Source organism: Bradyrhizobium sp. GW821-FHT13H06, from assembly GCF_058803975.1.
In genome coordinates this window covers 1-55701 of sequence record NZ_JBXAPN010000009.1, presented here as the reverse complement: position 1 = coordinate 55701, position 55701 = coordinate 1, and the positions used below count along the sequence as shown (strand labels likewise).

Below are 55701 nucleotides of genomic sequence, written 5' to 3'. Positions count from 1 at the left end.
CAAAGCAAGAAGTCGTCGGCGATCACACGTCTCTGAGTCTAAATCGTACAGCCATACTGGCAGCACGGACAACAGTTCAATCCGGTCGGCCTGCTCCCGGCCTAATACAGCCCTTGTCGTCATTGCGCAGAACGACTGTCGTAAACTCTTCGATGATGCCACTATAGAGGTGTTTTGCCCGACGCGTCAAAGCCAATTTCGGATTTTCATATATGATCCAGTACCTGGCCCATGGTAGTAGCCGATGTTGCGCATGTAGTCTTGGATCATGCCGAGCAGTCCACCAGGGACGCCCAGTCGGTGTCCCTACGATCGCTTCCAGTGATAGAGGCGGCCGAGCTTGATGGGCCGACGAAACGAATTTGTGTAGATGGAGACACCTCTCGCCGCGGCGACGAAGAGGCCTCCGATCCAATGCGGCACCGCGCGCAATTGCGCCGGCGGTTTCCCGGTTCGCCCTTGGTCAATCGCATATGGCATTTTGCGCGACTTGGGCGCGCGCCTCATCCTTCGAGACGACCACTTGGCGGTCTCCTCTCCATGTGCAGCGTCCGCTTTCGGCGCTGGGGGCTCAGGATGAGGCTAAGAAGCATCGGTGCTCGTTGAAAATGCAGCCGCGCCCTCAAGCCTCATCCCCTGAGGGCCCGCCAACGGCGGGCGCCTCGAAGAATGGCCACACGCGAAATCGGCTCCATATGCGATTGCCCTGGGTTTGCCCCGACCTGAATCCTAAGACGTTGCTTGCAACGTATCTCTCTCGTCGGTCCCATCGTGCACCGTGTGCGCGACGATCTTCATCGCGCCGTTCGATTCCGCCACATCCTGGGCCAGCAGCGCGAACTGGTCGTCCGTGAGATCGTAATAGGTCTCGCGGCCCTCCTCCTCCCGCTCCTCCCACCAGACCTTGACGATGCCGGCCTTCGACAGCAGCGCGTCCTTGATGAAGGAATAGAGCACCATGAAGCCGCCGTTCTGCTGCATGAAGACGTGGTTGACGTAGTCCGTCTCCTGCTGTGCGGCCGCGACGTCCTCGGGGCCGACCGGCTCGAAGCGCACGACCTCGTCGGAGCCGGCGAAGATGTCCATCAGCTGCGGCATCAGGCCTTCGATGGTGTCGGCGACGTCGGTCGACACCGCGCGCGAGCGGCCGTCCTGCGCCGGCATGTCCTTGCGCATGTCGCCGAGATAATAGTCCATCGCATCCGCCCGCTCCTCGGCGAGCCGCGCCGCCGACATCGCGGCGAGCGCGTTGGCTTTCTCGGAGGCGAGCATCGCCTTCACTTCGGAAATCGACATCTTTGTCATGAAATACCTTTTGATCAAATTCACCACATCGCGTGGCGGCGCAGCTTCACCAGCGCGACAGGTACGGCACCGGCCGGGCGCCTGTCGTAAACACATCGGCCTCGTTCGGATCATCGCTCCGCGCCAACCGGCGAATGTCGCTGCGACGGACCGCGCGCACATCGATGGCGCTTTGTTCGGGCATGCTCGGAGCTGGCGCGCTGGCGGCCTGAGGCGACGGCGCGTCGTATCCATCTCCTGCGGACGCATATGCGGTCGCCGGACTCAATACCCCACCGAGACCGCTCCATCGGCCAAAGCGAACGGAAAGGTCCCAGGGCGCGTCTGGCTGGACCGATGTCGATGGATTCCTGCCGAGCACGCCGGAGCTCGGCAGGGGGATGCGGTACGTTCCTGCATTCGGAGCGGGAGAATACTGAAGCGGAGTTGCTCCGCTACCGAAGGCGCTCGACCGGCTCGCATTCTGCCGCGGCGGATCGTTCGCAATGTTTGCCGCGGCCGGGATGATCGCGCCCGCCGCGTCAACGGTCCAGTTCTCGGGGTGCGTGAGAATGTCGTTGATGAGCAAACCTTGAAGATAGGCACCGTGCGCGGCCCATCCTCCTGCGAGACTCCCCGTGGGTGCCAGCACCGCTCCGCCCGCGATTGCCCCATACGGACCACCAACAGCCTGGCCGCCGGTTATCCCCGCCGCGGCCCCGAGGACACCGCCCCAGGTCTTGCCTGCTCCAACGAGCCCGTCGTGGAGAATATCGCCGCGGGACGGCGGATCAAACTGCGAAAGCCTGTTCGATAACTCTCCTTTTCCGAACATTGCAATCAGGCGAACCAGCAAATTTTCGAAAGCCATTCCATTCCACCCATGTTACGACTCCAGAGGAGACATCAGTGAGATTGAAGATGCCGCCTCCTCCGGAACGAGAAAGCGCGGGTTGTTTGAAGACCGCCCTTGTACACTCCCTCATACTCGGCTTCTTCGGATTCTTCTGGTACCTCATTCTTGGACCCGAGGGGCCCGGACTGGTCCTCCTCTCCTACGTGGCGGGGCTCTCGGGCCTCGCATTCCTCAGGATTTTCGGGCGCGTCGAGAAGAAGTAGCGACTGGTGCGACGCCTGGATGTAACGTCATTCGACGAGCGCGATGGCTTTCTCTGTGGCGAGCATCGCCTTCACTTCGCTGATCGACATCTATGCGGTGAAATACTTTTTGGTCAGAACTGGTTCACCGCGACATCCGGCGGGCTAAGCTTCACCTGTATGGCAAGTACGGTACGGGCGGGGCACCTGACGTAGACACATCCGCCTCGTTCGAAACATCACGCCGGGTCAGCCAGCGAATGTCGCTGCGACGGACGGCGGGTGCATCGACGATGGTCTCTTCGGGTGCGTTCGGAGCCAGCGCGCTCGCGCCTGGAGGCGACGGCTTGTCGTATCCACCCTGGAGGGACGCATAGCTTGCGCTCGCCGGCCCTAACACGCCACCGAGGCTGCTCCAACGTCCGAAGCGATCGGCAAGGTCCCAGGGCGCGGCTCCTGGCGCGGGAAGCGAATTATCGAGCGCCTGTTGGGCTCGCATCGTTCCATCCAGAAAGGGAATCGGCGCGGCTCTCGGTGCTCCGGCAATGCGACGGGCCGCATCGGGCGACAACACGTTGGGCGAAGCGGGACGTTGCGGCCAGCTCGTGGCGCCGAACGCCGGCTCCACTGCCTGAGTCTGCAGGAGAGAAGGAATGGGTTGGCTGCCGGCGTCCCACGGCACGCGGCGGGGCGCTGCGGCAGGCCGAGACGCCGCGGCGCTTTCCATCTTCTTGTTTGCCCAGGCGATGACCCAGCTGGCTGTCTTGCCGCGAAGGAAGGCATTGGCCTTGATGGCGTTGTCGTCGAGAATCGACTCCACCGGCGTATTCGGATCCGCCTTCATCAATTTGACGCCGCCGCCCGGGCCGGCGAAGTGCATGAGATAGGTCGAGGTCGGCGTGACGGGGACGCCGGCTCGGCGAAGCCTTGCTTGGTTCTCCTCCGCATACCTGGCCGTCATTTCTTTCGAAATATCGGAATTCTTGCGAAGCTCGAGAATCTCGGCATCCGATTTACCTTCCGCCAACTTGGGCTTGTAGCGCTTGACCATGTCGAGCCAGGTCCCATTGATGAACTGCCCGAGCCCGAGCGCACTCGACGTTTTGTTCGGCTTGTTTGCCTTGTCCGGATTGCCGCTGCTCTCGGCCGAAATGATCTTGTCAAGAATGTCCATCTTGCTACCACAAATGAGAACAGCGGCCCACCAGGACCGCTGTTCAGTTCAGAGATTGATGTTTTCGGTGCGCCGGCGTCGGGAGAGCGTGCCCCCATTAAGGCTCGACCTTGTCGGCAATCGTCAATCAGCGATCAACACAAGAGCAGCCACACACCAGCAGGAGTTGCTTCGCGCTGCGACTTAACCGCATCATTTGCCGCTGCCCAGCGTTTCTCTCAGAGCCTTCTGCTGGGCAGCGCTTGGCCCGCCGAAATAGGAAATGGTCCCTTCATGAGACAGAGCTCCCCATGCCTGGGTCGCGTTGGGAGCAAACATGACAATCAGCTGGCTGCGGTTACAATTCTGAGACTCGCAGGTGTCAAACAACTCGTAGCCTGTGCCATCGATCGTGACATTGGTGACGGGCGACTCGACGCTCCAACCTTTTCCTCTCCCCATTCCCTGAGCCCACTCAGGCAGCGCGTCAGCATGATCGAGCAATGCATTCAACGCTCGCGCATAGGCCGGATTCGTCTTCATCATCTGGGACAGATAAGGTCCGGTCTTTGGCGGCGGCTCCGGGACGTAGAGCTGCCTTTTCAGCGCCGCCTGCTGCGCATCGCTCGGAGCTCCCAGGAAGGATATAACTCCTTTTTCGCTGAGCCCAGCCCACGCCTGCGTGCCGTTCGGCGCGAACATGACGACAATTGAGGTGTCGATGCACTTTGCGATACGCACGCACATGTCAAAGAGCTCGTATCTGGTTCCGGCGATTTCCTCGTGGAATCGCAAGCCGCTCACATAACGGCCGTTCTTCTTGAGAATTTCCTTGGTCCAGCTTGGAGCATTACCCAGCAGGGTCCCCAGGGATTGAACATAGGCAGGCTTTTGCAAGACCCCGGACAGATAACCAATGGCCCTCGCCGGCGGACAGGCCATGCACAACATGACCAAACCGATCGCCGTCCAACGAACCTGCCGTCCCATAAGCACTCCTTCGAATAAACCAGCTATGACCAGCCCACTACCACAGGTGGCGCCACAAATGTACCCATTAGGCGGGATCTGAAGAGCTGCCAGGTATCGCGATAGTCGCAGGTTCGAAAATCCTTCTTGATACGCTCGACGTAACCTCCTGCGGGTTCGTCTCTCTGATGAAGGGAAGCCACGCAGCAGAACATCCGGTGAATTCGAAGAAGAGCCAGTACAACAAATATTCCATCTGCCGAGAGGTCTATCCTCGGAATGACAGGCCGTGAACTATGGCCGCGCTCGCGAGCAGCACCAGGAAGCCAATCCCGAGCCCGCACCGGGCGGTGGCTTCCTGTCGCAATTCGATCCGTCCATCTGCGTCGCGACGGAAACACGGTCGGAGCGATGACGGCGCCGATGCACTGAACGGCTCGACATAGATCTTTCCAAATGAAAGGAAGGTCAAAGCAGTTCGCGCGATCGCGTACCCGATCAGCTCAACCAGCATTCGCAAGGCCGACATCGCAAAACTCACGCAGTGGTAGAGTCTGGGTAAACTAGAACGTAACGGGAACATATGTCAACCGCAGGGCACTGATCTCCTCACATCCATCCATGCTCCGCATACCGGATCGGCCGATTGAACGCCGCCACCCTGCCCGGCTGCTCGTAGCAGATCGCCATCAATCCCAGCGCGTCGGCAGCGTGGCTCGACCAGTCGTGCTCGGGGCCGAGACCGATGTTGCGCGTCTCGTCCTTGCGCTCGTGATAGAAGCCGAGCGCTTCGCGGCCGGGCTCGGTCGTCTCCGCGTTGAACCAGAGCTGCGGGCCGAGCCGGCGCAGCGCCTCGATCCGCATCATGGCCGCGCCCGGCCCCTGGTTCTTGACCGGCGGCTCGACCTTGAAGCCGGCCTCGCGCAAATGATCCTCATAGCGCTTGCCGGTGACGTTGTTGGCGGCCATGCCGTCGTGCGGCAGATAAAGCACGGCGTTGTCGTAGCCGCGCGAACGCAGCCAGTTGACGTGAAACGCCAGCACCTGGCCGACGCTCTCGTAATAATCCAGAACACGAATCTCGCTGCCGACCCACTGTACGATCCACATCGTGAACGCATCCGCCGCAGCACCGGCCCCGCCGATGTCGATGAAGGCGCGCAGCGGCAACAGCGGATCAGCGGCAACCTTTCCGATCCGTCCCTGCGCACGCGCTTCCGACAGCAGCGAGGCGAAATAGGCGCCCTCGAAGGCACGCGCATACTCGCCCTCCCAGATGTGGTCGTAGCGCTCCGGGTAGAGCTTTTGATCCAAGAGCCGCTCCTCCCCGAGCACGTCCGGAAACCAGGGATTGTCGCGCCAGTTCGCCTTGACCACCACGGATCCCTCGGGCTTGCGCCCGCGCAGAAAATCGTCGATCGCATCGCTCTTGCGCCGCGGATTCCAGCTCGCCCAGAGCTCGGAGTCCTTGGCGCGGATCGTCGGCCGCAGCAGCGCGAGGCTGCGTGCGCTCAAGGATTGCGCCTCGTCGATCCAGGCGATGCGAAACCCCTCCAATGATTTGATCGAGTCGGCCGTGTGATCCTGAAGCCCACGGAAGATGATCAATCCATCTCCGGGTGTCTCGATCTTGTCGCTGAAGAGCTTGAAGCCGTGACCGAGGCGCAGGCTTGCGATCTTGCCTTCGATCAGACGCTTCGAGGATTGCGCCAGCGTGCGCTGCGCCTCGCGAATGCAGACCGCGAGCGTGCCGCGGTCGGACTGGCAGGTCTCGACCAGAAGCTCGCCGAAGAAATGCGATTTGCCCGAGCCGCGTCCCCCGTAAACGCCCTTGTAGCGCGCAGGCTTGAGCAGCGGCTCGAAGATCTTGGCCGTCGGGATTTTCAGGATGGACAATGGATACGCTCGCTCGGCTCAGGGCAGTCCGATGCGCCTGCGCCACATCGCGGACCAGCCTTCGTGGTTCGGGGTATCGGATAGTGCTTGCTGAGCTTGATTGACACCACGAGGACGCCACCTCCGGAAGACGAAGGCCAAGATCCGTATCGCCTCTCGAAGTCGCTCTGCGACGAAACCGGGAACGAAGCGTCGGGAGTCCCGCCTCCGCGGACGGATAGTGAGAAGCGCCGGCCCGCTCCCAGCAGAGGCAAATCGCGACTTCGTCATCGCTCCAACCAGTGCTCAGACCATACATCAGGCTATCGACACCTCGCACGCATCGTCGGCGTGCTTGTTGCTGCCCCACCTTGCTGGCGCAATCAGCCGCTTCGCCGAAGCCATTCCGCATCCGTCGAATCGACGGGATGGCCGTGTCGGCGGCAGGTCGCAGCGACCGCAGCTCGCCTTCGTCCACATAGGGCGCCCTTTCTCAGACTCGGACGGCCTCCTTTGAACCACAGCAGATCCCGACGCTTCAAGGTCACGAATGTGCAGAATTTCAGGAAAGAACCATACTGGCTTCTGTTGGCGATCGTTCCTCACTCATAGGGATCATCGAAACGAAAAACCCGCGGCCAATTGCTCGGCGCGGGCTGAACCAACTCGAATTCGATGATGCCATTCTGCCAGCGTTTTGCCCGACGGGTCAACCGGCAATCGAGCCGCGATTGCAGATCGGGATCTCCGCCGTCTCGAGCGTCGTGACGGCGTCGCCGCTGTTCGAACTCGCCGGATGCACGATGATGCGCTCGATCCGGTGAATCAATTCCAGCATTCCGTCTTGGCCGTTCTCGACGGGCTGTGCGGCCTTGCCCCAGCCGCGATCGAGGATGGCATTGGCCGCCGAGACGCGGGCCGCCGGCGTTGCATCCTCGCTGCGCATCACGCCGACGAGCACCCTGATGGCCGTCCTGGTGTGGCTGCGCGCAAGCGAACGAATCTCGGTCAGGGTGCGCGCCCTCGGCGTCTTCCCCCGCGCGGGCAAGCGGGCTGGTGCAAGCTCGGGCTCGCATTCGATGGTGTCCTCGCTCACGAGAACGTCTCCCAGAGCACGATTGCGATGAGGCCCGCGAGCGCGAGCGATATCAGGTAAGCGGTCATCGTTCCTCCCAGTAAGAAAATGCGCGGCAGATCGCACAGGCGAGGCGCGATCGTTTCGGGCGCGAACCCTATCTCCGTCCCGGAGACCGCAGCGGCGCGGGCAGCGGGCCCGGCGCCGCGGGCCGGCACGTTCGCGCGTGCACGGCCAGCAATGGTTCGGACGGCGGCGCGCCGATCGGCGCTCCAGGTTTGACGAGTGCGTGGCCGCAATGCGTCGCCGCCGTCCGATTGCGAAATCGAGAACGAAAAAACCCGCGGCGGATTTCTCCGCGCGGGTCAACCAAACTCGTCTCGATGATGTCACTATGCCGGTGTTTTGCCCGACGTGTCAAACCCTGTGTTGTGCGCGATTGCCGTCGCACGAAGCGGACATGAAAAAGCCCGCTGCAGATTGCTCCGCGCGGGCCAACCACACTCGTTTCGATGATGCCATTCTGCCAGTGTTTTGCCCGACGTGTCAACGCGGCGGGCGCTAAAGCGGAAGCCCCTCCTCCCGGCTCAATATGTGGTTCGCAAGGGGCTTGCTTCAAGCCCCCGATGATCGCGTAGAAGCCTCGACCCAACAACGAGCCGAGGGGTCACGACATGCCTGTATCGCTTCCGACATCCCGGTCGCGCCGCCGAACGCACGCAAGACGCGCGGCAGCCAGCGGCCATGCGGTCATCATCGCCGGCGGCGGCCCGACCGGGCTGATGCTGGCCGCAGAGCTCGCGCTGGCACATGTCGACGTCGCCGTGGTCGAGCGGCGCGCGAACCAGGACCTCGTCGGCACGCGCGCCGGCGGACTGCACGCGCGCAGCATCGAGATCCTCGATCAGCGCGGCATCGCCGAGCGGTTCCTGCGCGAAGGACAGATCACTCAGCTTGCGGGCTTTGCATGGACGCGGCTCGACATCAGCGACCTTCCCACTCGCCATCCTTACGGGCTCGCGCTGCGGCAGAACCACATCGAGCGCCTCCTGGCCGACTGGGTCGCGGAGCTCGCGGTCCCGGTCTATCGCAACGCCGAGGTGACGAGCTTCGCGCAGGACGCGGCCGGCGTCGACGTCACGCTCTCCGGCGGCGAGACGTTGCGCGCAAACTATCTCGTCGGCTGCGACGGCGGCCGCAGCGTGGTGCGCAAGACCGCCGGCATCGATTTCGCCGGTTTCGATCCGACGCTCAGCAATCTCATGGCCGAAGTCGAGATGCGCGAGGAGCCGGCATGGGGCCTGCGTCACGACGCGCTGGGCTTTCACGGCCTCAGCAAGACGGAGAGCGGGCGCGTGCTTGTCGTCGTGACGGAGGCGACGCTCGATCGGAGCGGCCAACCCACCTTGCGCGATCTCAGCGAGGCCCTCGTCGCCGTGTACGGCGCCGACTTCGGTCTGCACAGCCCCAGCTGGATCTCCCGCTTCACCGACGCGGCGCGGCAGGCTGCATCCTATCGCAGGGGACGCGTGCTGCTCGCCGGCGATGCCGCGCACATCCATCATTCCGTGGGCGGCCAGGGCCTCAACACCGGCCTGCAGGACGCGGTCAATCTCGGCTGGAAGCTGGCGCAGGTCGTCAAGGGCATTTCACCCGACAGCCTGCTCGACACCTACCACGCCGAGCGACATCCCGTCGCCGCGCGCGTCCTGCGCAACACCATGGCGCAGATCGCCCTGCTCCGCCGCGGCGACGACGGCCGCAAGGCCGCGCGCGACGTGGTGTCGGAGCTGCTCGCCATGGAGGCGCCGCGCCGGCGCTTCGGCGCGATGATGAGCGGGCTCGACATCCGCTATGATCTCGGCGAAGGCCACGCGCTGCTCGGGCGCCGCATGCCGGATCTCGATCTGACGGTCGAAGGCCGGCCGCAGCGATTGTTCACGCTGCTGCACGGCGCACGCGGCGTGCTGCTCAATTTCGGCAAGCGCGGCAGCATCGACATCACGTTCTGGGGGAAACGCATCGAGATCGTCGATGCCGTTTGCGACGGCCCCTGGCAGCTTCCGGCCATCGGAGAGGTCGCCGCTCCCGGCGCGGTGCTGGTGCGGCCCGATGGTCATGTGGCCTGGGTGGGAGACGAGAGCCAGCGCGGACTTGCGAAGGCGTTGACGAGGTGGTTCGGGCCGGGTGGCGCGTAGGGCACGAACGTCTCATGCGCCGCCAAAACAAACAAGCCCGCGGCAGACCCGCGCGCTCGTTGCGAGCTTTTCGATGATGCTATTCTGCCAGTGTTTTGCCCGACGTGTCAAATTGACGGCTCTCGCTTCACCACAGACGTCATTCGGACCGAAGCAAAGGTCGTATCCAGCGCGAGAACCATTCCTCACTGTCAGTCTGCGGATTGACGGGGCCATCCACTCCGAAGATGGGTGGAGGAATAAGGTAGCTCGGCTCGTCCGCAAACACGCCGATCGGCTTGCTCGGTTGCGGCTGCTGGCTGCCAGCGGCCGGGACGGTCCAACTACCAAACCGCTCGTCAAATTCGGTAGATGATAGATACGGGACGGGCGCACTGCCCGATGTGAACACGTTGCCCGCGTTCGTCTCATTCACGCGGGTGAGACGCCGAACATCCTCGGGCGCGACTGATCCTGCGGCGGATGCGGGCGCGACCGCGAGATCTTTCGCGGGCATGGTGCCAGCCGGGGCGGTGGCCCATCCCCCGAAGCGATCGGCAAAAGTGCCAGCGGGCGCCTCGGGATCAAACGAGGAAGCTCCGCTCAGCTGCGGCCTGAAGGTTGATGCCAAAACGCCCCTGGTGCTGGCCGCGTTGTCAACGCTGAGTCCATTGTTCGATGTGCTCGGCGCAGGTGCTCCTGTCGAGAACACTCCTCCGCCAGGAGCGGCAGCGACCATCGTCGCGCCGGAACTACCTTCCTGTGCATTGGCAGCGCGCGTACCGGCCAAGATGGCTCCCAGAGCAAGCAGCCAGCCGGGAATGAAGGGAGCAGCTGCACCGGCCGCCGCCGCTCCGGCCAGCCAAGGAAGTGCATTGCGCACCACAGGTGTGCCGCCGGCCAGCGGATTGTCGTAATATTGATACGTCACTCCGGAGTGCGGGTCGGATTGGAGCACCAGCGGGTCTGATGGCGTGGCCGTTGTCGGGGGCAACTGGCCGAGCCGTTGTTCATTGGAACTTGGCGCTGGAAAGGCTGGCAGCCCGCCCATGAATCGTGGATCACCCCGCGTGAATGCTTCGTTTTTGTCTAGGTCGGAACGAGCGGGTGGAGAGAGGCCTCGCAAGCGAGTGTCGATCAGAGAGGGGACGAGCCCCGGCGCATCAGGGACAGGGTCGACGCCGGTGAATTGCAGTGAAATCGGATTGCCTTTGTTAGCGCGCCTTAATATTTCGATCCTCTCTGTCATGCTGAGACCACTCGTCGGCGACAAAAGCGGAAAAGCCAAGGCCGCATCTCGCCGACCGGCATCGTACAGCTGATCGACCGTTTCCTGCATCTGCCGGATTTGCTCTGCTTGCTCCGCGGCGTATGTCCCGCGATTTGAGAACCATTTGCGGTTCTCACCATTTCCTTCCTCCGTCGTTAGTCCTTCTGGAGTGTTGGGAAGCAAATGGCCGTTTGCTACCGCGTACTTGGCAGCGGCTACAAGTGCGTTCACATCGGAGGCTATCTCGTCCAGCGCACGCTCATCGCCCGCATTAGCAAGGTCGTACTTTGGAGACACCTTGAGAGTTTCAAGATACTCGGAAAATCCCTCGTGGTACGTTCCGAGATGTCCCCCCGTATGCGGGCTCGAACCAAGCTCCGTCGCCAGATTCTGTCTGGACGGCAACGTCACCAAATTTCGAATTCCATTGATATTAAATCGTTTTCCCAAGAGCCGGATGACCGGATGATTTGCAAATTGCTGCGGCAAAACGTGATGATCTTGAAACATGCGACCGCTACTTTCTGACGCAGGCCGGCATTCGAGCTGCTGGTGATCGCAGCCGGCTGGTCTGATCTGAAATGCTTGGTGGATGGCCAGCAGCGAGGGCCGGCCTCTTCGCGCGCGCTAGATACTGATGCGGTCACCGGGCCGACATCGCGGTCGGTGCAGGGCGCCTACAGGCCGTTCGGGTAACGGCGGCAGCATTTCGCATACTGCGAGGGCAACAGGGGCATCCGCCCCTGGTGTCGTGCAAATCTCTTCGGTAAAAGAGCGATCTTCAGACGAGCCCAAGAACGGGCAAGTCAGATCTCTACTGGTCTCAAGGCGCGGACCCTAGGGATTGAGGCCTTCGTAATTGCCGTAGGCATATCCGAAACTCAGGCCTTTGACACCGGCAGCCTTACAGGCGTCCTTCATTGTCTGATCACAAAGAATCCACTGCTCCAAAAAGCGCGGCCGGAAGATATGAGCCGAACCGATGGCCTCCTCTCGGAAGACATAGCGGGAAATTGTCGTACCATCGTATCGCCTGAAATCTGTTCCCTCGTCCAGGACTTGGACGATGGACTTTTCTTCGTCAATGACGTCGAGCCGGCGTATGATATCGCAAAGCCAATAAACGGGCGCACCTCCCTTCAGCGACCGCGTTTCGCACTTCAGAAACGCGACCCCCTCTCGATCCACGGCCTCGAGAACGCCCTTCATCCGATCGGATACGAGCCAAAAATCGTGAAACATCTCCCAATCGACCGGCGGCCGCCCAAGCGATTTGTCGATCAGCAGCCTTGGCGTTTCAGCTAGCGCAGGGAATCGTCGCTCGCCTCTCGGCGACCTGAGCACGCGGCCGGCGCCCAAGGCGGCAAGATTTTCCAATTCCCACCCAGGGCGCCTGCGAATCCTGAAATTCAGTGTGATGCGATAGAGCCTGGGCGCCTTTCTCTTTCGGCTGCCATCAGAAGGCGTAGCCATAGACGATCTCTCCGTTCGCATCGCTCATCATTTCGATTTCCATTCTCGCAGCAGAAATTTCGTCTTCGTTCCTCACGACGATGGGCGCTCAAAAATAAAGCCCGCGGAATCCCGCGGGCTCGATCCATAAAATCTTTCGATGTTACCATTCTGCCAGTGTTTTGCCCGACGTGTCAAATGATGGGCTCGCGAGGCGCACCATGCGGGATGCAAATTCTGAGCTATCATTGAAGAGAGTCTGCGACGTCATCGGTACATGAAAACACGGGCACCCCACTGAAGACCTGGGAATTCCGATACTGAACCGCGATCCGCTCGGTCGTGCTTGCACCGATCGTGTCGCCGTCCTTCACCACGTTGCCGTGCTCGACCAGATAGACGGAAAGTCCGGCCACCTTGTCGATCAGTTCGGACAATGTCAGCTTGGCGGTCTCGAACTCGATCTCGCGCCCTGCGAAGGTGGACAACCCGATAGTGATCGCGCCGATCTTCCTATCCGACTGGAAGGGAAGAATGTCGACCCACAGTGTAAAGGGATAGCCGGGAAACGGTGCAAAGGAGCGGCTCGACTCTTCTAGCCAAAGGGCGGACGGTCGCGCCACCCGGCCGTCCCAAACAACACCGCAACATTCCGGCATGGCGGCGATCAACGCGCCGACCACCGCGGTGGTGACGCGCGCGGCGACGAGAGGCTTCTCGTTCTTTGCCAGCGCCGAGACGACCAGGTGACCGCGATGCCGGGCGGCCACGGCCTTGCCCTCCGGCCATATCGTGGCAGCGCGTGCCCACAGAGCGGCATCGTCCGGTATCGGGGACGGCATCGGCATGACGGCAACAAGCTGGTTGCCGCAGCGAAGGAGCGGCGAGCTTGCTTTGACCTGTCGCTCGCCAGGATCGTTCGGCTCCGTCATCAAATCCGGATGTCGCGCGCGAAGGATCTTGGCGACAACAGACATGTCGGGCGTGACCGGTCGGTCCAGCAAGACAAAGGTAATAAACGAGTTACTCATGAACTGCCCCGCTGAACCCTTCCGGCGAGACGCACGTTTCGCCCAGAGGTTGATTCCTTCAATAGAACAAACAGAGAACAATGTCAATAGACATCTTGCACTCCTCCATCCGCAGCGAGCTCAACAACACTCGGAAGAGAGCACCACCTTTAAGCTCTTCGGGGGACGATCAGAGGGAGATCCGACACGTCTTCGAACAACATGCCCCTGAAGCTCGCCGATCTCCACGCATCCTTTAGAGTTCGGTCCCATATGACACATTGTTTCGTCGATGACTGGCCAAGGGGCTTTCAATGCTCCAGCCAACGCACCGCATCCCCCGTCACCGCCATCCTCCTCCTTCGGAGGCGCGTCCATTGTCTTCCATCCGAGAAACAGGTTGGATCGTGGTTGCTTCGACAGCTCGCGGCATTCGCGCACGAGCCGGAGCATGTGTTCGGCCCGCTCGTGCTTGGCGGGCAACGGCCGACGGATCCGCACCGCGCTCGATTCGCTTGCAGGCAAGAGCGCGCCCGCTCTCCCAGCCACCGACGTCCACGGACGAAAGCCCTGGCCGGTGATGCCGTGCAAGCGCATCCGACGTCGCCTTTGTTCAAAAGTGAACACGGAAATCGCGACGCCGCAAGATGAGTAAGCGGCTCAAGCGGCTGAACCTGCACCTGCGAATTTAATCCGCGCGACATATCATATGATGTGACTCGCTTTCGCCGGAAGCGTAACCTTGAGCCATCACCGCAAGGCCCGAGGCATCGATCGGTGATGAGAACGCCAATTGCGTTCCCGCCCGACCTCCAAGGAGGAGCAGCGCCATGCTGACACGGCGTCGGTTCAAACAGACCAGAACTCTGAACGATAGACTCGCGGACGAGGCCGCTCGCTGCCGCGACGAAGCGCGCGCGCTGGCGCCGGGGCGCCGCCGCGAGATGCTGCTGCGCCGGGCGCGTCAGGACGAGACCGCCATGCAGATCGAGGCGTGGCTGCGCTCGCCCGGCCTGAGGGCGCCGACATGATGCAGCAATATCGCGCTTATCTCGTCGGCGAGAACGGCGTCTTCCGTTCCGCCGAAGCGTTCGAAGCCCCGTCCGATTCCTCCGCCCTGGTCTTTGCGAAGCAGTACACGCGGCTGGGCAAGGTCGAAGTCTGGCAACTCGGCCGCAAGGTCGCCGTGCTGGAGTCCGAGCAGTCTCGGCCGCCGCTACCCGAGCCATCCCGACCGACACTGACGCGTCAATGATCGCGTGACCGGGATCGCGACGTGAGATCTTCGATCTCGAAGCAGAACTTCACCTGCATGATGGGACCGCCTGCGTCGCGAACGCCGATCGCCATCTCTTGCCGGCCGCCCGAGAACTGCGCGGAGAGCACCGCATCGCGCGCCATGTCGGCGACCGACTTGGCGGCCTCGGCCTGAACCGCGCGCGGGCCGGACAATTCCAGCCCCTCCTCGTCCAGCGCAATTCCGTTCTCGTCGCGAAGGTCGAAGTAATATCGGGGCATGTCCGCATCCTCCGCCGTAATAGGTCGAGCGGCGGACAAAGGTTTCCAGCGGGACGAAAAAATTCACTTGGGATCAAAGGGTTTCGGGAACGGAGCGCGCAGGCTCAGCCGGGACCGGAGTGCGCCAGCTCGCGCACTCGCCTCTCACTCCTCCGCAAGCTTGCGCTCGATATAGGCGTCCACGGTCTCGGCGAACGAGCGCTGCACGCCGACCGCGGCATCGTGCTGGTCGAGCGCGTCGCGCTGGAGCACGCGCAGGCCGCGCCCGCGGGCGCTCGCCGGCGCCGTGTTCAGGAACTGATCGATGGCCCCCCTGGCGAGCGGAATGGCCTTGGGATCGCCCTTTGCGATCAGGAGCCGCAACAGGCTCTGGCATTCGGCAAGGCCCGGCATGGCTTCTCTCACCTTTACTGCGATTTCGGCTTCGGCCGCCTGACCGGCTGGGTATGGGTGCCGAACAGCGCCAGCAAGAACGCGACTTCTTCCTTCGAACCGATCTGGATCATGATTGTCTCTCCTGTTCGCTTCGTTGGTCGAGGCCCGGAGCCGAGTCGTTCAGGACAATCGGGTTTCAGCACTGTTTCAGGCGTGTTTCGTCGAGGTCATCCGCACGGCCCCGCCTGTTTGCGTCCTCAAAATCAAAGCCCGCGACGGATTGCTCCGCGCGGGCTTTCATCGATCGCGCTGTTGCCTCGGGAGGCGCCGAAGCCCTGGCGGGGACCACGGCCACCGCGCCTTCCGTCTCAGTGCATGTGACCGATCAGGTAGGCGCGCCGCCAAGAAGGATCACAGCGGGATGGCCCGAAGCAAAAGCACAGGCATTTCCTCAGTGCGAGGTGCAGATCTTCACCGTCTTCATGCCGGCCTCGGCTTCAGACCTGGTCTTGTACACGGTGTCGCCGCTGACGACGGTCGTTTCCGTTGTCGTCGGCTTGGACTCGGTGATGGTGCACTTCTTGGTCTTGACGTCCTGCACCACGTAGAACGATTGCGCAAATGCGGGAGCCGCAATTGACGTCAGCACGGCGGCTGCAATGATCGCTTTGATATTCATCGTGTCCTCCTCCGGCAGCCCGGTCATCAGGCCTGTCATCTACAAACAGGACAAATTGCCACTTGTTCCCGGTCCGGGATTCGAACCAACCGGCACCGACTGCGTTGGTGCGCCAACAGGAGGCTTCGATGTTGGACATGCGGCTCGTGACAACTTCTCTGGCGATGCTGGTCGCGCTGCCGGCCGTAGCAGTAGCTGAGCCCGTCAAGGACCAGGCTGCGCCTGTCGTTCAAAGCTCCGCCGAAGCCCGCCCCATCCGCGTCATACTTCCAGCTCCCTGGGAAACCACCCAGAGCCAAGGCGAGCCTGTGAAGTCTTCAAAGTAGCAGCCTGCCGGCGAACGCCCCTCTGCAGCAGACGACGGCCACAGCTCGCTCGACGTTGCCGACCAAAGAGCCGCGGCAAACTCCTCCAGAACAGTAGCAACCAATTCGAATCTCGCATGTTGTCGCCGGCACAATCACTTGCAGGAGACAAAAACATGTCACGTCTAACTCTGCTGGCAGCAACCTTGTTGCTGCTCGGCGCGGTGCCCGCGGGCGCCCAGTCGCAGCCGGCGCAAAGCGGGCCCGGAAACAACGCCGTCAACAGCTCCGACCAGAACAACTCAAATGCTCCGGTCGCCGGCCGCAACAGCTTCACCGAGGGACAGGCGAAATCGCGGATCGAGGACGCGGGATTTTCCAACGTCTCCGGCCTGCAGAAGGACAACGAAGGCGTCTGGCGCGGCAAGGCCGACAAGGCCGGCACCAAGACCGATGTCAGCGTTGACTTCCAAGGCAACGTCAATCCCGCCAAGTAAGGAGGAATTAACATGACGACCACCATTTCTCGTCTGTACGACAATTATTCCGACGCGGAGCAGGCTGTCACGCGGCTCGAAAACGCCGGCGTACCGCACTCCGATATCAGCATCGTCGCCAACAACTCGGACAATTGGTACCGCTCGTCGTCCGGCAAGGCCGGCCTCGCATCGGGCGGCAAGGTCGATCGTGATCGCGACGGCACCGACGATCGCGCCGAAGGCGCCGGAACGGGTGCGGGCATCGGCGCCGGCATCGGCGGCGCGGCAGGCCTGCTCGCCGGCCTCGGCCTGCTGGCTATTCCCGGCCTCGGGCCGGTCGTCGCTGCCGGATGGCTCGCTGCGACCGCTGTCGGTGCGGCCGCCGGCGCAGCAACCGGAGGCATCGTTGGTGCCCTCACCGAAGCCGGTGTCTCCAAGGAGGATGCATCGCTCTATGCCGAGGGCGTTCGCCGTGGCGGCACGCTCGTCACAGCCAGGGTGCCGGACCAGGATCGCGCACGCCTCGAAGCGCTTCTGCACGAGAGGTCCGTGAATCTGCAGGATCGCAGCTCAGCCTGGAAGAAGTCCGGCTGGACCGACTTCGATGCCGCCAGCCCGCCACTTGCGCCCGACGATATCCGGCGCGAACGCGAGCTGTACGGCGCGGGCTCGCGGCGATAAGCCGGCAGCAGGCCCAACACGACAAAGGCCCCGCGATGCGGGGCCTTTTTCATGCCGAACGCCGGTCATCATCGCGACGCCGGCACTCGCCCATGGTCTCACCTTGCCAGTGTTTTGCCTGACGGGTCAAACTTTATCTTAAATGCAGCAAAGCGGATTGGGCGAAACGAAATCTCTTCGCGTCATGGTGGGACATGTCGCCTGGACGGGGCAAGCCGGGAGATCGTCAATGTACTACGTCGCCGCTGCATTGCTGGTGCTGTCGGGACTGTTCTATTCCGCGAGCCGTCATGAGCTCGGCCAATTCGGAGCGGACGTGTGCAGCTATGGCGGCACGTTCTGCGACAATCCGGTGGTCCTCTTCACCGGCGCGGCGCTGGCCGCAGCCTGGGGCATGTTCGTCAGCGTGAAGTAGACGACCCGGGCCGCTTCATCCCGGACTGAGTTTCCGGCGCCGGTCGAGAACCGCGAACCGCCGCGGGTTTCGAGACGTCTTGCGATGCTGGCAATCTACCCCTGTTTTGCCCGACGGAGCAAGCGAATTTAGCATTATCAGAAATGCCGGCGCTCGCGCGGCAGGAACCTATGTTCGCGCATTCGCATTTGCTAGGGACACGCCAGCACTCCTGCGAGGTCCCCGTACATGCGCGACAGCGCCCTCACGCCGACTAAATCCGCGCCGACGCTGATGCAAAGGCTGGGACCGGGCCTCGTCACCGGAGCTGCCGACGACGACCCGTCCGGCATCGCCACCTATTCGCAGGCCGGCGCGCAATTCGGCTACGGGCTGCTCTGGACCGTATTCCTGACCACGCCGTTCATGATCGCGATCCAGCTCGTCAGCGCGCGGATCGGCCGGGTCACCGGCAAGGGGCTCGCCGCCAACGTCATGCAGATCGCGCCACGCTGGGTGGTGCTGGGCCTCGTCGGCATGCTGGTTGCCGCGAATACGTTCAACATCGCCGCCGACATCGCCGCGATGGCCGAGGCGCTCTCGCTCGTCATCGGCGGCCTCAACCACGAGCACGCGCTGATCTTCGCGGCCGGCTCGACCCTGCTCCAGGTGTTCCTGCCTTATCGGCGCTATTCGCCGGTGCTGAAATTCCTCACCCTGGCGCTGTTCGCCTATGTCGCGACCGCCTTCACCGTCAATATCCCGTGGAGCACGGCGCTGCTCGCCGCGGTGTGGCCGGAGGCGAATGTCAGCGGCGACTATTTCATGATGGTTGTCGCCGTGCTCGGCACCACGATCAGCCCCTATCTGTTCTTCTGGCAGGCCTCGCAGGAGGTGGAGGAGATGAACCAGGGCCAGCGCGACAAGCCGCTTCGCGAGCTCAAGCGCGGCGGCGATCCGGAACTCGCGCGCATCAGGGCCGACACCATCTCCGGCATGCTGCTGTCCAACGGCATCGCCTTCTTCATCATCCTCACCACGGCCTCGGTCCTGCATGCCAACGGCATCACCAACATCAGTTCGGCGACCGAAGCGGCCGAAGCGCTGCGGCCGCTCGCCGGGGATTTCACCTTCGCCCTGTTTGCGATCGGCATCATCGGCACGGGCCTGCTCGCCATCCCGGTGCTGGCGGGCTCGGCCGCCTACGGCGTTGCGGAGATCTTCGGCTGGCGTGCCACGCTGGAGGCCAAGCCGGACCAAGCGGTCGGCTTCTACACCATCATCGCGGCGGCAACCCTCATCGGCTTCGGCCTCGGCTTCACCGGGATCGACTCGATCCACATGCTGGTGTGGAGCGCAGTGCTCAACGGCATCGTCGCCGTCCCCATCATGGCCATGATGATGCTGATCGTCTCGAGCCGCGCGATCATGGGCCGCTTCAGGGGCCGCTCATGGCTGATCGCGCTGGGCTGGCTCGGCACTGCGCTGATGGCGCTGGCCGTCCTCGCTTTGCTCGTCTCTTCGGTGATTGGCTGACGAGACCGGCGAAAGCACCGCCGGGACGCGCTCGCAGCCGCATCGCGGCGCCCTTCACGCCGGTCCTCGGTTGGCCTAACAATGCGGTCCGGGCCGGGATCGAGCTCCAAGAAGAAGCCCGGCAACAGGGAGCGACATGAGCAAATCATCAAAAGCAACAAGCCTCGAGATCCTTGCCTGCGATGCCGGCTGGAGAAACTATCATTTCGTCAAGCTGACGACCGAGGACGGCATCGTCGGCTGGAGCGAATTCGACGAGGGTTTCGGCTCGCCCGGCGTTGGCGCCGCCATCCAGCGCCTCTCCGCCCGTGTCATCGGGCAGAACGTCTTCCAGCACGAGCGCATCTTTGCCGAATTGTTCGCGGCGACGCGTCCCGCCGCCGGCGGCGTGGTGGCGCAAGCCCTCGGTGCGATCGAGAATGCGCTGCTCGATGCCAAGGCGAAGTCTCTCGGCGTCCCCTGCTACGAGCTGCTCGGCGGCAAGATCCGCGACCGTATCCGGGTCTACTGGTCGCATTGCGCCACATGGCGCATCAATCACCCATCCTGGTACAAGCCGCCGATCGAAAGTCTCGACGGCGTCAAGGCCATGGGGCGCGAGGTCCGCGAGAAGAAGTTCACCGCGCTCAAGACCAACATCTTTGCCTATGACGACGGCAAGCCTACCGGCTGGCGTCCCGGTTTCGGCTCACCCTTCGCGCCCGAGATCAACGTCGACCGCAAGATCCTGCGCGACCTGCACATGCATCTGGAGGCGATCCGCGACGGCGCGGGTCCTGACGTCGACATCCTGCTCGACTGCAACTTCAACGCCAGGACCGAAGGCTATCTGAAGATCCTGCGCGCCATTGCCGACCTCGACATGTTCTGGGTCGAGATCGACAGCTTCAATCCGCAGGCACTCGGCTATATCCGCCGGCAGAGCCCGCACCCGATCTCATCCTGCGAGACGCTGCTGGGCCTGCGGGAATTCCTGCCCTATTTCCACGAGCAGGCGATGGACGTCGCGATCGTCGACACCCCCTGGAACGGCGTCTGGCAATCGATGAAGATCGCGAGCGCTGCGGAAGCCTTCGAGGTCAACGTCGCCCCGCACAATTTCTACGGCCATCTCTGCTCGATGATGAACGCACATTTCTGTGCCGCGGTGCCGAACCTGCGCATCATGGAGATCGACATCGATCGTCTGTCCTGGGACCGCGAGCTGTTCACGCATGAGCCGGAGATTCAGGACGGCCATCTGATCGTCCCGGACCGGCCCGGCTGGGGCACCGAACCCAACGAGGACGCCTTGCGCGCGCACCCGCCGAAGACGAGCGGGGGGCTCCTCAATTACGGCCGCAGGAGCTGAGAGCTACGGCGTCACGGGATTGACGGTCGGGGACGTCTTCGGCCCCGGGCGTGCCGGCTCGACCGGTGACTTCGGTTCGGTCGGAAGCACGGCGGCGCCCGCGGCGCGCGCCGCTTCTCCCGTGGTCGCGTACATCGCGACATGGGCGGGCTGGGTCTTGGCGCGGCTCCACGGCCCGTGGTCGACGATCAGCATTGCCGCAATCGTCACACCCGCCACGATCAGCGCGATCACACCGGGATGCCGAAGGGCGGTGGAGATGGAGTTTGCGAAACGACCACTTGTCATTGAAGGATCCGCTATTTTCCTGTCGCAGGTTAACTCGATTGCGCCCCACCCGGTTCCCCCGGCCCCATCAAGCAAGTTCCAGGCCAGTACGTCCGATCCTGCTGCGGCAGCCGAATCCCAGCTTGAATCACGCCTCCGACCGCCGCGCCTTCAGCGCACAAACGCCGTCCGCCGTTTCACTCACCCGGAGCGATTGCGTTGCTCGGCGTCGGCCGGTCTGTAATCTGCTGGCCGAACAGGCTGCCGATCAGCTCGACTGCAGCACGCGCCGTCCGTCCACGTTCATCCAGGAAGGGATTGAGCTCGACGATATCGACCGATCCTACCAGGCCGGAATCATGCAACAGCTCCATGATCAGGTGCGCCTCGCGATAGGTGGCGCCACCCGGCACCGTGGTGCCGACGCCCGGCGCCACGCAGGGGTCGAGGAAATCGACGTCGAAGCTGACATGCAGCACGCCGTTGCTCGCCTTGACCCGCTCGATGACGCGCCGGATCATGACGGCGACGCCGAACTCGTCGATCTGGCGCATGTCGACGATCCTGATCCGACGCACGCGCATCAACTCCTTTTCGAGCTTGTCGATCGAACGCGCACCGAACAGGTCCAGCCTGTCCGGGTCGATCGACGCGCGCGGATCGTCGCCGAGCAGGCCGTCGAGGCCGGGCTCGCCGCACAGGAACGCAGCTGACATGCCGTGCATGTTCGCGGTGATCGTCGTCTTCGGGGTGTTGTAGTCGGCATGGGCATCGAGCCAGAGCACGAAGAGTTCGCGTCCGCGCTCCTGCCAGTGACGCGCCATCGCGTTGACCGACCCCATTGACAGCGTGTGATCGCCGCCAAGGAAGATCGGCAGCGCACCTGATGTCGCGATCTCATAGCCTCTGCGGCTCAGGACTCGTGTCCAGCGCTGGATTTCGCGGTAGTGATTGGCATTTTCGGGCGGCGTGTCGGTGAGGTCCCGGACTTCGGCTACGGAAAGATCGCCATAGTCGACAACCTCGAAATCCAGGCTTTCGAGCAGCGTCGCCAGGCCCGCAGTGCGCAGCGCCGCAGGCCCCATCAAGGTGCCACGCTGCGAAGCTCCCATGTCGATGGGAGCGCCGAGCAAGGCGATGCGCCGGGCTCGATCCGTCACGGTCCGATCGGTCACGGCTGTCTCCTGACATCAGCAAGGTTGACCCAGCCTAACAGAGATTCGCGCCCGACGTTTCCCGGAGAAGGCAGCCACCCTCGACGTATCCCGGAACAAAATCCCGTGCGCTGAATTGCCCATCCAAAGCCGGCACTCGCCGTAAACCACGCGCCTGTCGCGGATAGCCAGTGGTGTCGGCTTCCATCATCAGGCCGGAGGTCGCCCCTTGAGCACGGAGATACCGCAATCCACGTCCCAACCCGGCATGGCCGAGCGTGCCATCGATACGGCGGCGGACGTCTCCCGCACGATCGGTGAAGTCGCCGGAGGACTGCACGCAGCCGTCGACCGCCTGACCTCTGCCGCCGAGGAATCGCGAAGGCCTGGCGGGGTTCTCGCGACGGTCGCAGCGGTCACCCGCGAAGCGCCGCTCACCAGCCTGTTCGTTGCGTTCCTTTTTGGCATGGCGGTGGCGCGCCGGAGGTAGAAGCGAAGCCCCCGCTCAGGCAGCGGTGGCAGCCTCGTGCCCAGCCGCGAGGAACTGCCGATCGAATGCTTCTGCCGGCATCGGACGGCCGAAGAAATATCCCTGCCCTTCCTCGCATCCCATGCTGACCAGGAAGTCGGCAGTTGCCTTGTCCTCGATGCCTTCAGCCACGACTGTCAGACCGAGCTGCTTGCTGAGACCGATTGTCGAGCCGACGATTGCAGCATCGTCGGAATTCGCGAGAAGACCAAATACGAACGACCGGTCGATCTTCAGCCCGTCGAGCGGAAACTTCTTGAGATAGCTCAGGCTCGCATAGCCGGTGCCGAAATCATCGAACAGGACTCGGACGCCGAGCTCCTGAATTCGCTTGAACATGGCGAGCACGCGGCGTTCGTCATGGAGCAGGATGTCTTCGGTAACTTCGATTTCGAGAAGCGATGGTGTCAACCCTGTGGCCTCGAGCAGCGCTGCAACCGAATGCGCGAGATCGCCGGATTGGAGCTGCGAGGGTGAGAGGTTGATCGCGACGCGCACGTTGTTGCCGGACAGTTCCCAGGCTCGCGCCTGGCGGCAGGCGGTTTCCATAACCCAGTTTGCGATCCGCTCCGACAGGGCCGAAGTATTGACCACAGGCATGAACTCTCCGGGCGAGACGTAGCCGCGCACCGGATGTCGCCAGCGGATGAGTGCTTCGGCCCCGACAAGACCGCCGTCGATCAGACGAACCTGCGGCTGATAGAACAGTTCGAACTCGCCACGCTCCACGGCAAGTGCCAGCTCGCTCTCCAGCGTCAGCCGGTTCTCGAGCTCCTGCCTGATCGCACTTTCGAAGATCACATGGCTGCCGCGCCGCGTCGCCTTCGCGCGGCTCAGCGCCAGATGGCCGTTGCTCAGGAGATCGTCAGCCGTCTGCCCGCCTTCGGGATAGACGGCAACGCCAACGCTGATCCCGACGCGGTGCTGCCGCGTGCCCGCCGCGAGCGGCGCCTCGAACGCATGCGCGATCCGCTCAGAAAACGCCGCGATCGACTCGCCGACTTCCGCGCAATCGATCGCGATGGCGAATTCGTCGCCGCTGAGCCGGGCGACGACCGCCTGACCATCGACTTCGCGCCGGAGACGCTCGGCGACCGCGCGCAGCACGAGGTCGCCGGCCGAGTGTCCGAGCATGTCGTTGATCTCTTGGAATCCGTCGAGCCCGAGCACGAGCAATGCGACGCCGGAAGACCGCCGCTCCGCCGCACTGATCAGGTCAGCGAGGCCCGCATGCAGCATATTCCGGTTGGCAAGCCCCGTCAGCGCGTCGTGTTCTGCCAGGTAGCGAATACGTTCGGCTTCACGTTTGCGGACCGAAATATCGCGCAAGATCGCTCCGTATTGAAAGCCATCCGTTCCCTGCCAGCCCGAGAAGCTCGCTTCGACCGGGAAGGTTTCCCCGTTCTTGCGCCGGCCCTCGAACTCGACCACGACCGCCCCACCCGGAACAAGAAGCGCCTGACGCGCGGCGTCGTGCATCGACGGCCTTGCACCGCCGTCCACGGGCAAAGCGCACAGCGTTTCGAACGGGCGGCCGATGATCTCGACCGGCATGTAGCCGAAGATCGCACTCGCGCCGGGATTCCAGACCGTGATCCGGTGCTCCTCGTCGGTGCAGACGAGCCCGTCGCCGAGCGACATCGCAATGCGATGGAAGCGGCTCTCGGCGATGCGTCCGAGCAGACTGCGGAAATCGATTTCGTCCAGCGCAATTGCCGTCAGATAAGCGATGATCGCGATGTGGAACAGCGATGTGTCGATGACGAGGGGCCATGTCGCCTGCACGAGGGCTGCGACCAGTTCGGCCGCCACCCCGGCTGCGACGAGGATTGCGACGCGAATTCCTGGAGCGAAGCGGCGCCACGAATACATCATCAGCAGGCAGATCGCACCCAGGCCCAGGATCATGCCGATATCGGACGTCCAGCGCAGCATCCGGTTCTGCAGGATCGATTCAGCGGCCAGCGCCTGGAGGATCGGCCCTGAGATGATCTTGCCGTTCGGAACACTGAACCGGTCTCCGAGCTCGAGCGCCGTAGCACCGATGACGATCTTCTTGTCCTTCAGCTTGCCGAGCGTGACGGTATCGCCGCGCAGCACATCAACATAGGAGATAGCGGGAATGGAGGCCGCACGAATGCTGAAGTCCAACAGAAAGGGCGGCCGCCGATTGACGTCCTGTCCCACCAGCACGACGGCCATCGACGGCATCAAGGCTTCGCCGAGCTTCTCGCCAAACGGATAGCGGCGAACGAGCCCGTCGGATTCGACCGCGACATTGACGACGGCCGGCCACGATTGGTTGCTGAACTGCTTCAGGGGGCGGTTGATGTGAGCCGCGCCACCATTCGTCGCCGGCTGCTTGAAGGACGGAAGGATCGTCGAGCCGCCGACCTCCCGCAGCGCCCCGACGAAGGCTTCGTCGGAGGCCGGGTCGGACGGTGTGCTGAAATCGACATCGAAAGCGACGTCATGCGCTCCCGCCGCATCGAGCCTACGCAGCAGCTCCGCATGCAACCGGCGTGGCCAGGGCCAGACCCCGATCTGATCGATCGACGGCGCATCGATGGCCACTACGACGACATTGCCGCTGGCGTCACGCGACTGCCACGCGAACCGCAGGTCGGTGAGCGCGTTGCGAAGCGAGCCATGCCAACCCGTGGACAGCACGATCGCAAGCGCGATCACAACCAGAATATGCGGTCGATAGCGTTTCACCCGAACCTCCCGAGCACCCGCTTCATCGGGTGCGCCCCCTCATCCCCTTACGGAATTGCCTCAGTGTCGGTTGTGGCCATACCCATTGCCATGGCCGTTGCTGCCGTTCCCCCCGCCATTCCCGTTACCATTGCCGTTGTTACCTCGGCCATTGCCAGCGGCCCCAACATTGCCGTGGCCATTGCCGTTGTTGCCGCTACCATTGTTGCCACTATTGCCGCTGTTGCCGCCATTGCCATTGTTGCCGTTGCCGCCGGCGTTTCCGTTGTTGGCACCGGGGCCGTCGTTAGATGCCCCGGCTGTTGCTGCGGCGATCACCGCACTTGCACCGGCTGAGCTGCTGCCGCCAGCTGTTGCAGCACCGCTCGTCGTCGCCGCAGTCTGGACTGAGCTGTTGGATACTATCGTACCGGTCTTGCTGCCGCTCCAGACTGTCTCGGCCCCGGTGCTGGCGTTCGCGTTGCGCACCTGGCCGGGAGCAACGACGCCGTGGGCGAGTCCGCGCGTCACCTTGTGGAAATTCAGCTTGACCTCGCCGAGCGAGCTCGAAATGCGCACGACGCCGGCCTTGGAGGCATGGGCTGCAGCCGCCTGATGCGATGGCTTCGGTGCGCCGGCCGCCTTCGTGCCCTTGTCGATCGGGCCGAGCGCGTGGATTGCATGGCCGTTCGCCGCATTGCGCGGCGCCGACAGGCCTGATTTCGGCACGGGAATTCGCTCGATCGTGGGAGCGCGCGGCCTGCCGTGCTCGATCGGATTGAAAGTCCCGGCACCGCTTAGGCTGAGACCGGGCTTGCCGTGCTCAAAGACGACGGCCGCTTGTCCCGGCATGAGCTGGGCAATCTGGCCCGTCTTGAAATCGGAGACTTCGACCTGCCCGCGGAGCACGCCGACCTTGGTGCTGCCGGCACCCACCGTGACACTGAACTGCGTTCCCTTGACCACGGCGGCGAGATAGGGCGTCTCGACCTCGAAATGCTTGACGTTGCGCTTCTCGACCTCGAGCAGGATCGAACCCGCCTGCTGGATGATGGTGGTCGAGAGCCCCTCCTTCTTCTCGGCCGGCAAGCCCACCACCGAATTGGGAGAGATCAGAATCGTCTCCTCGCCGCGGACAAGCAGGACGCGTCCGTTGCGCCCGGTACGAATGGTATCGCCCGGCTTCAGCGTCCCATCCTGGCTCAACGACACCTGCTGCGCGCCGCTCGTGGCAAGCCAGACCTCGCCGGAGGACTTGCTGACAGACCAGACACCGTCATCCGCAGCGAATGCACCGGAAGCCGTTGCCAGGGCCAGCGCCATTACGAAGGTGCACCGCATTCCAACTTTGCCGAGCATGACGATCCTCAGTCCGCGTTACAGCCGGATCTGAGGCGTATCCGAAATCACTCAAGAGAGGATTAGCGGGAAGAAGCCAGTGGCGCGGCCTCATTAACCAATCGTTGACCATAAAAACCTAAGAAAAATCATGCAGCTAACGAACCTTTACCGCCACGGGGCAATCCCTCCGTCAGACTACGGAGACGGCTTTGCTGCGCGCGGCGGGAAGCGGCATTTCATTACCGTATTGGCGCTGTTGGCACCTATTTTCACGGGAGTTCCGCAGGCATTCGCACAACAGGCGAACCAGCCGGGTTTCGATCCGCGTCAGCCCGAGAAATATTTCGAGAACCAAGCCGAACGGGAATCGCAGAGCCGACCTCCGATCGAGCTGCCGACAGTCGACCGGCCCAGCACCGGCGGTGATGCCAAGCTGCAGTTCGTGCTGCGCGGAATCAGCGTCATCGGCGCTCACGCTGTCTCCCGCGAGCGCATCACCGCGGTGTATCAGCCTTATCTCGCCAAGAAGGTCGCGCAGTCGGATCTCGCCGCGATCGCCAGCGCGATCAGCGACCTCTATCGCGAAGCTGGATTCCACTTGAGCCGCGCTATCGTGCCGCCGCAGGACATTGTCGACGGCCGAGTCCGGATCCAGGTCATCGAAGGCGCCATCGTGCAGGCCGAGCTGAAGGGCGACGGCGCCGAGCAGTTCGGCGTGAGGCCGATGCTCGGGCCGGTTCTTGCCGAACAACCGTCACGGCTGGCAACGCTCGAACGCCAGCTCTTCCTGATCAACGGCAGGCCGGGCGTCCGGATCGTCGACACCGCGCTGGAGGAGATCGGCGGTACGACCGGCCGCTTCCGCCTGACCATCTATTTGAAGACCTGGCACGTCTTCTCCTCATTCGCCCTGGACAATCTCGGATCGTCGTCGGTCGGCCCCTGGCAAACCTACGCGACCGGCGCATTCAACTCCTACCTCGCACCCGGCGACGTGCTGGCGGTCAACCTGTCGACCATTGCCAACGACCCCCGCGAGCTCGGCTTCGCACGCCTGTCCTATGACGCACCAATCGGCGTTGACGGTGTGCGCCTCGGCGCTTCCGTCCTCTACAGCGCAGTCCGCCCCGGCGACGCACGCCGTCTCGACAGCGACATCACCACGACCGAAGCTTTCGAGGTGCGGGCAAGCACAGTGCCCTTCATGTCGCAATCCTCGGGGCTGACGCTTACCGCGGCTGGGAGCTTCAGCAACGTGTCCGAGCACGACATTTACGGCCCCTGGTACAACGACCACATCAGGACCGCCAGCCTGACCGCCGACTACCGGCTCCAGGATCGCTTCGGCGGCACCAATCTTGCGACGCTGACCTACCGCCAGGGTCTCGACATCTTTGGCGCATCGCATTTCGACGACGATCTGTTGTCGCGCGACGGCGCCTCGTCGAATTTCTCGGTCTTGAACTTCTGGTTCACGCGCTACCAGACACTCAACGGCGCCTGGTCGCTCAAGCTCTCGGCTGCGAGCCAGACGGCATCGCGGCCATTGTTCACCTCGCAGCAGTTCTATCTTGGCGGCGCGGCCTTCGGCCGGGGCTATGGCGCAGCCGAGATCAGCGGCGATAACGGCCTTGCCGGCTCGCTCGAACTGCGCTTCGATCAGAAGCTCAATTTCCACTTTTGGACCGGCTATCAGCTCTACGTCTTCGGCGACGCCGGCGCAGTCTGGAACGACGGTTACCGACTGAGCGACGGCCTGTCGCTGACATCAGCCGGAGCCGGTGTGCGGTTCCTCTTGCCTTACGATCTCCAGGCGGATCTCGGGGTGGCTGTCCCCTTGAGCTACCGGGCGCCGGACAACGAGCGCCGCAGCCCACGCTTCCTCTTCACACTTTCGAGCGCGCTCCGGGTCTGCCCCGAGCGCGGCAGGGCCTACTGTCTCTAGCTGTCCTGCCGTCGATCGAGCCGGCGTGCGGCCCTATTGCGGCTATGTCACAGACTTGCCTAAATTTAATCCCGTAACCTGCTCACGATCGCTCGACCGGGAGTTCCCGATCACCATGTTCAGTCAAAGGTGATTTTGAGACAGAACCATGAGGAAGGTGTTTGCTATCCTGGCTTTGCTCTGCGTCCTTGGTGTCGGGCAGTATTTTGTCGTCAGCCAGTTCGCAATCCGCCATGAGACCCTGACCCTATTCGACGCCTCGCGCCAGCGGCCGATCTCGGTGGAGATTGCCGTGCGGCGCGACGACGAGACCAAGGCCAATCTCGGTCTGTGGAAGCTCCCGCTCGCCATCATCAGTAACGGCAACACCGTCAAGGCCACCGAATATTCCTTCCTCGCCAACGTCCTCGCCGCACGAGGCTATCTGGTCGCCAGCATCCAGCAGGACTTGCCGAGCGATCCGCCGCTGATGACCCATATCGGTCAGCCATATGCCGGCCGGCGTGAAGTCTACATCCGCTGCGAAGCCAACATTCTCTTCGTATTAGGCGAACTGAAGAGGCGGCAGGAGAACGTCGAATACGACCACATCACCCTCGTCGGCCACTCCAACGGCGGCGATGTCTCCATGTACGTCGCCCATCAGCACCCGGAGCTGGTGTCGAAGGTGATCACGCTCGACAATCTGCGGGTGCCTTTCGTGCTCAGCGACCACATGAAGATCCTGTCGTTCCGATCGAAGGACCCGCATTTCGTGACCGATCCCGGCGTGCTGCCGACACCGGAAGAGGCCAAGGCGCGCGGTATCGATATCATCCATACCGGCGCGCAGCATACGGAGATGAGCGATCGCGGTCCGAACTCGGTCAAGGAGAAGATCCAGGAGACGCTCGACCGCTTCCTGCGTGACAGCGCCAGCAGCGCGCTTGCACCGGCGGATACGAAGAGCCCAATGATCATGAACCCAGGTGACTATTAGCCGGGAATGCTTTGCGGCAGATCAAAGGCGGCTCCAAAGCGGCACGATAGAAGAGCCATATGGCCTCGGAGAGACACGTGTCGCACTATACCGAAACTCTTGATACGAAAAGCCTTCATACGAAAGGCCTTGGCCTGCCCGCGGCAAGAATGCCGGCATTCGTACGGCATCTCTATCGTTCGACCCGCAAGCTGCTGCGGTCGATCATCGCCCGGATTGACCTCTCGCAGTTTCCAGGATCATGCTGCGGATGAGCGCGGCGACCGCGTGCGAACGCAGAAAGATTGCCCTATGTCCCGGCATGTGAGACGGATTTGCCTGCTGCTTGGCGTAATCTCTGGCGTCGGCATGTCGCCCGCCCTCGCCGCTGACGCGGATCACGGTGCCGATCTCGCCAAGCGCTGGTGCGCGAGCTGCCATGTCGTGGCGAACGGGCAAACCCAGGCGAGCGCCGACGTCCCATCCTTTGCATCTGTTGCGCGCAGGCCGGACTTCAGCCCGGAAAGGCTCGCCTTCTTCCTGCTCGATCCGCACCCGAAGATGCCGAATTTTCCCTTGAGCCGGAGCGAAGCCGCCGATATCGCGGCCTATATCTCATCGCTGCGTTAGCAGCCGCCGGACGATCACGACCCGGTGCAAACGCAAATCCCTGCCGGAGGCCGGCAGGGATCAGCAGAAAGGATGACGGACGGCGAATGAGGTCATTCGGTGGCCCATCATGGACCTGCGCCGGTATGGAAGCGCGGATCTCCATGCCGCACAAGGTCAATTTGTGGGCACCCTGTGCACACACCGAGGATCAGGACTTGCCCTTGCCTTGTTGCATGAGAGTGCCGGTCATCTCGCGCATGTGATCTCCGGCGCTGGTGAACTGACTGCGCAGGAAATCCGACTGGATTCGCATCGCTTCCTGGAGATCGGTGGCATGTACCAGCTTGCGTGCATGCTCAAACGCCGACTTCATGTTCTGCTCGGTGAAAGCCAGCGCCTGCTTCGACACCTCCGTCCCCGCGCCCGGAACGGACGACATCGACTTGGTGGCGGCGTCAAAAAACATGCCGAATGCCTTTTCCGCCTGGTCAATCGTCTTCTCAGCCAGGTCGCGCAGTTCGGCCGGAACTTCGAGCTTCGGTTCGATCATGGTCGCACTCCTCCCTTTTCTTCAACTGAATACCACACTTGCCCGACCGCCTTCCAGCGGCCAGCCTCGGGGGAACGGCGCCGGCGCGGCGGCCCAGGCAGAAAAAGGAGGGGAACGGCACAGGGCCGGACTTTAGGACAAGGGGTGCTCGGGAAAAGTTTCTTCCGCGGCGAGATCTTCGACCAGCTTGATCACTTCGAAACGCTGTCGAGGCGCGAGCTTCAGGAACGCGCGGAGCAGGCGCAGACTTTCGACCGTGCTGCTTGCGGGCACACCGAGCTTGAGATGCAACTCAGTCGCGAAATCGAGGTTTTTCATCTCGCACCTATGACAAGCACCGGCCTTCGTGATCCGCCCAAGAACCGAACGCCGCACCAGAACCAATCGCGACGAAGCCTCGGCCGGGGGCCGCCGAGTTCACCCACTGAACTGCATCCGAACAAATGGCCTCAACCGTTTGGTTGTAACTATGACAAGGAACAACCCGTCCGGCAAGCCCAACCGTGGGTGTAGCGACGCTTCGTCTGCATCGCATCACCGCGATTTCCGGATAACAGGAATATCGACCGCCGTCACCCACCTGCGTCAAGAAGTTGCATCAATCACGCACACAGCCCTGATCGTGATCAATCCGCACAACGTTTCAGCTTGTTTCCGATGTGAATGCACATCGTGCGCACGAATTGGCGATGCCTCAGCATGCACACGCAATTGTTGAGCCCGACTTCGGCGGTTGTATCGCCGGCATGAGAGGTCGATCTTGCAGCCGGCCCTGATCTTGACGCGACTGTTCGCAGCCGGAACCGTCGGTCCGGGTACAACTCCGCCGTGAACCGCTGTCCGTGAGCGAGCGACCAAGCCGTTGCGGAACGGCCACGCAGATACGGGCGCCATGGCTGAAGACTCATCGATTTGGGCGCGCGTCAGCACCAAAGGACAACGGCATGCTTTCTCGCTGCGATCTCATCAAGGGCGCCGCGGTCGCGCTTCTTACCCTCTCGATACAAGGCGCATGGGCGCAGGAGACCAGGATGCACCTGTTCAAGATCGTCACCATCAAGGACGAGATCGTCGTCGGATTGTCGCAAGAGGAGCTTCAGGCGCTCGGCGGCAATGATGCGAGCGCCGTTGCACACGCGCTGGCACAGAAGGGCGACCTCACTGTCTGGCAATACAACGTGCATCGTGGCCCGAACGGCGAACTGCAGCAGGCGCCGACCGCCAAGATCGGGCTTCTGGCCAACGCCTCGCTCCGCGTCGAGCCCTACACGACGCCTTACCGGATTGTACCTCATCCGTAGCGGCAGGCCGGCACGCCTGCGGCCGATGCCACAGGCGTGCCGCAATCACCTGCGCCGGTCCGCACGCCGTGTCCCGGCCTCCGTCGCCAAGCCATAGACCAGCGCCAGCCGATCCAGGCATTCGCGAAAGCGCCGCCCGAAATAATCGTTCCAGCGCTGCGTCCGGACGGCCCGACGCTGCCCGATCTGATCCATCGTCAGACCCAGCACCAGCACGTCGTGCACCAGGGCGGCGCCATCGGTGCCGAGCTCGCGCTCGACCTGGTTCAGCCGCAGCACCGCCTGTCGCTGGCTCTCGGTGACCGGCTCGCGCGTGCCCGTACCATCGACATATTCGCGTGTCGTATCCACCGCCTGAGGGCCCCGCTCCGCCCGCTCCCAGTCATCCTGGAAGGCGCGCCCGCCCCGGTATTGCGCCTCGTCGATCTGGTGGTGTGCGTGCAGCCGGCCGAGCGGATCGTTGCGGATTGAGCGGATGGCCAGGATCTTCTCGCCTGAATCGAGCGCGAGCGGATTGTCGACCTCCACCTCCGCCACCTCGGCATTGAACGGCACCTCCCGCGACCGCCGGTCGTAGATCTGCGCCAATTTGTAGGACTTGTTACGTCGGGCACGAGCCACTCGGATACTCCTTGCAAGACTGACGATTGAACGGACGGCTGCCGCTTCAGTCGGCCGAGACCAGCTTCAGCACGACGGGGCCTGCGGCACGGGCGGACGCAGCCTCGGAACGGCGCGCCAGGCGGGCATGCGGCGCGCAATAGCTGGAGCCCGGCTGGCGCGGGTGGCCGCAGAAGGTGATGTCCTCCCCGTCCTTGTCGCCACCATAGGGATAGCGGCAGTCGGCCGGCTCGAGTTCGACCAGTTGGATCAGGCGCGGCTGGACGCCGACACAACGCAACTTCACCCGCGCCGCAGGCTTCATGGCGGACTTCGGCGGCAGGCTCAGGTTCGGCAACGCCGACCGGCGCGGCGAAATGAGACTGGGCTCTCCCGGCAAAGTTGGCACGATCGACGGGCTCGTCATCCATTCCGGCACGACGAGCCCGAGCCGCTTGGCGCGGCCGACCACCGCGCTGCGCGTATAAGCCGTTCCAAACCTTGCGTTAATCTGTCTTCCGATCTCCGCGTAAGACATGCCTTTGAGAAAATAGTCGCGAAGCGCGTCGGAGTGCTCCGACGGCCATTGGCCCGGTTCCATGATGCTGTCCTGTGATGCGCCTTCCGATCAGGCGACCGGGAAGCGGCACACACATTCCGTTATTCCGAATACGATGTCAAGCAACAATTCTGATATTCATAATTGCATCAATTCCGAATTTCGGATTACAAGAGGCGAGACGGCGCGCAATCGAGGGAATCACCATGTTGGACGTTGCAATGATCGAACGAGGCCTGGAGAAGACGGGCAAGAGCAAGGGCGGCCTGGCAGCAGCCATGGGCGTGCGGCCCGGCGCGGTCTCGGAGATCCTCGGCGGCGAGCGTCTGGTGAAGGCATCGGAAATCATTCCGATCATGGAATATCTCGAGCTCAATCTCGCGCCGATCATGGGCCGCGTCGGAGCCGGCGCGGTGATCGAGCCGGACTATGAACAGGTTCCCCCGGAAGGTCTCGGCGACATCACATTGCCCTTTCCGATCATGGAAGAGACGATCGCATTCGAGATCGTGGGCGATTCGATGCTGCCCAAATACGAGAGCGGCGACGTGATCGTGGTCTACAAGGACCAGCGCCATCCGCTGTCAAGCTTCTACGGCGAAGAGGCGGTGGTCCGCCTCAAGACCGGCGAGCGCTATCTGAAGACCATCGAGCGGGGAAAATCACCCTCCGTCGTCAATCTCACGAGCTTCAATGCCAAGCCGATCGTCGGCGTCAAGCTCGACTGGGTGGGTGAGATCTGCCTGTCCATGCCCAAGGGGCAGCTCGAGCGGCTGCGTGCGAAATCGGCGCGTCCTCGCAAGAAAGGCAAGTAAGGACCATACGGCCAGCGATTTCTGATTTATAGAAATCGCGGTTGACAAAGTTCCGTTTTTCGGAAATACTCTGCCGCGCCCCCGACCACGGGGCGCGGCAGGATCGTTTCATGCAATACTTCGTCGTGATGATCGACTACGGGCGGCGCGGCCGAGAGGCCGTCGTCGATCCCGAAATCACGAGGCGAGAGGTCGTCTCCCGCATTGCCTCGGGCGAATACCGGAACATCTCGTTCATCCACGAAATCGTGGAGAATACCGTCGAGGACGTAACCGAGGCCATGCTGACCGAGGCCGCCCTGCCCCGGATTGCGCCCGAGGATGTCGACCTCCAGGCAATCCGCCTTGATCACATCCGCGATCTGCGCAAGCACGAGCGGACGTGACGCAGGCCAAGCAGCTTGCGTCACGGCCCGGCCGAGCATCAGACCAGAAGAACGGTCGATCCCGTGGTCTTGCGAGCCGCAAGATCGGTATGCGCCTTGGCGGCGTCCTTCAGCGGATAGGTCTGGTGCACTTCGATCTTGACCGCGCCGGACTTGACGACGTCGAACAGTTCGTTCGCCATCGCGACCAGATTTTCGCGCTTGGCGGCGTAGGTGAACAGCGTTGGACGCGTGACGTAGAGCGACCCCTTCTGTGCCAGCAGGCCGAGATTGAGCGGCTCGACGGCCCCCGAAGACTGGCCGAACAGAGCCGCGACACCGAGCGGCGCGAGGCAATCCAGCGATTTGAGGAACGTGTCCTTGCCGACGGAATCGTAGACCACCGGCACCTTCTTGCCGCCGGTGATTTCGTCGACCCGCTTTACGAAATCTTCCCGCGTGTAGATGATCACATGGTCGCAGCCATGTGCCTTGGCGAGTTTTGCCTTCTCGTCGGTGCTGACAGTACCGATCACGGTCGCGCCGAGATGCTTGGCCCACTGGCTCAAGATCAGGCCGACGCCGCCGGCCGCGGCGTGAAGCAGGATGGTATCGCCGGCCTTCACCCGATAGGTCTGCCGGATCAGGTATTGCGTGGTGAGCCCCTTGAGCATCATTGCCGCCGCAGTCTTGTCATCGACGCCGTCGGGCAATTTCAACAGCCGGTCGGCGGGGATCAGCCGCGCCTCGGAATAAGCCCCGAGCGGCGAGGCGCCATAAGCGACGCGATCGCCCGGCTTCAGATCGGTGACACCGGGCCCGACCTCCTCGACGACACCAGCCGCCTCGCTGCCGAGCCCGCTCGGCAATTGCGCCGGATAGAGACCCGAACGGTTGTAGATGTCGACGAAATTGAGGCCGACAGCCGTGTGGCGGATGCGCGCTTCGCCGGGTCCAGGTGTGCCGACATTGACCTCCTCCCAGACCAGGACTTCCGGACCGCCGGTCTTGTGAAAACGAATGGCATGCGTCATGGGCGTTACTCCCTTATCGTTGCAGTGAAATCCAGTGAACCCGGCCGGCCTGCGAAACAGGCATTTGGTCCGCCCCTTACAGTACCATCCGTAACAAGAATGTCACAGCGAACGACAAACGCCCGGCGTTCCGCCTCTGTTCGAAAGAGTTGATGAGCGCTCCGGGGGTAACCGGCAGTAGCTTTCGCGCGGGGTTGGTGGTCGCCTGCGAAGGAGAGCCGAGATGCCAGCTTACGTTCAGCATCATCAGGACATCGAGATCGCGCCTGTGAACTGCCCCACCTGCATGGGGTTCCTGCCGATGTATGTGCGCGAAGTCGAGCCGCATTGGAGCCTTGCCAAGATCGACTTCGTCTATGAATGCGCCGATTGCGGCGCCGAGCTCAGACAGACGATCCGAAAGCCGGAGTTGCTGCGGCACTGATCGCGCGAACGGCGAACCGCTTAACTATTTGCGCTAAGCGGAAAAAATTGCCGTTCACGCGGGTCTGATGTCTCCCAAACGAGGCTTGTTCTTTGCCGGGAACGCAGGCAGAACAAGCCTCAACCAAGACCTTTGGGAGCGCCCATTCGTGGCTGATCAGAAGGCCTCGACCTCGATCGAGGCAGTGGAGAGCGGCCTTGCCGCGCAAGGCTATATCGCGAGCCGGCAGATCGCGACCGCCGTCTATTTGTCGCAGCAGATCGAGAAGCCGATCCTGGTCGAGGGCCCCGCGGGCGTCGGCAAGACCGAGCTCGCCAAGGCGATCGCGGCCTGGCGCGGCATGAAGATGATCCGCCTGCAATGCTACGAGGGCCTCGACGAGGCCAAGGCTCTCTACGAATGGAAGTACGCCAAGCAGCTACTCTATACGCAGATCCTGAAGGACAAGCTCGGCGAAGTTCTCGGCGGCGCGCAGACGCTGCATGCGGCGCTGGATCAGCTCCACGATTTCGGCGACGTGTTCTTCTCCAAGGAGTTCGTCGAGCCGCGTCCCCTGCTGCAGGCACTGGAGCAGCCGGGCGGCTGCGTGCTCCTGATCGACGAGATCGACAAGTCGGATGCGGAGTTTGAATCGCTGCTGCTGGAAATCCTCTCGGACTTCCAGGTCACGATCCCCGAGCTCGGAACCGTGTCGGCCATCACGCCACCGACCGTGATCCTCACCTCCAACAGCGAGCGCGATCTCGGCGACGCCCTGAAACGGCGCTGCCTGCATCTTCATATCGGCTTCCCCGAGCAGCGCCTCGAGGAACGCATCGTCGAAAGCCGCGTGCCCGGCATCTCCCAGACGCTGCGCCGGCAGATGGTCGGCTTCATCCACGAGATCCGCTCGCTGGATCTGAAGAAGCTGCCGTCGGTCAGCGAGACCATCGACTGGGCGCGCGTGCTGGTGCTGCTCCAGGCTTCCGAGCTCGACACCGAGATCGTCAAGGACACACTCAACGTTCTCCTGAAATACGAGACGGACATAGAGGCAGCGGCGCCGCAGGTGACGACCTTCATTGCCAAGGCGGCACGGTCCAACGTCTTCGGTTGACGCCGATGCGCGAGAACCTCCATCGTTTCTTTCGAGCGGCGCGGGGCGTCGGCGTTCACGTCTCGCCTGCCGAAAGCATCGATGCGATGCGCGCAGTCGCGCAGGTCGGCATCTCCGACCGCGCCGTCCTGCGCGACGCGCTGCTCCTGACACTTGCCAAGTCGCAGGACGAGAAGCTCGCGCTCGGTGACTGCTTTGATCTGTTCTTCAGTCAGCCGGAGCCGCGGCAGGACCAGCCTGAGGCCGACAACGACGACGCTCCGCAGGACGCAGATCAGCCGCCCTCCTCCGGCGCTCCCAGCGATGCCGGCGAAGGTCAGCCTCCCGAAGGTCTAGGCCCGCTCGCTCAGATGCTGCTGTCGCAGGACCGCAATACGATTGCGGCTGCGATTGCCAGCGCCTCCGGAGCGGCCTCCCTGTCCGACATCCGCTACTCCACTCAGCGCGGCATCTTCTCCAGCCGCATCCTCGACGCCATGGGCCTCCAGCGCCTGCGCGACGATCTCGACGGGCTGACCGCGACCAACCCGGCACTGGCCGAGCGTCTGCGCGCCGCGCTGGACGCCTTGCGCGAGGCCGTGCGCGATACGGTCTCTCAGGGGCTTGCACTCTATGCCCGCGAGGAGGCCGAAAACCTCCGCAACGAGATCCTGCGCAATGCGCCGCTTGCCCGCATCGAGCGGCGCCAGGTCGCCGAGATGCGCGCCCTCATCCGTCAGATCGCGCGCCGGCTGCGCGAGCGCTACTCGAAGCCGCGCAAACGCCAGCGCCGCGGCCATCTCGACGTCCGTCGCACGCTCCGCCGGAATGCGGCCTGGGGCGGCGTGCCCTTCCTCACGGCATGGAAGCGCAAGCATCGCGACCGGCCGAAGATCGTAGCGCTGTGCGACGTCTCGGGCTCCGTTGCGCAAGTGTCCGACTTCTTTCTACTGCTCATCCACTCGCTGCACGAGGTGGTCGACGATGTCCGCTCCTTCGCCTTCTCCTCGCACCTGATCGAAGTCAGCGAGATCCTGGAATCGAAGTCGCCGGAGGAAGCGATGTCCGAGATCATGTCCAAGGTCGGCTTCGGCTCGTCGGACTACGGCTCTTCGCTGGTCGATTTCGAGACGGAGTTCATGAGTACGCTGACGCCGCAGACCACGGTGATCGTGCTCGGCGATGCCCGCAGCAACAATCTCGACCCGCGCGCCGACATTTTGCGCCGGATCTCCGATCGCTCGAAGCGACTGGTCTGGCTCAATCCCGAGGGGCGGCTCGCCTGGGGCTTTGGCGATTCCGAGATGCCGCGCTACGCGACCTTTTGCACCGTCGTGCGCCAATGCGCCACTGCGCACCAGCTCGAGCGCGCCGTGTCCGATATCGTGGCGACTTATCAGTGAGCAATATCAGCCAGCCGCGTCAGGCGGCATTCCGCTCGCCCTGCGCGAGATTGCACTCCCGGAAGTGATAGGCGATTTCGTCGAGCGCGCGCTGCTCCCATTCCTCGGCCTGCGCGAGCCAGAATACCCGACGTTCCGAATCGCGCGCCGCGCGCTCGCGGCATAAAAATTCCTGACTACGGATTTCAACCAGCCGCTTCATGCACTCACACTCCTGTCGTGTGAAGCCATTCCCCACGGAATAACTTAGCAGAGCCCGGAACAACTCGTCTCGCCATTTCTGTGCATATCGCGACGCAGAATAGGACAGCGACGTTTCCCGTGCAGCGCGGCAATTCGCACTGCAACATCAAGCGCAGATCATCAATTAGTGATCGGAAATTGAGACGGTATTCGCAGGCAAACGATCTTAACTCTTGTGGCGCAACGAAGTGCGGCAATTTGTGAAGAGACGTTCTAAACATCTCATCGAATTCCGGACTCATTGTCGTCGCATGGTCTTCATGCAGCGCCGATAACAGGGGCGCGTGAACGTTACGACCGCCTGAGGCAACATGAACGACGATTTCGACTTTGAGCTTTCGCCGGACCAATGGGCGGCCCTGCGCTCACTTCGCAACCCGTTGTCGAACGGCCGTCTCAAGGCCCATCTCGTCGAAAGCCTCGTCGCACTCGGCCTCGTCGTCATCAACGACGGCGTGCCTGCCATGACGCCGACCGGACGCAAGGTGCTCGTGCGCGGATCGTGCCGGCTGCTGGATCTCGTAGCATGAGCGATACGTCACCGAGTGGATCCGTCAATCCACCGGAGGAGCGGCGTTCCATACGCCCGCCTCCAGACGGACAGGAAGCGCGGAAACCAGGAATGAGCCACGGCGCCCTTATAGGCCCAGGTGCGATACTTCAGACCCTGTTCTGAGATCAGCTCCTGATAGCCGCCGTGAACCTCGGTCGCCGTCCGAATATCCTTCAATATTCCTTGGGCGCAGGTCCGATAGGTCTCGCCGCCAGTGAATTCGTCATAGTCCAGCATGCGATCCGCGAACTCGACGTTGAACGTCGGCCAGCAGGAACGCCCCTGATAGGCCGGTGCCGCAATCCTGTGGATCATCTTGTTCCTGGGATTGTCGGCTGAGACCAGGAAATGAAACGTGCTGGGGATACGAAACCGCGGCTCCGCTATGATCAGATCCGTCGTGGCCGCGAACAGCGCCCGCTCGCTCGCATCGCTCATATTCCAGAATCCACGATGCACGCTGACGAAGTCCAGTGCGACCGATGAGGCTGGCGAACTCGCCGGACCTTCCAGGGAATGCCTGATATGGCCGTCTTTGCCGAACAGGCGGAGCAGGTCCGTCTTGTACTGCGCAAGATCACGCCCGAGCAGCCGCTTCAGCTCGTTCTCGCCGACGACCCCGAGCTGCACGCCCCACACGAAGGTCGTGTAGACGGAAGCATTGGTCACGAAGCGCCTGCGTTCGGCGCGGGTGTCTGTCGCGGCGGAGCGCGGCGCGTGGACATCGCAAAGCAAATACCTGGTACCGTCGTCATTGTACGGTTCGAGCTCGCTCGCGAGCTGGAGGATCGCTCGCTTCAGGTCACCGCCATATTCGGCCAGCAACAGGCGGCCTGCATGCGCGCATTGTGACATTGCCAGATAGGAGGCGGCCCTGTCTTCGGCAGAGATCATCTGCTGGAGACCGGCGAGAATGCCGAGCAGCGTGTCCGACGGGCGCGAGAAATAGTTCACGCCGAGGTAGCGACCGCGTCCCGCCGGGACGATGGTCGTCGTGACGACGCCGGCGCGTACCGCCTCCAGCAACAAACGGACGCTCTTTTCGAGCAACCGAACCCGCCGCACCGCGTCCTGCGAATCCATGATGGTTTCGGGGTCGAGAACGTCGGGATAGAACCACGCGAAGTCTCGGGGATAATAGGCGGAGGCGTGCGGGGCGCCTGTGACGAGGAAAGCCTCGGTCGCCGAGAATGCGCTGTCCATCGAGTGCCGATAGAGGTCCTCGATAGCCGACAACGAATGATGCGACTTTCTCAGGAACCGATCACCGAGAAAATTGACGGCCTGAAGAGCGTTGGCGACAAGGGTCGCAACCCCGCCCTGGTAAAACCGGTTTCCGCGATGTGACGGTAGGGGAATGTCGCTCTTCATGTGCACCGAGTGTCTCGCGATTCCGGCGATGGCCGGTCACCATTCCAAGTTTGACTGATTCGTGTCTCGCCACGATGACGAGCGGGGGCCGGCTGTTCAGCTCGCGGCGGCGCGGCTCTCCCGCGTCTGAAAATTCTCGATCACCCGCAGCAGCACCCGCGCGCCAGCATCGGCATCGGCGAGCTCGACATGTTCATCCGGGTGATGGCTGATGCCGCCGCGGCAGCGAACGAAGATCATGCCGACATCGGCAATGTCGATCATCGCCATGCCGTCGTGCCCTGCCCCGCTCGGCAGCTCGAACACGGAGACGCCTTCGGCCTCGATCGCCTGCGCGATCTGCTCTTTGAGCCACGGCGCGCAAGGCGCAGTGCGGTTCTCGTGGGTGACGTCAAGCTGAAGGGCCAGCTGCCGGCGCTCGGCGATCGCCTCGATCCGGCGGACGATATCGGCTACCGCACGCTTGCGGTGCATGTCGGTGGGGGCGCGCAGATCGATGGTGAAGGATACTTCGCCCGGAATGACATTGGTCGCGCCGGGCCTCGCCTGGATGTAGCCGACGGTGCCGACCAGGCCGCCCTCGTCGGTGCGGCAAAATTGTTCGATCGCACCGATGCATTCGGCCGCCCCGGCGAGCGCGTCGCGCCGAAGCTCCATCGGTACAGTGCCGGCGTGACCGGCCATGCCCGTCAGCCGCGCGGCAAGCCGTGTGGCGCCGGCAATCGCGGTGACGACACCCACAGGCAGGTTCTGCGCTTCCAGCACCGGCCCCTGCTCGATGTGCAATTCGAGGTAGGCGAGCAGCTCGCGCCGCGCTCGCGCGGCCGCGCCGATCTGGTCGGGGTCGAGCCCGAACTGCACGAGCGCATCGCGCATCGACACGCCATCACGGTCGCGCGTGTTCAGCACATTCTCGTCAAAGGTGCCGGCCACCGCACGGCTGCCGAGCAAGGTCGAAGCGAAGCGCACCCCCTCCTCATCGGCAAAACCGACCACCTCGATCGCAAACGGCAGGCGCTTGCCGCGGCGGTTGAGATCAGCGACGCAAGAGATCGCCGTGATCACACCCAGCGGTCCATCCCATTTGCCGGCATCGCGCACGGTGTCGTAGTGCGAGCCGAGCATCAGGCAGGGAGCACCCGGCCGGTCGCCTTCATAGCGGCCACAGATGTTACCGATCGCATCGAGGCGCGCGCTCATGCCGGCTTCGCGCATCCAGCCCAGGACGAGGTCCGCCGCCTCGCGCAACTCCTTGGTGAGATAGATGCGGGTAAGTTTGTCACCCTCTTCCGAGATCGCGGCCAGATCGTTGATCCGACCCACGATCACTTCGCCGAGCGATGCATTTTGAACGGCGTTAACGGACCCCATCTCGACAAACTTCCTCTTCTCTGGACCGCGGCGACGGCCGTCCTGGCGTCCGGCACCAGCTCGGTGCCAGCAAAAAATCACGTACCAGCGCCTGCCCCAACAAGCGCGTGATTAGCATGAATGCGAGTACGCGCCACGCTGCCTCGCGCCGGTCATGCGCGCGGGAGCCCCAACGCCTGCAATTGCGTCTGGCATTTCTTCCTAGTCAGGGATTTGACGGGCCGCATTACCGATATTTTTCAATCGGTTATTCGGAAAATGCCGTCATCAACAACCGTCCGGCTGGCTGGTGATGTTTCACGGCAAATTGTGTATGAAGCACGGATCAGCGAAGCCGACATTCATCGTGGTCGGCCGGCGCATGGCGGGCATTGACCGCGGAGTAGCGATGGACGCCGCGTCCGAACGTGACGAACACTTCCTGCGCCTGTCGTTCGCGGTCGCCCGCCGCTCGCTTAGCCATGGCAATCATCCCTTCGGCTGCATCGTTGTCGCGGCCGACGGCAAGGTTCTCATCGAGAGCGAGAACGGCTACATGCCGGATCATGACGGCACCGCGCATGCCGAACGTCTCGCGGCCACCCGGGCCTGCCGCACGCTCGGGCGCGAAGTGCTGGCGAAGGCCACGCTCTATTCGTCGGCCGAGCCCTGCGCGATGTGTGCAGGTGCGATCTACTGGGCCGGCATCGGCCGCGTCGTCTTTGGCCTCAGCGAGCATCGCCTGCGCGGCATCACCGGCAACCATCCGGAGAACCCGACCCTCGACCTGCCGTGCCGCGAGGTCTTTGCCAGCGGCCAGCGCCCGACAGAGGTCATCGGCCCCCTGCTCGAAAAGGAGGCTGAAGCGCTGCACGACGGCGCTTGGACGAAATAGCAGCACATCCAGAGGGAGATGACGCCGTTTTTCTGATCGCGCCCGATGTGATGCCGAGTTGGAGCAGCTGTGGCGACCTGGTCGCTCAGCACGGTTGACGACCCGCTGGGCCGATGGCCCGCCGAAACGTTGAGCAAGGGATGATGCTTTTTCACATCTTACAGCGCGGTTCAAACTGGCCCACTATCGAGACACGTCACGCATGCAAGCGCATCAGCGAATGTTAGATCCGATGCCCAACGGCCAGCATTCCGGCGATTCCCCGCTCCTGAGGACGATCGGCCTCACCAAGCGCTATGGCGATTTCCTCGCCAACGATTCCATCGACATCGACATCTGGCCGAGTGAAATTCACGCCCTGCTCGGCGAGAACGGCGCCGGCAAGTCGACGTTGGTCAAAGCCATCTACGGTCTGATCCAGCCCAGCGCCGGCGAGATTCGCTGGCAGGGTCGACGAATCGTGCTTTCCGGTCCCTCGGAAGCACGCAGCCGTGGCATCGGAATGGTATTCCAGCATTTCTCGCTGTTCGACAATCTTACCGTCGCCGAGAACGTCGCGCTCGGTCTCGACGGCAAAGAGTCCTTCATGGACATGTCGGCGCGGCTGGAGCAGGTGTCGAAGACCTATGGACTGCCGCTCGATCCCAAGCGCGAAGTCTGGCAACTGTCCGTCGGCGAGCGCCAGCGCATCGAGATCGTCCGCGCCTTGATGCAGGATCCGAAATTCCTGATCCTGGACGAGCCCACCGCGGTGCTGACGCCGCAGGAGGCAGATCAGCTGTTCATCGTGCTGGAGCGGCTTAAGGCCGAAGGCCGCGCGATCCTCTATATCAGCCACAAGCTGGAGGAGGTGAAGCGCCTCTGTGACACCGCGACGATCCTGCGCGGCGGCAGGAAGGTCGAGACCTGCAACCCGCGGCTCGAGACCGCGGCTTCGCTCGCACGGATGATGGTCGGCGGAGAGATCAAGGAAGTGAGGGCCTCATCCGGCCGCAAGACCACCGTGCCGCGGCTCGTCGTCGACGATCTCTCGCTGGCCCCTGCAGACGCGCATGGTGTGCGGCTTGAGCACATCTCGTTCGAGCTGAAGGGCGGCGAGATCCTCGGCATCGCCGGCGTCGCCGGCAACGGCCAGGACGAACTGTTCGCCGCGCTCTCCGGCGAGCGCCTCTCGAAGGACCCTAGCACGGTGGTGATCGAAGGCATCGCCGCCGGCCGTCTCTCGATCACCCAGCGGCGCAAGCTGGGCGCCGCTTTCGTACCCGAGGAGCGGCTCGGCCACGGCACCGCGCCGCGCATGAAGCTGTCGGAGAACGCGCTGCTCACCGGCCATGCCGCCAGCGGCATGGTCCGTCGTGGCTTCATCGATACCGCTGCCACGCTGAAAGTGGTCGACCGTGCGACCGAGACATTCGACGTCCGCAAGGCCAAACGCGATCCCGAAGCCGCGAGCCTCTCCGGCGGCAATCTGCAGAAGTTCATCGTGGGACGCGAGATCCTGCGCTCCCCCGCGGTGCTGGTGGTGAGCCAGCCGACCTGGGGCGTCGACGCCGGCGCCGCCGCCGTCATCCGGCAGGCGCTGCTCGATCTCGCAGCCGCAGGCGCCGCCGTCCTCGTGACCAGCCAGGATCTCGACGAGCTCGCGGAGATCGCCGACCGCATCGCCGTGATGTTCCACGGCAAGCTTTCGCCTCCGCTCGCAGCAAGCGAAGCGAGCCGCGAAAAGCTCGGCCTCCTGATGGGCGGCAGCAGCCTGGAGCCGAAGGAGGTCGAAGATGCAGCTGGTGCTTGAGAAGCGCGCCGAGCGCTCCGGCACGATCGCGCTGGTGTCCCCACTGATCGCGATTGGCCTCACGATCCTGACCATGGTCATCCTGTTCGCGATACTGGGCAAGAATCCGCTGCTCGCCCTGCACGCCTATTTCATTGCACCCTTGACCGACGGCTATTCGCTCCAGGAGATCGCGGTGAAGGCAACGCCACTGGTGATGATCGCGATCGGGCTGTCGCTCTGCTATCTCGCCAATGCCTGGAACATCGGCGCCGAGGGACAATTCCTGATCGGCGCAGTCGCCGGAAGCTGGGTTGCGGTGAAGACGCAAGGCACCGACGCCGGCGCCTGGGTGCTGCCGGCCATGCTCGTCCTCGCCGCCGCAGCGGGCGCGCTCTATGCGCTGATCCCGGCGATCTGCAAAGTCAAGTTCGGCGCCAGCGAGATCCTGACCAGCCTGATGCTGGTTTATGTCGCCGACCTCTTCCTCGACTATCTCGTGCGCGGGCCATGGCGCGACCCACAGGGCTTCAATTTTCCGACCACGGCGGAATTCGATCCGGTGGCGACAGTCCCCCTGCTGATCGAAGGCGGCCGGCTGCATCTCGGCTCGATCATCGCCTTGCTCGTCGTCGCAGCAGCGGCGATCCTGCTCGGGCGCACCATCAAAGGCTTTGAGATCCGCGTGGTTGGAGCTGCGCCCCGTGCGGCGCGGTTCGGCGGCTTCAATGCCAATCAGCTGATCATCCTGACCTTCGCGGTATCAGGCGCGCTGGCGGGCCTCGCCGGAATCATCGAGGTTGCAGGTCCGGTCGGGCATCTCCAGCCGGGCATCTCGCCTGGTTACGGCTTTACCGCGATCATCGTGGCCTTCCTCGGCCGCCTGAATCCAGTTGGAATACTCATTGCAGGCCTTTTCCTGGCATTGACCTTTATCGGCGGCGAGCAGGCGCAGATCGCGATGAAGATCCCGTTGGACGTCACCAAGGTCTTTCAGGGCATTCTGCTGTTCTACGTGCTCGCCTGCGATTCCCTCATCCTCTACCGCTTCAAGCTGGTCTTCCCGAACCGACAGGTGACTCGTGGAGCTGGTTGAAGCCATCATCCTAGCGGTGCTCGCCGCGTCGACGCCGCTGCTGATCGCGGCGACCGGCGAGCTCGTCACCGAGCGCTCCGGCGTGCTCAATCTCGGCGTCGAGGGCATGATGATCGTCGGCGCGGCCTGCGGCTTTGCCGGCGCCTGGCTGACCGGATCAATCTTCATCGGCGCGCTGTGCGGGATCATCGCGGGCACGCTGATGTCGCTCGTCTTCGCGCTGATGGCACTCGGGCTTGCCGTCAACCAGGTTGCGACCGGGCTCGCGCTGACCATCCTCGGCGTCGGGCTCTCCGGCCTGATCGGCGCCGGCTTCGTGGGCGAGCGCATCACGCCGGCAATGCACCTCTATATTCCCGTCCTGACGGACATTCCGCTGATCGGCCGCGTGCTGTTCGGCGAGGACGGCTTCGTCTATTTCTCGGTCGCACTGATCGTCGGCGTCTGGTGGTTCCTGTACTGCACGCGGGCGGGCTTGATCCTGCGCGCCTGCGGCGACAATCATGTCTCCGCACATGCGCTCGGCTATCCCGTGCTGCGCATCCGCACCTTCGCCGTGATGTTCGGCGGTGCCTGCGCAGGCCTTGCCGGCGCTTATCTGCCGCTCGCCTATACGCCGTTCTTCGTTCCAGGCATGACCGCCGGCCGCGGCTGGATCGCGCTGGCGCTGGTGGTGTTCTCGTCCTGGCGGCCAGGCCTGCTCGTGGCCGGCGCCTATCTGTTCGGCGCGGTGACGATCCTGCAACTGCACGCGCAAGGCTGGGGCGTCGGCATTCCCTCGCAATTCATGTCGGCACTGCCTTATCTCGCGACCATCATCGTGCTCGTCCTGCTCTCCCGCGCGCGGACCGGCGGCTCGACAGCGCCAGCGGCGCTCGGCACCGTGTTCGTGCCTGACCGCTGAATTCTCGCTTCCGCGGCATGCGCGATGGGGCGCGCATGTTGCCGATCATGGCTTTCCCCCGACGTTTGGAGATCGATGATGTGGAAATCACTTCTTGCGCTGACTGCCGGGCTTTTGCTTGCCGGGAACGTCAGTGCAGCCTCCGCCGCCGACAAGCTGAAGGTCGGCTTCGTCTATGTGGGTCCGATCGGAGACCTCGGCTGGACCTATCAGCACGACCTCGGTCGTCAGGCGCTGGTGAAGGAACTGGGCGACAAGATCGAGACCACCTACCTCGAGAACGTGCCCGAAGGCCCCGACGCCGAGCGCTCGATCGAGCAGCTGGTCCGCGCCGGCAACAAGCTGATCTTCACGACGTCCTTCGGCTACATGGACTCGACGCTGAAGGTCGCCAAGAAATACCCGAACGTGCATTTCGAGCACGCCACCGGTTACAAGCACAACCCGAACATGTCGACCTATTCGGCGAAATGGTATCAGGGCCGCTACATTCAAGGCCTGATCGCAGCCAAGATGTCGAAGTCAGGCGTGCTCGGCTACATCGGCTCGTTCCCGATTCCGGAGGTCGTCTCCGGCATCAACGCGACGATGCTGGCGGCGCAGACCATCAACCCGAACATCAAGGTCAAGATCATCTGGGCCAACACCTGGTTCGACCCCGGCAAGGAAGCCGACGCCGCCAAGGCACTGATCGACCAGGGCGCCGACGTCATCATGCAGCACACGGATTCGCCCGCCGCCATGCAGATTGCCAGCGAACGCGGCAAGCTCGCCTTCGGCCAGGATTCCGAGATGATCAAGTTCGGGCCCAAGACCCAGCTCACCTCGATCCTGGACACCTGGGGCCCCTACTACATCGAGCGCGTCAAGGCCGAGCTCGCCGGCACCTGGAAGTCCGAAAACACCTGGGGCGGCCTCGACAGCCACATGTTCGCGATGGCGCCCTACACCAACATGCCGGACGATGTGAAAAAGATGGCCGAGGATGCCCAGGCCGCGATCACTGCGGGCAAGCTGCATCCGTTCAAATGCCCGATCGTTGGGCAGGACGGCAAGCCGGTCGAGTGCAAGGGCGGCGATCACCTCGACGACGGCCAGATCCTTGGCATGAATTTCTACGTGAAAGGCATCGACGACAAGCTGCCGGGCAAGTAGCACGCTTCTTGCATTCCCCAATTCACCTGCTCCTCCCGGAGGAGGTTCGGAGGGGGTGGCCAGAAGCACCCGGCACTTGTGGCTGCCCCCTCTTTCCATCTTGCCTGGCCTATCCCGCCCGCATGGCCCGTGCTGCGGAACTGTGGCGGCGGATGAGGTCTGCCACATCCAGGCCCGGAATCGCGCCGTCGATCACCGTCCATTTTCCGGCCACCATCACCCGGTCGGCCCGATGCGCCCCGCACAGCACCAGGGCAGCCAGCGGATCGCCGTGACCGGAGAAGCGCAGCTCGTCGAGCCTGAACAGCGCGAGATCGGCTGCCTTGCCGACGGCGATCGCGCCGAGTTCCGGCCGCCCGATACAGGCCGCCGAGCCCTTGGTGACCCAGCGCAGCGCGTCCTTGTGACTGACTTTCGTCACCCCGTAGCGGGCCCGTTGCAGCAGGAAAGCGGCGCGTACCTCCTGCATCAGGTTTGAGCCGTCGTTCGACGCCGAGCCGTCGACGCCGATCCCGATCCCGACGCCGGCCTCCTCCATCTCGCAGACGGGACAGCAGCCGGACGCCAGCAGCTGGTTGCTGCAGGCGCAATGGCTGATGGTCGTCTTCGCCTTGCCGAGGCGCTTGATCTCGTCGTCGTTGAAAAAGATGCCATGGGCGAGCCAGGTTCGCGCATTGAGCCAGCCGCATTGCTCGAGATAGTCGAGCGGGCGGCAGCCATACATCTGCTGACAGAATTTGTTCTCGTCCTCGGTCTCGGCGAGGTGGGTGTGCAGGCGCACGTCGAGCTTGTCGGCGAGATCGGCGGTCGCGCGCATCAGCGAGGTCGTCACCGAGAACGGCGAACACGGTGCGAGCGCGATCTGCACCATCGCATCCGCACCGCGCTGGTGATGCTTTGCGACCACGCGCGCGCTGTCCGCGAGGATCGTATCCTCGTCCTGCACGACGCTGTCAGGTGGCAGGCCGCCGTCGCGCTGCGACAGGTTCATCGAGCCCCGGGTCAGCAGCACCCGCACACCCAGTCGCTGTGCCACCGCCACCTCGATATCGACGGCGTCCTCGAGCCCTGCCGGGAAAACATAGTGGTGATCGGTCGTGGTGGTGCAGCCGGAGAGCAGCAGCTCCGACATCGCCACCGTGACGCCGAGCTCGAGCGCCTCAGGCGTCAGCCTCGCCCAGACCGGATAGAGCGCCTGCAGCCAGGGAAACAGCTCCCGGTCCATTGCAGCCGGCAGCGCCCGCGTCAGCGTCTGGTAGAAATGATGATGGGTATTGATCAGGCCCGGCAGCACGACATGCTCGCCCGCATCGAACACTGCGACATCCGCGGTTGCAGGCGCACCGCCGGCCGGCACCAGCTCGACGATCAGGCCGTCCTTCGCCACGATGCCGCGTTCGGCACCATCGGCAAGGATGGCGAGGGGATCCCTGATCCAGATGGGCTTCGCATCGCTCATGATCCTGCTTCTCCACACACCGAATGACGACCAGCCTGCAAGGGGAACGCCAGCCCGAAACACGATATCGCTACGACTTGTTTGTTGCGGCTTGGCTCTGGTCTTGCAAGACTCGTCTGCACGATTCACCCGGGCGGAAGCGCTGGCGCAGCCATGGATTTGAATACCATCACGACGGTGGCCCACCCGCAAACGCGCGCGCAACTGCCTGCCTGGACGACGGGTGATGCCTGGCTTGCAGGCGGCACCTGGTTGTACTCGGAGCCGCAGGTCCACCTGAGGCGACTGATCGATCTCACCGATCTGAGATGGCCGGCGCTGACGATCACGGACAGCCATCTCTCCATTGCCGCCACCTGCACGGTTGCACAGCTGGACGGACTATCCTGCCCGCCCGACTGGCTCGCAGCGCCATTGATCGGCCAGTGTTGCCGGGCCTTCCTCGCCTCCTTCAAGATCTGGAAGACAGCCACGGTCGGCGGCAATGTCTGCATGTCGCTGCCGGCGGGGCCGATGATCTCGCTCACATCGGCGCTCGACGGCGTCTGCACCATCTGGAAGGCCGGCGGCGGCGAGCAGAACATTCCCGTCGTCGATTTCGTCACCGGCAACCAGAGCAACCGTCTCATGCCCGGCGACCTGCTGCGCCAGATCGATATCCCGATTGCGGCGTTGCGCCGCCGCGCGGCCTTTCGCCAGATTTCGCTGGCCCCCGTCGGCCGCTCTGCAGCGCTTCTGATCGGCAGCCTCGATCCGGATGGCAAACTGACATTGACGATCACCGCATCGACGGTGCGGCCGGTCCAGCTCTCGTTTGCCAAGGCGCCGGACGCCGCTACGCTCCGCGCCGCCGTCTCGGAAGGCGTCACCGAGGAGTTGTACAACACCGACATCCACGGCAAGCCGCTCTGGCGCAAGCAGATGACGCTGCGGCTCGCCGAGGAAATTCGCGGTGAACTCCTGGGAGCAACGCGGCCATGAGCTTCGAGGTCAACGGCAAGGCATTTTCTCAGGAGCCTCGCGCCGGCCAGTGCCTGCGCACGTTCCTGCGCGAGCTCGGCCATTTCGGCGTCAAAAAGGGCTGCGATGCCGGCGATTGCGGCGCCTGCACCGTGCTGCTCGACGGGGAGCCGGTGCACAGCTGCCTGATCCCGGCGTTCCGTGCCGAGGGGCACGCCGTCACCACGATCGAAGGTCTTGGCGGAGATGACGGCACGCATCCGATGCAGCAGGCCTTCCTCGATGCGCAGGGCTTTCAATGCGGCTTCTGCACCGCCGGCATGATCCTGACCTGTGCCTCGCTGAACCAGGCCCAGCGGACCGATCTCGGCGCAGCGCTGAAGGGCAACATCTGCCGCTGCACCGGTTATCGTTCGATCGAGGATGCGATCCTCGGCAAGACCAATGTCGAGGCGAGCGTCGAGGCCGGCGCCGCGTTCGGCCGTAGCCTGCCGGCGCCGGCGGGTCCAGACATCGTGCGCGGCAAGGCGCGCTACACCTTCGATACCGCCATCGACGGGCTGCTGCACATCAAGCTGCTGCGTTCGCCGCACGCTCACGCCAGGATCGTCGCGATCGACAGGTCGGAAGCCCTTCGCGTAGCCGGCGTGCATGCGGTGCTGACGCATGAGGATGCGCCATCCGTGCTGATGTCGACGGCGCGGCACGAGAAGGACTGGATGGACCCCGAGGACACCCGAATCCTCGACAAGGTCGTGCGTTTCATCGGCCAAAAGGTTGCCGCCGTCGTCGCCGAGACCGAAGCCGCCGCCGAGGAGGCATGCCGCAGACTGAAAGTCAGCTACGAGATTCTGCCCGCGCTGATCGATCCGGAGCAGGCGATGGCGCCGGGCGCGCCCATCATTCATCCTGACCGCACCATTGCGAACCGCGTCGCGGACGCGCAGCGCAATCTCGTCGCGGAAACGCACGGCGAGTTCGGCGACGTCGCGGCGGCGCTCGCTACGTCCACCGTGACCTATGAGGCCACGTTCCACAGTCACCGTGTGCAGCATGCGGCACTGGAGACGCATGGCGGCCTCGCCTGGCTCGATGACGCAAGCGTGCTCAATGTCCGCACCTCGACGCAGGTCCCGTTCCTGACCCGGCGCGCGCTGTCGGACATCTTCCAGCTTCCCATGGACAAGGTCCGCGTATTCTGCGAGCGCGTCGGCGGCGGCTTCGGCGGCAAGCAGGAGATGTTCGTCGAGGACATCCTGGCGCTTGCTGCGCTGAGGACCGGGCGGCCCGTGAAACTGGAGCTCACCCGCGAGGAGCAGTTCATCGCGACCTCGACGCGGCATCCGATGCGGGTCCACATCAAGGCGGGCGCCGATGCCGACGGCAAGCTCACCGCGCTCCAGCTCGACGTGCTCTCCAACACCGGCGCCTACGGCAATCATGCCGGCCCCGTGATGTTCCACGCTCTGGGCGAGTCCATCAGCGTCTACAATTGCCCGAACAAGCGGGTGGACGGCGGCGCCGTCTATACCAACACCGTGCCGGCGGGCGCGTTTCGCGGCTATGGCCTGCCGCAGACCCTGATCGCGGTGGAGGCTGCCATCGACGAGCTGGCCAGCCAACTCGGCATCAGTCCGTACGAGATGCGCCGGCGTAATATCGTCAAGCCCGGCGATCCCATGCTGTCGCCGCCGCCGTCCGAATATCACGATGTGCTCTACGGCTCCTATGGGCTCGACCAGTGCCTCGACCTCGTCGAGCGCGCGATGCAGGCAGATGGCCCGCAGCCGGACCTGTCGCCGGAATGGCTGATCGGCGACGGCATCGCGCTGGCCATGATCGATACGGTACCACCGGCCGGCCACATCGCCGACGCGACGATCGCGCTCAACGACGACGGCGGCTTCGACCTCACCGTCGGCACAGCCGAGTTCGGCAACGGCACCAGCACCGTGCACCTCCAGATCGCCGCGACCACGCTGGCGACCACGGTCGGGAGAATCCGCCTGCGCCAGTCCGATACGGCCCATGGCGGCCACGACACCGGCGCCTATGGCAGCGCCGGCACCTTCGTTGCGGGCAAGGCGACGCATGCGGCGGCCGTGCAGCTTGCGACCGAGCTGAAGGCGGCGGCCGCCGGCGCGTGGCTGTGCGACGTGAAAACCTGCGTGCTCGATGGGGACGCCGTCGTCAGCGGCGTACGGCGCATGCCCTATACGGAACTTGCAAAGCTCGCGCACGACCGCGGACGTCCGTTCACAGGCAGCGGCAATTCCACCGGCACGCCGCGTTCGGTCGGCTTCAACGTGCAGGGTTTTCGTGTCGCCGTGAACAAGGGCACCGGCGAGCTCAGGATTCTCAGGAGCGTGCACGCCGCGGACGCGGGCGTCGTCGCCAATCCCACGCAATGCCGCGGTCAGGTCGAAGGCGGCGTGGCGCAGGCGCTCGGCGCTGCGCTCTACGAGGAGATGGTGATCGATGCGAACGGCCGCGTCATCAACCCGAAATTTCGCGACTACCACCTGCCCTCCTTCGCCGATGTTCCGCGCACGGAGGTGCACTTCGCCGAGACGTCCGACACGATCGGACCGCTCGGCGCAAAGTCGATGAGCGAGAGCCCGTACAATCCGGTCGCCGCTGCACTCGGCAACGCAATTGCGGATGCCACCGGCATTCGCTTCACCGCACCGCCCTTCAAACCGGATCGGCTGTTTCCGGCGCTGCACGACAAGTTTGGCGACTAGAGTGGGTTTCACCTCTCCCGTAGGGAGAGGTCGGAGCGCATCGAAGATGCGATCCGGGTGAGGGGTTTAGGTCTCACCGAGCGCCGCAGCCCGTCACCCGGATTGCTGCGCAATCCGACCTCTCCCCGTCGGGGAGAGGTGAACCAGCCCGACCTACGTGCTTTAGCTGCCGCGATAGGTCGAATAGCTCCAGGGCGTGACCAGCAGCGGCACGTGGTAATGGCTTTCCGGCTCGCTGATCGCAAAGCGCAGCGGGATCTCGTCGAGAAACGGCGGATCGGACAGCGGCACATTGCGCTCCGCGTAGTATTGGGCAACGCGGAATCTGAGCTCGTAGCGGCCGATCGGCAGCGGGCGACCGCCGATCAGCGGCTGGTCGGTGCGCCCGTCGGCATTGGTCACCGCGCGCGCGATGACGCGGCTCTCGCCAAGGCTCGCGAGCTCCACGAGCTCGATCGGGACGCCCGGCGCAGGCCTGCCAATGTGATTGTCCAGCACATGGGTCGAGAGCCGGCCGTGCACCTTCAGCCTGTCATCGGCAATGATGAGCTGATCCAGCCGCAGCGCGGAGATGCGGCCAATTTCCTCGATCGCACGTCGCGTCTCGGTCTTGGCGATATTGAGCAGTCGCGTCTCGAAGTCGCGCAGCACGGAATCCCTGGTGTGTCTGCGCACGCAGACGATATAGGGAAAGCCGAACTTGTCGCGGTAGGCGTTGTTGGCACGCTCGAACGCCGCATATTCGGCCTCCGATAGCCGGTCGAGCCCGGCGCTGTTCTGCTCGTCGGTCGATTCCGCGGTGAGACCGGCGGCGCGTTGCGTCTTGTCGGCGAGATCGGGATGCGCCCGGATCAGCGCCAACTGAACATCAGGCTCGGCGCTCTGGATCGCGGCCATCAGCGCGGCGTGCAGCTGATTGATGCCGGCAAACGGCCGCTTTGCCGCGAGCTGCTCGGCAATCCATGGCGAATATTCGACGACATTGGTGAGCGCGGCGACGAAGTCGGCCCTGCTTGCGGCGTTGAGGTCGGTGAGCGGGATCTGCGACATGGTCCTCTCACCCGATCTCGAATGCGTCGGCGGCGAGATGAGCGTGCTTGTCGTGCCAATGCTGCGCAATCTGCAACCGCGTCGGCACCCAGACGCGCTCATGCTTGCCGACATAGTCGAGGAAGCGCATCAGCCCCGCCGCGCGGCCGGGCCGGCCGGCAAGGCGGCAATGCAAGCCGACCGACATCATCTTCGGCGCGGTCTCGCCCTCGGCGTAGAGCACGTCGAAGGCGTCCTTCAGATAGGTGAAGAACTGCTCGCCTTCCGCGAACCCTTGTGGGTTGATGAAGCGCATGTCGTTGGCGTCCAACGTATAGGGAATGATGAGCTGCTTGCCTCCCGGACCCTTCACCCAATAGGGCAGATCGTCGGCATAGGAGTCGCAGAGATAGAGGAAGCCGCCCTCCTCCATCAGCAGGCGGTTGGTGTTGATGGAGGAGCGCCCGGTGTACCAGCCGAGCGGACGCGAGCCGGTCGCCTCGATGTGGACGCGGATCGCTTCCGCGATCTCGGCGCGCTCCCGCGCCTCGGTCATGTCCTTGTGCTCGATCCATTTCAGGCTGTGGCTCGCGATGTCCCAGCCGGCCTCCTTCATCGCCGCGACGATCTCGGGATTGCGCTTGAGCGCAGTGGCGACGCCGAACACGGTGGTCGGCCAGTTGCGCGCGGTGAACATCCGCCACAGCCGCCAGAAGCCGGCGCGCGAGCCGTATTCGAACATCGATTCGATATTGGCGTGGCGCTGGCCCGGCCAGGGCTGCGCGCCGAGCACGTCCGACAGAAACGCCTCCGAGGCGGGGTCGCCGTGCAGGATGTTGTTCTCGCCGCCCTCCTCGAAATTGACGACGAACTGCACCGCGATCCGCGCGTTGTCGGGCCATTGCGGATGCGGCGGATTGCGGCCGTAACCGCGGAGATCGCGAGGGTAGCTCGTGTCAGTCACTCAGACTTCCTCGAAGCGGATCGGCAGGGCGCCCTTCCACAGCACGCTCTTGCCCAGTGTCGCCAGATTCTCCAGGCCCGAGGTCAGCGTGATGAAATGGTTGCCGGCGAGCTGGCCCATCTTGCTCGCGAAATGCACGCCGCCATAGGCGAGCAGGATCTCGGTCTCGCTGATGCCGCCCGGGTAAAGGATGATCTGGCCGGGCGCGGGATAGCTGGTGTGGTTCTCGTAGCCGACGCCGAAATCGAGGTCGCCGAGCGGCATCCATACGCCCTCACCGCTCCAGCGCACATGGATGATGTGGCTTTCGAACGGCAGTGCCTTGCGGAACGCTGCGACGGTCTTGGGCGCCAATTGCTCTTCGAAGCGGGCATCGAAGGTGAAATCGCCGGCGCTGATAACGAGTTTGCTCATCTCATCTCTCTGGATCGGGGCCGGTGGCCCCACGGATAACGCTCAAGCAAAGAGCATTCCCGACAGTTTCACGCAAGTGGGGTGGGGTGAAGCCCGGCAGCGCCGGGACCAGAAGACGTCTCGACACCCTTGTCGCCTGAAACCTCAACCGGTTCATTGAACCGGATTGTGGCGGGCAAGTCCACCGGCGCCGCCGGCGGAATTGCCGAATAATTGGCCGCGCCCCAGGGGCCACACGGCCCGATGCCGCAGCATGGGCCCCGGCTCTGCAGCGCACCGTCGAAGCGACGTTGCGCCGCGTCCGGGGCAAGACAGCTGAGTATGGCGCAGGCTCTGTCGACGTCGTCATTGCGAGCGCAGCGAAGCAATCCGGGCTGTCACCGCGGAGGGATTCTGGATTGCTTTCGAGAATGAGGCGGCGGTGCCGCTCTTCCAACACGCATGTTGTATCGCAGACACGGCTTCGCATCCTCGCAGCTCATT

General features: G+C 63.4%; 55 protein-coding genes. 27 read left to right on the top strand and 28 right to left on the bottom strand.

All coding sequences use genetic code 11. From position 1 onward, the window contains the following. Positions 1–729: 729 nt before the first annotated feature. Positions 730–1305, bottom strand: a complete 576-nt coding sequence (locus AC1RQP_RS30520; RefSeq protein WP_239625496.1) for a portal protein — start codon at positions 1303–1305, stop codon at positions 730–732. A gap of 46 nt (positions 1306–1351) precedes the next feature. After that, positions 1352–2155, bottom strand: coding sequence for a hypothetical protein (locus tag AC1RQP_RS30515; RefSeq protein ID WP_492940469.1), 804 nt, complete (start codon positions 2153–2155; stop codon positions 1352–1354). A gap of 38 nt (positions 2156–2193) precedes the next feature. On the opposite strand from AC1RQP_RS30515, the gene AC1RQP_RS30510 reads away from it, so the two are divergent. After that, the gene (locus tag AC1RQP_RS30510; RefSeq protein WP_239625500.1) at positions 2194–2403 is read left to right on the top strand and encodes a hypothetical protein; all 210 of its coding nucleotides are present in this window, start codon (positions 2194–2196) and stop codon (positions 2401–2403) included. A gap of 151 nt (positions 2404–2554) precedes the next feature. Here the strand turns inward: AC1RQP_RS30510 and AC1RQP_RS30505 are convergent, their stop codons facing one another. From AC1RQP_RS30505 to AC1RQP_RS30490, 4 genes are all read right to left on the bottom strand, one after another. Next, the gene (locus tag AC1RQP_RS30505) at positions 2555–3433 is read right to left on the bottom strand and encodes a hypothetical protein (RefSeq protein WP_492940466.1); all 879 of its coding nucleotides are present in this window, start codon (positions 3431–3433) and stop codon (positions 2555–2557) included. Positions 3434–3748: 315 nt separating this feature from the next. After that, positions 3749–4525 carry an Ivy family c-type lysozyme inhibitor gene (locus AC1RQP_RS30500; protein ID WP_492940464.1) on the bottom strand — a complete coding sequence of 259 codons (777 nt, stop codon included), beginning with the start codon at positions 4523–4525 and terminating at the stop codon, positions 3749–3751. Positions 4526–5113: 588 nt separating this feature from the next. Beyond that, positions 5114–6400, bottom strand: a complete 1287-nt coding sequence (locus AC1RQP_RS30495) for a PBSX family phage terminase large subunit (protein ID WP_492940462.1) — start codon at positions 6398–6400, stop codon at positions 5114–5116. Positions 6401–7088: 688 nt separating this feature from the next. Beyond that, complete coding sequence (locus AC1RQP_RS30490) at positions 7089–7475, bottom strand: hypothetical protein (RefSeq protein ID WP_492940460.1); 387 nt, start codon at positions 7473–7475, stop codon at positions 7089–7091. Between the two features lie 653 nt (positions 7476–8128). On the opposite strand from AC1RQP_RS30490, the gene AC1RQP_RS30485 reads away from it, so the two are divergent. Further along, positions 8129–9652 carry an FAD-dependent monooxygenase gene (locus tag AC1RQP_RS30485; RefSeq protein WP_492940458.1) on the top strand — a complete coding sequence of 508 codons (1524 nt, stop codon included), beginning with the start codon at positions 8129–8131 and terminating at the stop codon, positions 9650–9652. 139 nt (positions 9653–9791) lie between these two features. Here AC1RQP_RS30485 and AC1RQP_RS30480 read toward each other — a convergent pair whose 3' ends face one another. The 3 genes from AC1RQP_RS30480 to AC1RQP_RS30470 form a co-directional block, all read right to left on the bottom strand. Beyond that, positions 9792–11411 carry an AHH domain-containing protein gene (locus tag AC1RQP_RS30480; protein WP_492940456.1) on the bottom strand — a complete coding sequence of 540 codons (1620 nt, stop codon included), beginning with the start codon at positions 11409–11411 and terminating at the stop codon, positions 9792–9794. Positions 11412–11738: 327 nt separating this feature from the next. Continuing rightward, positions 11739–12374, bottom strand: coding sequence for an imm11 family protein (locus AC1RQP_RS30475; RefSeq protein ID WP_492940454.1), 636 nt, complete (start codon positions 12372–12374; stop codon positions 11739–11741). Between the two features lie 224 nt (positions 12375–12598). Next, positions 12599–13384 (bottom strand): DUF4261 domain-containing protein, encoded by a 786-nt coding sequence (locus AC1RQP_RS30470; RefSeq protein ID WP_492940452.1) that lies wholly within the window; start codon positions 13382–13384, stop codon positions 12599–12601. Positions 13385–14193: 809 nt separating this feature from the next. Here AC1RQP_RS30470 and AC1RQP_RS30465 point away from each other — a divergent pair. Together AC1RQP_RS30465 and AC1RQP_RS30460 are read left to right on the top strand one after the other, a co-directional pair. Further along, positions 14194–14394, top strand: a complete 201-nt coding sequence (locus AC1RQP_RS30465) for a hypothetical protein (RefSeq protein ID WP_239625517.1) — start codon at positions 14194–14196, stop codon at positions 14392–14394. Continuing rightward, positions 14358–14618 carry a hypothetical protein gene (locus tag AC1RQP_RS30460; RefSeq protein ID WP_239625519.1) on the top strand — a complete coding sequence of 87 codons (261 nt, stop codon included), beginning with the start codon at positions 14358–14360 and terminating at the stop codon, positions 14616–14618. The genes AC1RQP_RS30465 and AC1RQP_RS30460 overlap by 37 nt, the downstream gene beginning before the upstream one ends. Here AC1RQP_RS30460 and AC1RQP_RS30455 read toward each other — a convergent pair. The 3 genes from AC1RQP_RS30455 to AC1RQP_RS30445 all read right to left on the bottom strand — a co-directional run bounded on the left by AC1RQP_RS30455 (position 14612) and on the right by AC1RQP_RS30445 (position 15935). Beyond that, positions 14612–14881: a DUF6894 family protein gene (locus tag AC1RQP_RS30455; RefSeq protein WP_492940450.1), complete on the bottom strand. Its 270-nt coding sequence runs from the start codon at positions 14879–14881 to the stop codon at positions 14612–14614. The two genes, AC1RQP_RS30460 and AC1RQP_RS30455, sit on opposite strands and share 7 nt — an antisense overlap. A 144-nt stretch (positions 14882–15025) precedes the next feature. Continuing rightward, positions 15026–15274 carry a hypothetical protein gene (locus AC1RQP_RS30450; RefSeq protein WP_492940448.1) on the bottom strand — a complete coding sequence of 83 codons (249 nt, stop codon included), beginning with the start codon at positions 15272–15274 and terminating at the stop codon, positions 15026–15028. Between the two features lie 433 nt (positions 15275–15707). Then, entirely contained in the window at positions 15708–15935 is a 228-nt protein-coding gene (locus tag AC1RQP_RS30445) for a hypothetical protein (protein ID WP_239625523.1), read from the bottom strand. A gap of 481 nt (positions 15936–16416) precedes the next feature. On the opposite strand from AC1RQP_RS30445, the gene AC1RQP_RS30440 reads away from it, so the two are divergent. The 5 genes from AC1RQP_RS30440 to AC1RQP_RS30420 all read left to right on the top strand — a co-directional run bounded on the left by AC1RQP_RS30440 (position 16417) and on the right by AC1RQP_RS30420 (position 20681). Then, positions 16417–16737 (top strand): hypothetical protein, encoded by a 321-nt coding sequence (locus AC1RQP_RS30440; protein ID WP_239625525.1) that lies wholly within the window; start codon positions 16417–16419, stop codon positions 16735–16737. A gap of 12 nt (positions 16738–16749) precedes the next feature. Further along, complete coding sequence (locus AC1RQP_RS30435; protein ID WP_492940445.1) at positions 16750–17400, top strand: hypothetical protein; 651 nt, start codon at positions 16750–16752, stop codon at positions 17398–17400. 229 nt (positions 17401–17629) lie between these two features. Beyond that, positions 17630–17815: a hypothetical protein gene (locus tag AC1RQP_RS30430; RefSeq protein WP_035676373.1), complete on the top strand. Its 186-nt coding sequence runs from the start codon at positions 17630–17632 to the stop codon at positions 17813–17815. A gap of 228 nt (positions 17816–18043) precedes the next feature. Next, a complete protein-coding gene (locus AC1RQP_RS30425) occupies positions 18044–19330 on the top strand; it encodes an NRAMP family divalent metal transporter (RefSeq protein WP_492940443.1) in 1287 nt (428 codons plus the stop codon). A gap of 136 nt (positions 19331–19466) precedes the next feature. Then, positions 19467–20681: a mandelate racemase/muconate lactonizing enzyme family protein gene (locus AC1RQP_RS30420; protein ID WP_492940441.1), complete on the top strand. Its 1215-nt coding sequence runs from the start codon at positions 19467–19469 to the stop codon at positions 20679–20681. A 3-nt stretch (positions 20682–20684) separates the two neighbouring features. Here the strand turns inward: AC1RQP_RS30420 and AC1RQP_RS30415 are convergent, their stop codons facing one another. Next, positions 20685–20969: a hypothetical protein gene (locus AC1RQP_RS30415; RefSeq protein ID WP_035676369.1), complete on the bottom strand. Its 285-nt coding sequence runs from the start codon at positions 20967–20969 to the stop codon at positions 20685–20687. Positions 20970–21145: 176 nt separating this feature from the next. Beyond that, complete coding sequence (gene rocF / locus AC1RQP_RS30410) at positions 21146–22123, bottom strand: arginase (RefSeq protein ID WP_492940439.1); 978 nt, start codon at positions 22121–22123, stop codon at positions 21146–21148. 208 nt (positions 22124–22331) lie between these two features. Between rocF and AC1RQP_RS30405 the strand changes: the two genes are divergently transcribed. Then, complete coding sequence (locus AC1RQP_RS30405; protein WP_492940437.1) at positions 22332–22592, top strand: hypothetical protein; 261 nt, start codon at positions 22332–22334, stop codon at positions 22590–22592. 15 nt (positions 22593–22607) lie between these two features. Here AC1RQP_RS30405 and AC1RQP_RS30400 read toward each other — a convergent pair whose 3' ends face one another. Further along, the gene (locus AC1RQP_RS30400) at positions 22608–25349 is read right to left on the bottom strand and encodes an EAL domain-containing protein (protein ID WP_492940435.1); all 2742 of its coding nucleotides are present in this window, start codon (positions 25347–25349) and stop codon (positions 22608–22610) included. 60 nt (positions 25350–25409) lie between these two features. Continuing rightward, positions 25410–26687 carry a FecR family protein gene (locus AC1RQP_RS30395; protein ID WP_492940434.1) on the bottom strand — a complete coding sequence of 426 codons (1278 nt, stop codon included), beginning with the start codon at positions 26685–26687 and terminating at the stop codon, positions 25410–25412. Between the two features lie 130 nt (positions 26688–26817). Between AC1RQP_RS30395 and AC1RQP_RS30390 the strand changes: the two genes are divergently transcribed. The 3 genes from AC1RQP_RS30390 (at position 26818) to AC1RQP_RS30380 (ending at position 30202) form a co-directional block, all read left to right on the top strand. Next, positions 26818–28614: a ShlB/FhaC/HecB family hemolysin secretion/activation protein gene (locus AC1RQP_RS30390; RefSeq protein WP_492940432.1), complete on the top strand. Its 1797-nt coding sequence runs from the start codon at positions 26818–26820 to the stop codon at positions 28612–28614. Between the two features lie 148 nt (positions 28615–28762). Further along, the gene (locus tag AC1RQP_RS30385; protein ID WP_492940430.1) at positions 28763–29593 is read left to right on the top strand and encodes an alpha/beta fold hydrolase; all 831 of its coding nucleotides are present in this window, start codon (positions 28763–28765) and stop codon (positions 29591–29593) included. A gap of 291 nt (positions 29594–29884) precedes the next feature. Then, positions 29885–30202: a c-type cytochrome gene (locus tag AC1RQP_RS30380; protein ID WP_239625541.1), complete on the top strand. Its 318-nt coding sequence runs from the start codon at positions 29885–29887 to the stop codon at positions 30200–30202. A 190-nt stretch (positions 30203–30392) separates the two neighbouring features. On the opposite strand, the gene AC1RQP_RS30375 is transcribed toward AC1RQP_RS30380, so the two are convergent. Both AC1RQP_RS30375 and AC1RQP_RS30370 read right to left on the bottom strand, forming a co-directional pair. Beyond that, positions 30393–30734 carry a phasin gene (locus AC1RQP_RS30375; protein ID WP_028178910.1) on the bottom strand — a complete coding sequence of 114 codons (342 nt, stop codon included), beginning with the start codon at positions 30732–30734 and terminating at the stop codon, positions 30393–30395. A gap of 132 nt (positions 30735–30866) precedes the next feature. Then, a complete protein-coding gene (locus AC1RQP_RS30370) occupies positions 30867–31052 on the bottom strand; it encodes a hypothetical protein (RefSeq protein ID WP_492940811.1) in 186 nt (61 codons plus the stop codon). A gap of 626 nt (positions 31053–31678) precedes the next feature. Between AC1RQP_RS30370 and AC1RQP_RS30365 the strand changes: the two genes are divergently transcribed. Then, positions 31679–32035 carry a hypothetical protein gene (locus AC1RQP_RS30365; protein WP_492940427.1) on the top strand — a complete coding sequence of 119 codons (357 nt, stop codon included), beginning with the start codon at positions 31679–31681 and terminating at the stop codon, positions 32033–32035. Positions 32036–32080: 45 nt separating this feature from the next. Here AC1RQP_RS30365 and AC1RQP_RS30360 read toward each other — a convergent pair whose 3' ends face one another. Together AC1RQP_RS30360 and AC1RQP_RS30355 are read right to left on the bottom strand one after the other, a co-directional pair. After that, on the bottom strand, positions 32081–32656 hold the full coding sequence (locus tag AC1RQP_RS30360; RefSeq protein ID WP_492940425.1) for a hypothetical protein: 576 nt from the start codon (positions 32654–32656) through the stop codon (positions 32081–32083). A gap of 46 nt (positions 32657–32702) precedes the next feature. Beyond that, positions 32703–33236, bottom strand: coding sequence for a GcrA family cell cycle regulator (locus tag AC1RQP_RS30355; RefSeq protein ID WP_492940423.1), 534 nt, complete (start codon positions 33234–33236; stop codon positions 32703–32705). 164 nt (positions 33237–33400) lie between these two features. Between AC1RQP_RS30355 and AC1RQP_RS30350 the strand changes: the two genes are divergently transcribed. Next, positions 33401–34009 (top strand): S24 family peptidase, encoded by a 609-nt coding sequence (locus tag AC1RQP_RS30350; protein WP_027576185.1) that lies wholly within the window; start codon positions 33401–33403, stop codon positions 34007–34009. A 110-nt stretch (positions 34010–34119) separates the two neighbouring features. Continuing rightward, entirely contained in the window at positions 34120–34395 is a 276-nt protein-coding gene (locus AC1RQP_RS30345; protein WP_239625550.1) for a hypothetical protein, read from the top strand. A gap of 38 nt (positions 34396–34433) precedes the next feature. Here AC1RQP_RS30345 and AC1RQP_RS30340 read toward each other — a convergent pair whose 3' ends face one another. Next, positions 34434–35408, bottom strand: coding sequence for a quinone oxidoreductase family protein (locus tag AC1RQP_RS30340; protein ID WP_239625551.1), 975 nt, complete (start codon positions 35406–35408; stop codon positions 34434–34436). Positions 35409–35631: 223 nt separating this feature from the next. On the opposite strand from AC1RQP_RS30340, the gene AC1RQP_RS30335 reads away from it, so the two are divergent. The 3 genes from AC1RQP_RS30335 to AC1RQP_RS30325 all read left to right on the top strand — a co-directional run bounded on the left by AC1RQP_RS30335 (position 35632) and on the right by AC1RQP_RS30325 (position 38310). Further along, positions 35632–35832 carry a hypothetical protein gene (locus AC1RQP_RS30335; protein ID WP_212375101.1) on the top strand — a complete coding sequence of 67 codons (201 nt, stop codon included), beginning with the start codon at positions 35632–35634 and terminating at the stop codon, positions 35830–35832. A gap of 148 nt (positions 35833–35980) precedes the next feature. After that, positions 35981–36928, top strand: coding sequence for an AAA family ATPase (locus AC1RQP_RS30330; RefSeq protein ID WP_035678446.1), 948 nt, complete (start codon positions 35981–35983; stop codon positions 36926–36928). Between the two features lie 5 nt (positions 36929–36933). Further along, the gene (locus tag AC1RQP_RS30325; RefSeq protein ID WP_239625553.1) at positions 36934–38310 is read left to right on the top strand and encodes a vWA domain-containing protein; all 1377 of its coding nucleotides are present in this window, start codon (positions 36934–36936) and stop codon (positions 38308–38310) included. 19 nt (positions 38311–38329) lie between these two features. Here the strand turns inward: AC1RQP_RS30325 and AC1RQP_RS30320 are convergent, their stop codons facing one another. Further along, positions 38330–38512 (bottom strand): hypothetical protein, encoded by a 183-nt coding sequence (locus tag AC1RQP_RS30320; protein ID WP_131870963.1) that lies wholly within the window; start codon positions 38510–38512, stop codon positions 38330–38332. A 352-nt stretch (positions 38513–38864) separates the two neighbouring features. On the opposite strand from AC1RQP_RS30320, the gene AC1RQP_RS30315 reads away from it, so the two are divergent. Next, on the top strand, positions 38865–39083 hold the full coding sequence (locus tag AC1RQP_RS30315) for a hypothetical protein (protein WP_035678447.1): 219 nt from the start codon (positions 38865–38867) through the stop codon (positions 39081–39083). Positions 39084–39091: 8 nt separating this feature from the next. Here AC1RQP_RS30315 and AC1RQP_RS30310 read toward each other — a convergent pair whose 3' ends face one another. After that, entirely contained in the window at positions 39092–40477 is a 1386-nt protein-coding gene (locus AC1RQP_RS30310) for a hypothetical protein (RefSeq protein WP_492940809.1), read from the bottom strand. Positions 40478–40573: 96 nt separating this feature from the next. Further along, positions 40574–41848: an allantoate amidohydrolase gene (locus AC1RQP_RS30305; protein WP_492940419.1), complete on the bottom strand. Its 1275-nt coding sequence runs from the start codon at positions 41846–41848 to the stop codon at positions 40574–40576. Positions 41849–42236: 388 nt separating this feature from the next. On the opposite strand from AC1RQP_RS30305, the gene AC1RQP_RS30300 reads away from it, so the two are divergent. From AC1RQP_RS30300 to AC1RQP_RS30280, 5 genes are all read left to right on the top strand, one after another. Continuing rightward, complete coding sequence (locus AC1RQP_RS30300) at positions 42237–42722, top strand: nucleoside deaminase (RefSeq protein WP_492940807.1); 486 nt, start codon at positions 42237–42239, stop codon at positions 42720–42722. 220 nt (positions 42723–42942) lie between these two features. Beyond that, positions 42943–44514, top strand: a complete 1572-nt coding sequence (locus AC1RQP_RS30295) for an ABC transporter ATP-binding protein (protein WP_492940417.1) — start codon at positions 42943–42945, stop codon at positions 44512–44514. Then, on the top strand, positions 44498–45589 hold the full coding sequence (locus AC1RQP_RS30290; RefSeq protein ID WP_492940415.1) for an ABC transporter permease: 1092 nt from the start codon (positions 44498–44500) through the stop codon (positions 45587–45589). Before AC1RQP_RS30295 ends, AC1RQP_RS30290 begins: the two co-directional genes overlap by 17 nt. Next, complete coding sequence (locus tag AC1RQP_RS30285) at positions 45576–46493, top strand: ABC transporter permease (protein WP_492940413.1); 918 nt, start codon at positions 45576–45578, stop codon at positions 46491–46493. The genes AC1RQP_RS30290 and AC1RQP_RS30285 overlap by 14 nt, the downstream gene beginning before the upstream one ends. Positions 46494–46571: 78 nt before the next feature. Continuing rightward, positions 46572–47648, top strand: coding sequence for a BMP family ABC transporter substrate-binding protein (locus AC1RQP_RS30280; RefSeq protein ID WP_492940411.1), 1077 nt, complete (start codon positions 46572–46574; stop codon positions 47646–47648). A gap of 109 nt (positions 47649–47757) precedes the next feature. On the opposite strand, the gene AC1RQP_RS30275 is transcribed toward AC1RQP_RS30280, so the two are convergent. Further along, on the bottom strand, positions 47758–49107 hold the full coding sequence (locus AC1RQP_RS30275; protein ID WP_492940409.1) for an 8-oxoguanine deaminase: 1350 nt from the start codon (positions 49105–49107) through the stop codon (positions 47758–47760). A 153-nt stretch (positions 49108–49260) separates the two neighbouring features. Between AC1RQP_RS30275 and AC1RQP_RS30270 the strand changes: the two genes are divergently transcribed. Next, a complete protein-coding gene (locus AC1RQP_RS30270) occupies positions 49261–50088 on the top strand; it encodes an FAD binding domain-containing protein (protein ID WP_492940407.1) in 828 nt (275 codons plus the stop codon). Continuing rightward, entirely contained in the window at positions 50085–52811 is a 2727-nt protein-coding gene (locus tag AC1RQP_RS30265; RefSeq protein WP_492940405.1) for a molybdopterin-dependent oxidoreductase, read from the top strand. Before AC1RQP_RS30270 ends, AC1RQP_RS30265 begins: the two co-directional genes overlap by 4 nt. Before the next feature lie 162 nt (positions 52812–52973). Here AC1RQP_RS30265 and uraD read toward each other — a convergent pair whose 3' ends face one another. The 3 genes from uraD to AC1RQP_RS30250 are packed head-to-tail and all read right to left on the bottom strand — an operon-like array spanning position 52974 to position 55218. Continuing rightward, on the bottom strand, positions 52974–53861 hold the full coding sequence (gene uraD / locus AC1RQP_RS30260) for a 2-oxo-4-hydroxy-4-carboxy-5-ureidoimidazoline decarboxylase (RefSeq protein WP_492940403.1): 888 nt from the start codon (positions 53859–53861) through the stop codon (positions 52974–52976). 7 nt (positions 53862–53868) lie between these two features. Next, positions 53869–54804: an allantoinase PuuE gene (gene puuE / locus AC1RQP_RS30255; RefSeq protein ID WP_492940401.1), complete on the bottom strand. Its 936-nt coding sequence runs from the start codon at positions 54802–54804 to the stop codon at positions 53869–53871. Further along, positions 54805–55218: a DUF3830 family protein gene (locus AC1RQP_RS30250; protein WP_131870951.1), complete on the bottom strand. Its 414-nt coding sequence runs from the start codon at positions 55216–55218 to the stop codon at positions 54805–54807. It lies immediately after the preceding gene. Between the last annotated feature and the right edge of the window lie 483 nt (positions 55219–55701).

Excerpts from the sequence above, each read along its gene's own strand:
- AC1RQP_RS30520 (WP_239625496.1), bottom strand. The coding sequence starts at position 1,305 with ATGACAAAGATGTCGATTTCCGAAGTGAAGGCGATGCTCGCCTCCGAG.
- AC1RQP_RS30515 (WP_492940469.1), bottom strand. The coding sequence starts at position 2,155 with ATGGCTTTCGAAAATTTGCTGGTTCGCCTGATTGCAATGTTCGGAAAA.
- AC1RQP_RS30505 (WP_492940466.1), bottom strand. The coding sequence starts at position 3,433 with ATGGTCAAGCGCTACAAGCCCAAGTTGGCGGAAGGTAAATCGGATGCC.
- AC1RQP_RS30500 (WP_492940464.1), bottom strand. The coding sequence starts at position 4,525 with ATGGGACGGCAGGTTCGTTGGACGGCGATCGGTTTGGTCATGTTGTGC.
- AC1RQP_RS30485 (WP_492940458.1), top strand. The coding sequence starts at position 8,129 with ATGCCTGTATCGCTTCCGACATCCCGGTCGCGCCGCCGAACGCACGCA.
- AC1RQP_RS30480 (WP_492940456.1), bottom strand. The coding sequence starts at position 11,411 with ATGTTTCAAGATCATCACGTTTTGCCGCAGCAATTTGCAAATCATCCG.
- AC1RQP_RS30475 (WP_492940454.1), bottom strand. The coding sequence starts at position 12,374 with ATGGCTACGCCTTCTGATGGCAGCCGAAAGAGAAAGGCGCCCAGGCTC.
- AC1RQP_RS30470 (WP_492940452.1), bottom strand. The coding sequence starts at position 13,384 with ATGAGTAACTCGTTTATTACCTTTGTCTTGCTGGACCGACCGGTCACG.
- AC1RQP_RS30465 (WP_239625517.1), top strand. The coding sequence starts at position 14,194 with ATGCTGACACGGCGTCGGTTCAAACAGACCAGAACTCTGAACGATAGA.
- AC1RQP_RS30455 (WP_492940450.1), bottom strand. The coding sequence starts at position 14,881 with ATGCCCCGATATTACTTCGACCTTCGCGACGAGAACGGAATTGCGCTG.
- AC1RQP_RS30450 (WP_492940448.1), bottom strand. The coding sequence starts at position 15,274 with ATGCCGGGCCTTGCCGAATGCCAGAGCCTGTTGCGGCTCCTGATCGCA.
- AC1RQP_RS30445 (WP_239625523.1), bottom strand. The coding sequence starts at position 15,935 with ATGAATATCAAAGCGATCATTGCAGCCGCCGTGCTGACGTCAATTGCG.
- AC1RQP_RS30440 (WP_239625525.1), top strand. The coding sequence starts at position 16,417 with ATGTCACGTCTAACTCTGCTGGCAGCAACCTTGTTGCTGCTCGGCGCG.
- AC1RQP_RS30435 (WP_492940445.1), top strand. The coding sequence starts at position 16,750 with ATGACGACCACCATTTCTCGTCTGTACGACAATTATTCCGACGCGGAG.
- AC1RQP_RS30430 (WP_035676373.1), top strand. The coding sequence starts at position 17,630 with ATGTACTACGTCGCCGCTGCATTGCTGGTGCTGTCGGGACTGTTCTAT.
- AC1RQP_RS30425 (WP_492940443.1), top strand. The coding sequence starts at position 18,044 with ATGCGCGACAGCGCCCTCACGCCGACTAAATCCGCGCCGACGCTGATG.
- AC1RQP_RS30420 (WP_492940441.1), top strand. The coding sequence starts at position 19,467 with ATGAGCAAATCATCAAAAGCAACAAGCCTCGAGATCCTTGCCTGCGAT.
- AC1RQP_RS30415 (WP_035676369.1), bottom strand. The coding sequence starts at position 20,969 with ATGACAAGTGGTCGTTTCGCAAACTCCATCTCCACCGCCCTTCGGCAT.
- AC1RQP_RS30395 (WP_492940434.1), bottom strand. The coding sequence starts at position 26,687 with ATGCTCGGCAAAGTTGGAATGCGGTGCACCTTCGTAATGGCGCTGGCC.
- AC1RQP_RS30390 (WP_492940432.1), top strand. The coding sequence starts at position 26,818 with ATGCAGCTAACGAACCTTTACCGCCACGGGGCAATCCCTCCGTCAGAC.
- AC1RQP_RS30385 (WP_492940430.1), top strand. The coding sequence starts at position 28,763 with ATGAGGAAGGTGTTTGCTATCCTGGCTTTGCTCTGCGTCCTTGGTGTC.
- AC1RQP_RS30380 (WP_239625541.1), top strand. The coding sequence starts at position 29,885 with ATGTCCCGGCATGTGAGACGGATTTGCCTGCTGCTTGGCGTAATCTCT.
- AC1RQP_RS30375 (WP_028178910.1), bottom strand. The coding sequence starts at position 30,734 with ATGATCGAACCGAAGCTCGAAGTTCCGGCCGAACTGCGCGACCTGGCT.
- AC1RQP_RS30370 (WP_492940811.1), bottom strand. The coding sequence starts at position 31,052 with ATGAAAAACCTCGATTTCGCGACTGAGTTGCATCTCAAGCTCGGTGTG.
- AC1RQP_RS30365 (WP_492940427.1), top strand. The coding sequence starts at position 31,679 with ATGCTTTCTCGCTGCGATCTCATCAAGGGCGCCGCGGTCGCGCTTCTT.
- AC1RQP_RS30355 (WP_492940423.1), bottom strand. The coding sequence starts at position 33,236 with ATGGAACCGGGCCAATGGCCGTCGGAGCACTCCGACGCGCTTCGCGAC.
- AC1RQP_RS30350 (WP_027576185.1), top strand. The coding sequence starts at position 33,401 with ATGTTGGACGTTGCAATGATCGAACGAGGCCTGGAGAAGACGGGCAAG.
- AC1RQP_RS30345 (WP_239625550.1), top strand. The coding sequence starts at position 34,120 with ATGCAATACTTCGTCGTGATGATCGACTACGGGCGGCGCGGCCGAGAG.
- AC1RQP_RS30340 (WP_239625551.1), bottom strand. The coding sequence starts at position 35,408 with ATGACGCATGCCATTCGTTTTCACAAGACCGGCGGTCCGGAAGTCCTG.
- AC1RQP_RS30335 (WP_212375101.1), top strand. The coding sequence starts at position 35,632 with ATGCCAGCTTACGTTCAGCATCATCAGGACATCGAGATCGCGCCTGTG.
- AC1RQP_RS30325 (WP_239625553.1), top strand. The coding sequence starts at position 36,934 with ATGCGCGAGAACCTCCATCGTTTCTTTCGAGCGGCGCGGGGCGTCGGC.
- AC1RQP_RS30320 (WP_131870963.1), bottom strand. The coding sequence starts at position 38,512 with ATGAAGCGGCTGGTTGAAATCCGTAGTCAGGAATTTTTATGCCGCGAG.
- AC1RQP_RS30315 (WP_035678447.1), top strand. The coding sequence starts at position 38,865 with ATGAACGACGATTTCGACTTTGAGCTTTCGCCGGACCAATGGGCGGCC.
- AC1RQP_RS30310 (WP_492940809.1), bottom strand. The coding sequence starts at position 40,477 with ATGAAGAGCGACATTCCCCTACCGTCACATCGCGGAAACCGGTTTTAC.
- AC1RQP_RS30305 (WP_492940419.1), bottom strand. The coding sequence starts at position 41,848 with ATGGGGTCCGTTAACGCCGTTCAAAATGCATCGCTCGGCGAAGTGATC.
- AC1RQP_RS30300 (WP_492940807.1), top strand. The coding sequence starts at position 42,237 with ATGGACGCCGCGTCCGAACGTGACGAACACTTCCTGCGCCTGTCGTTC.
- AC1RQP_RS30295 (WP_492940417.1), top strand. The coding sequence starts at position 42,943 with ATGTTAGATCCGATGCCCAACGGCCAGCATTCCGGCGATTCCCCGCTC.
- AC1RQP_RS30290 (WP_492940415.1), top strand. The coding sequence starts at position 44,498 with ATGCAGCTGGTGCTTGAGAAGCGCGCCGAGCGCTCCGGCACGATCGCG.
- AC1RQP_RS30280 (WP_492940411.1), top strand. The coding sequence starts at position 46,572 with ATGTGGAAATCACTTCTTGCGCTGACTGCCGGGCTTTTGCTTGCCGGG.
- AC1RQP_RS30275 (WP_492940409.1), bottom strand. The coding sequence starts at position 49,107 with ATGAGCGATGCGAAGCCCATCTGGATCAGGGATCCCCTCGCCATCCTT.
- AC1RQP_RS30270 (WP_492940407.1), top strand. The coding sequence starts at position 49,261 with ATGGATTTGAATACCATCACGACGGTGGCCCACCCGCAAACGCGCGCG.
- AC1RQP_RS30265 (WP_492940405.1), top strand. The coding sequence starts at position 50,085 with ATGAGCTTCGAGGTCAACGGCAAGGCATTTTCTCAGGAGCCTCGCGCC.
- uraD (WP_492940403.1), bottom strand. The coding sequence starts at position 53,861 with ATGTCGCAGATCCCGCTCACCGACCTCAACGCCGCAAGCAGGGCCGAC.
- AC1RQP_RS30250 (WP_131870951.1), bottom strand. The coding sequence starts at position 55,218 with ATGAGCAAACTCGTTATCAGCGCCGGCGATTTCACCTTCGATGCCCGC.